Annotated in this window: 43 protein-coding genes, 1 pseudogene and 1 riboswitch (2 of these 45 cut by a window edge); of the genes and pseudogenes, 27 read left to right on the forward strand and 17 right to left on the reverse strand. The window is 68.9% G+C overall.

The features are described from left to right. The 7 genes from A5678_RS06265 to A5678_RS06295 form a co-directional block, all read left to right on the forward strand. Positions 1-2,455, forward strand: partial view of a non-ribosomal peptide synthetase gene (locus A5678_RS06265; RefSeq protein ID WP_068040195.1) — the 3' end only. It extends 7,808 nt beyond the left edge of the window; 2,455 of the gene's 10,263 nt are visible here — the last part of the coding sequence; its start codon lies beyond the left edge, outside the window; it ends in the stop codon at positions 2,453-2,455. Further along, positions 2,452-10,107: a non-ribosomal peptide synthetase gene (locus A5678_RS06270; protein WP_068039966.1), complete on the forward strand. Its 7,656-nt coding sequence runs from the start codon at positions 2,452-2,454 to the stop codon at positions 10,105-10,107. The genes A5678_RS06265 and A5678_RS06270 overlap by 4 nt, the downstream gene beginning before the upstream one ends. Before the next feature lie 143 nt (positions 10,108-10,250). After that, entirely contained in the window at positions 10,251-10,832 is a 582-nt protein-coding gene (locus A5678_RS06275) for a carboxymuconolactone decarboxylase family protein (RefSeq protein WP_068040198.1), read from the forward strand. A 32-nt stretch (positions 10,833-10,864) separates the two neighbouring features. After that, positions 10,865-11,989, forward strand: coding sequence for a nitronate monooxygenase family protein (locus tag A5678_RS06280; protein ID WP_068039967.1), 1,125 nt, complete (start codon positions 10,865-10,867; stop codon positions 11,987-11,989). A 213-nt stretch (positions 11,990-12,202) separates the two neighbouring features. After that, positions 12,203-12,372: riboswitch (M-box (ykoK) riboswitch) on the forward strand. Positions 12,373-12,669: 297 nt separating this feature from the next. After that, on the forward strand, positions 12,670-12,930 hold the full coding sequence (locus A5678_RS06285; RefSeq protein WP_068039968.1) for an Rv1535 family protein: 261 nt from the start codon (positions 12,670-12,672) through the stop codon (positions 12,928-12,930). A 346-nt stretch (positions 12,931-13,276) separates the two neighbouring features. Continuing rightward, complete coding sequence (gene ileS / locus A5678_RS06290) at positions 13,277-16,402, forward strand: isoleucine--tRNA ligase (RefSeq protein ID WP_068039969.1); 3,126 nt, start codon at positions 13,277-13,279, stop codon at positions 16,400-16,402. Between the two features lie 128 nt (positions 16,403-16,530). Continuing rightward, positions 16,531-17,250, forward strand: a complete 720-nt coding sequence (locus A5678_RS06295; RefSeq protein ID WP_068039971.1) for a hypothetical protein — start codon at positions 16,531-16,533, stop codon at positions 17,248-17,250. A gap of 65 nt (positions 17,251-17,315) precedes the next feature. Here the strand turns inward: A5678_RS06295 and A5678_RS06300 are convergent, their stop codons facing one another. Then, positions 17,316-17,813, reverse strand: a complete 498-nt coding sequence (locus tag A5678_RS06300) for a hypothetical protein (RefSeq protein ID WP_068039973.1) — start codon at positions 17,811-17,813, stop codon at positions 17,316-17,318. A gap of 49 nt (positions 17,814-17,862) precedes the next feature. Here A5678_RS06300 and A5678_RS06305 point away from each other — a divergent pair, with 49 nt between their 5' ends. Beyond that, complete coding sequence (locus tag A5678_RS06305) at positions 17,863-19,260, forward strand: DNA polymerase IV (RefSeq protein ID WP_197502058.1); 1,398 nt, start codon at positions 17,863-17,865, stop codon at positions 19,258-19,260. On the opposite strand, the gene A5678_RS06310 is transcribed toward A5678_RS06305, so the two are convergent. Then, positions 19,225-20,151: an asparaginase gene (locus A5678_RS06310; protein ID WP_068040199.1), complete on the reverse strand. Its 927-nt coding sequence runs from the start codon at positions 20,149-20,151 to the stop codon at positions 19,225-19,227. The genes A5678_RS06305 and A5678_RS06310 overlap by 36 nt on opposite strands. A 70-nt stretch (positions 20,152-20,221) precedes the next feature. Between A5678_RS06310 and lspA the strand changes: the two genes are divergently transcribed. Further along, positions 20,222-20,863: a signal peptidase II gene (lspA, locus tag A5678_RS06315; RefSeq protein ID WP_068039977.1), complete on the forward strand. Its 642-nt coding sequence runs from the start codon at positions 20,222-20,224 to the stop codon at positions 20,861-20,863. Beyond that, positions 20,860-21,786, forward strand: a complete 927-nt coding sequence (locus A5678_RS06320; RefSeq protein WP_068039980.1) for an RluA family pseudouridine synthase — start codon at positions 20,860-20,862, stop codon at positions 21,784-21,786. The genes lspA and A5678_RS06320 overlap by 4 nt, the downstream gene beginning before the upstream one ends. Here the strand turns inward: A5678_RS06320 and A5678_RS06325 are convergent, their stop codons facing one another. Both A5678_RS06325 and A5678_RS06330 read right to left on the reverse strand, forming a co-directional pair. Next, positions 21,787-22,545 carry a class I SAM-dependent methyltransferase gene (locus A5678_RS06325; protein ID WP_068040202.1) on the reverse strand — a complete coding sequence of 253 codons (759 nt, stop codon included), beginning with the start codon at positions 22,543-22,545 and terminating at the stop codon, positions 21,787-21,789. It lies immediately after the preceding gene. Positions 22,546-22,566: 21 nt separating this feature from the next. Next, positions 22,567-23,196, reverse strand: a complete 630-nt coding sequence (locus A5678_RS06330; protein ID WP_068039982.1) for a lysozyme inhibitor LprI family protein — start codon at positions 23,194-23,196, stop codon at positions 22,567-22,569. A 391-nt stretch (positions 23,197-23,587) separates the two neighbouring features. On the opposite strand from A5678_RS06330, the gene A5678_RS06335 reads away from it, so the two are divergent. From A5678_RS06335 to dnaE, 4 genes are all read left to right on the forward strand, one after another. Beyond that, positions 23,588-24,628 (forward strand): SDR family NAD(P)-dependent oxidoreductase, encoded by a 1,041-nt coding sequence (locus A5678_RS06335; protein WP_068039984.1) that lies wholly within the window; start codon positions 23,588-23,590, stop codon positions 24,626-24,628. Positions 24,629-24,632: 4 nt separating this feature from the next. Then, positions 24,633-25,436, forward strand: a complete 804-nt coding sequence (locus A5678_RS06340) for an SDR family oxidoreductase (protein WP_068039986.1) — start codon at positions 24,633-24,635, stop codon at positions 25,434-25,436. Positions 25,437-25,638: 202 nt separating this feature from the next. Beyond that, the gene (locus A5678_RS06345; RefSeq protein WP_068039988.1) at positions 25,639-26,070 is read left to right on the forward strand and encodes an SRPBCC family protein; all 432 of its coding nucleotides are present in this window, start codon (positions 25,639-25,641) and stop codon (positions 26,068-26,070) included. A 67-nt stretch (positions 26,071-26,137) separates the two neighbouring features. Continuing rightward, positions 26,138-29,680: a DNA polymerase III subunit alpha gene (gene dnaE / locus A5678_RS06350; protein WP_068039991.1), complete on the forward strand. Its 3,543-nt coding sequence runs from the start codon at positions 26,138-26,140 to the stop codon at positions 29,678-29,680. 135 nt (positions 29,681-29,815) lie between these two features. Here dnaE and A5678_RS06355 read toward each other — a convergent pair whose 3' ends face one another. After that, the gene (locus A5678_RS06355) at positions 29,816-30,745 is read right to left on the reverse strand and encodes an MBL fold metallo-hydrolase (protein WP_068039994.1); all 930 of its coding nucleotides are present in this window, start codon (positions 30,743-30,745) and stop codon (positions 29,816-29,818) included. Further along, positions 30,742-31,188 carry a PPOX class F420-dependent oxidoreductase gene (locus A5678_RS06360; RefSeq protein WP_068039996.1) on the reverse strand — a complete coding sequence of 149 codons (447 nt, stop codon included), beginning with the start codon at positions 31,186-31,188 and terminating at the stop codon, positions 30,742-30,744. The genes A5678_RS06355 and A5678_RS06360 overlap by 4 nt, the downstream gene beginning before the upstream one ends. A gap of 53 nt (positions 31,189-31,241) precedes the next feature. Here A5678_RS06360 and A5678_RS06365 point away from each other — a divergent pair, with 53 nt between their 5' ends. The 7 genes from A5678_RS06365 to A5678_RS06395 all read left to right on the forward strand — a co-directional run bounded on the left by A5678_RS06365 (position 31,242) and on the right by A5678_RS06395 (position 38,760). Beyond that, positions 31,242-31,631 (forward strand): helix-turn-helix domain-containing protein, encoded by a 390-nt coding sequence (locus tag A5678_RS06365; protein ID WP_068039999.1) that lies wholly within the window; start codon positions 31,242-31,244, stop codon positions 31,629-31,631. Between the two features lie 13 nt (positions 31,632-31,644). Beyond that, on the forward strand, positions 31,645-32,121 hold the full coding sequence (locus A5678_RS06370; RefSeq protein WP_068040003.1) for a VOC family protein: 477 nt from the start codon (positions 31,645-31,647) through the stop codon (positions 32,119-32,121). A gap of 65 nt (positions 32,122-32,186) precedes the next feature. Then, on the forward strand, positions 32,187-34,013 hold the full coding sequence (gene fadD11, locus A5678_RS06375) for a fatty acid--CoA ligase FadD11 (protein ID WP_068040004.1): 1,827 nt from the start codon (positions 32,187-32,189) through the stop codon (positions 34,011-34,013). Continuing rightward, complete coding sequence (locus A5678_RS06380; protein ID WP_068040006.1) at positions 34,010-35,902, forward strand: lysophospholipid acyltransferase; 1,893 nt, start codon at positions 34,010-34,012, stop codon at positions 35,900-35,902. The genes fadD11 and A5678_RS06380 overlap by 4 nt, the downstream gene beginning before the upstream one ends. Before the next feature lie 111 nt (positions 35,903-36,013). Next, entirely contained in the window at positions 36,014-37,261 is a 1,248-nt protein-coding gene (locus A5678_RS06385) for an HNH endonuclease signature motif containing protein (RefSeq protein ID WP_068040008.1), read from the forward strand. Between the two features lie 103 nt (positions 37,262-37,364). Beyond that, a complete protein-coding gene (locus A5678_RS06390) occupies positions 37,365-37,928 on the forward strand; it encodes an arsinothricin resistance N-acetyltransferase ArsN1 family B (protein WP_068040204.1) in 564 nt (187 codons plus the stop codon). 43 nt (positions 37,929-37,971) lie between these two features. After that, entirely contained in the window at positions 37,972-38,760 is a 789-nt protein-coding gene (locus tag A5678_RS06395) for a DUF6065 family protein (RefSeq protein ID WP_068040010.1), read from the forward strand. Positions 38,761-38,777: 17 nt separating this feature from the next. On the opposite strand, the gene A5678_RS06400 is transcribed toward A5678_RS06395, so the two are convergent. The 3 genes from A5678_RS06400 to A5678_RS06410 form a co-directional block, all read right to left on the reverse strand. Then, entirely contained in the window at positions 38,778-39,509 is a 732-nt protein-coding gene (locus tag A5678_RS06400; protein ID WP_068040205.1) for an SDR family NAD(P)-dependent oxidoreductase, read from the reverse strand. Next, positions 39,496-40,395: a TIGR03619 family F420-dependent LLM class oxidoreductase gene (locus tag A5678_RS06405; protein WP_068040012.1), complete on the reverse strand. Its 900-nt coding sequence runs from the start codon at positions 40,393-40,395 to the stop codon at positions 39,496-39,498. Before A5678_RS06405 ends, A5678_RS06400 begins: the two co-directional genes overlap by 14 nt. A 97-nt stretch (positions 40,396-40,492) precedes the next feature. After that, positions 40,493-41,116, reverse strand: coding sequence for an NADPH-dependent F420 reductase (locus tag A5678_RS06410; RefSeq protein ID WP_068040207.1), 624 nt, complete (start codon positions 41,114-41,116; stop codon positions 40,493-40,495). Between the two features lie 97 nt (positions 41,117-41,213). Here A5678_RS06410 and A5678_RS06415 point away from each other — a divergent pair, with 97 nt between their 5' ends. The 4 genes from A5678_RS06415 to A5678_RS06430 are packed head-to-tail and all read left to right on the forward strand — an operon-like array spanning position 41,214 to position 44,432. Then, entirely contained in the window at positions 41,214-41,693 is a 480-nt protein-coding gene (locus tag A5678_RS06415) for a MarR family winged helix-turn-helix transcriptional regulator (RefSeq protein ID WP_068040013.1), read from the forward strand. 40 nt (positions 41,694-41,733) lie between these two features. Next, complete coding sequence (locus tag A5678_RS06420) at positions 41,734-42,171, forward strand: nitroreductase family deazaflavin-dependent oxidoreductase (protein WP_068040014.1); 438 nt, start codon at positions 41,734-41,736, stop codon at positions 42,169-42,171. Between the two features lie 38 nt (positions 42,172-42,209). Continuing rightward, complete coding sequence (gene ilvA / locus A5678_RS06425; protein WP_068040016.1) at positions 42,210-43,505, forward strand: threonine ammonia-lyase; 1,296 nt, start codon at positions 42,210-42,212, stop codon at positions 43,503-43,505. Between the two features lie 18 nt (positions 43,506-43,523). Continuing rightward, positions 43,524-44,432 carry a phosphatase PAP2 family protein gene (locus A5678_RS06430; protein WP_068040018.1) on the forward strand — a complete coding sequence of 303 codons (909 nt, stop codon included), beginning with the start codon at positions 43,524-43,526 and terminating at the stop codon, positions 44,430-44,432. A gap of 3 nt (positions 44,433-44,435) precedes the next feature. On the opposite strand, the gene A5678_RS06435 is transcribed toward A5678_RS06430, so the two are convergent. Further along, positions 44,436-45,098, reverse strand: coding sequence for a pyridoxamine 5'-phosphate oxidase family protein (locus A5678_RS06435; RefSeq protein ID WP_068040020.1), 663 nt, complete (start codon positions 45,096-45,098; stop codon positions 44,436-44,438). A 35-nt stretch (positions 45,099-45,133) separates the two neighbouring features. Here A5678_RS06435 and A5678_RS06440 point away from each other — a divergent pair, with 35 nt between their 5' ends. Then, positions 45,134-46,462: an aminotransferase class I/II-fold pyridoxal phosphate-dependent enzyme gene (locus tag A5678_RS06440; protein ID WP_068040023.1), complete on the forward strand. Its 1,329-nt coding sequence runs from the start codon at positions 45,134-45,136 to the stop codon at positions 46,460-46,462. A 7-nt stretch (positions 46,463-46,469) separates the two neighbouring features. Here A5678_RS06440 and A5678_RS26985 read toward each other — a convergent pair whose 3' ends face one another. From A5678_RS26985 to A5678_RS06470, 7 genes and pseudogenes are all read right to left on the reverse strand, one after another. Beyond that, on the reverse strand, positions 46,470-46,625 hold the full coding sequence (locus tag A5678_RS26985) for a hypothetical protein (RefSeq protein WP_156746785.1): 156 nt from the start codon (positions 46,623-46,625) through the stop codon (positions 46,470-46,472). 57 nt (positions 46,626-46,682) lie between these two features. Further along, positions 46,683-48,416, reverse strand: a complete 1,734-nt coding sequence (treZ, locus tag A5678_RS06445) for a malto-oligosyltrehalose trehalohydrolase (protein WP_068040024.1) — start codon at positions 48,414-48,416, stop codon at positions 46,683-46,685. Further along, positions 48,409-50,709 carry a malto-oligosyltrehalose synthase gene (gene treY / locus A5678_RS06450; RefSeq protein ID WP_068040025.1) on the reverse strand — a complete coding sequence of 767 codons (2,301 nt, stop codon included), beginning with the start codon at positions 50,707-50,709 and terminating at the stop codon, positions 48,409-48,411. The genes treZ and treY overlap by 8 nt, the downstream gene beginning before the upstream one ends. A 3-nt stretch (positions 50,710-50,712) precedes the next feature. Beyond that, positions 50,713-52,878, reverse strand: a complete 2,166-nt coding sequence (gene glgX, locus A5678_RS06455) for a glycogen debranching protein GlgX (protein ID WP_197502051.1) — start codon at positions 52,876-52,878, stop codon at positions 50,713-50,715. 71 nt (positions 52,879-52,949) lie between these two features. Next, on the reverse strand, positions 52,950-55,106 hold the full coding sequence (locus tag A5678_RS06460; protein ID WP_068040027.1) for an acyltransferase family protein: 2,157 nt from the start codon (positions 55,104-55,106) through the stop codon (positions 52,950-52,952). A gap of 315 nt (positions 55,107-55,421) precedes the next feature. Then, positions 55,422-56,087 (reverse strand): annotated as a pseudogene (gene ripD, locus A5678_RS06465) (NlpC/P60 family peptidoglycan-binding protein RipD); the annotation flags it as partial. Positions 56,088-56,412: 325 nt separating this feature from the next. Beyond that, the gene (locus tag A5678_RS06470; RefSeq protein ID WP_068040030.1) at positions 56,413-56,865 is read right to left on the reverse strand and encodes a hypothetical protein; all 453 of its coding nucleotides are present in this window, start codon (positions 56,863-56,865) and stop codon (positions 56,413-56,415) included. A gap of 62 nt (positions 56,866-56,927) precedes the next feature. Between A5678_RS06470 and A5678_RS06475 the strand changes: the two genes are divergently transcribed. Beyond that, positions 56,928-57,671, forward strand: the 5' portion of a protein-coding gene (locus tag A5678_RS06475; protein WP_068040032.1) for an adenosylmethionine--8-amino-7-oxononanoate transaminase. The gene runs 567 nt beyond the window's last position; the window shows 744 of its 1,311 coding nt (coding positions 1-744); the start codon lies at positions 56,928-56,930; the stop codon falls past the right edge of the window.

The raw sequence follows: 57,671 nt of genomic DNA on the forward strand, positions 1-57,671 counted from the left end.
CGTGCCCGAAGTCGGCGTGGTGGATGCCGCCGGGTGCGTGCACACCGTGGAGACGCTGTCCGACGCGGCGCTGTCGACGGCGGTCTCGCAGCTGAACCCGGCCAGCGGCGCGATGCTGCGCGCGGTGTGGGTGCCCTCCACGGGCCAGCTGGCGTTGATCATTCACCACCTGGCCGTCGACGGGGTGTCGTGGCGAATCCTATTGGAAGACTTGAACATTGCGTGGGCGCAGCACCACAGCGGCCAGCAGGTGACGTTGCCGGTGGGCGGGATGTCGTTCGCCCGATGGTCGTCGCTGCTGGCGGAGCACGCGCTCCGACCGGAGGTCGTCGACCAGGCGGAGGCGTGGCGGCAGATCGGGTCGACGCCGGCGCCGTTACCCGCCGTGCGGCCGGACATCGACACCTACGTCAGCGCGGGTCAGCTCTCGGTGTCGCTCGACGCCGACACCACCCGCTTGTTGCTGGGCGAGGTGCCCGCGGCGTTCCACGCCGGCGTGCAGGACATCCTGTTGATCGCATTCGGGCTGGCCTGGGCTCAGTTTGTCGGCACCGGCGCGCCGATCGGCATCGACGTCGAGGGCCACGGCCGCCACGAGGAACTGGGCCCGCACGTGGACCTGTCCCGCACGGTCGGCTGGTTCACCACCAAGTACCCGGTCGCGCTGACAGTCGGCGGCCTGTCCTGGGGGCAGGTCATCGCCGGGGAGGCCGAGCTGGGGGCGCTGGTCAAGGACGCCAAGGAACAGCTGCGGACCCTGCCGGACACGCTGACCTACGGGCTGCTGCGCTACCTGAACCCCGACGTCGAAATGGACGGGTCGGACCCGGTGATCGGGTTCAACTACCTCGGGCGGCTGGGCGGCGCGGGCGACCTGTCCAGCGAGTTGTGGCGGCTCGACCAGGACAGCCTGGCGACGGCCGGGGCGGCGACGGCGGTGCCCATGCCCTTGCCGCACACCGTCGAGCTCAACGCCGGCACCCTCGACACCGCCGCGGGTCCGCTGCTGCAGGCCAATTGGACCTGGGCGCGCTCGGCGCTCGACGAGGGACAGGTCGGCCGGCTGAGCGAGTTGTGGTTCGACGCCCTGAGCGGCATCTGCAGCCACGTCCGCAACGGTGGGGGCGGTTTGACGCCGTCGGACCTCGCGCCCGCGCGGCTGACCCAGCCGGACATCGACGAACTGTGCCGGCGCTACCCGGTCGCCGATGTGTTGCCGTTGACCCCGCTGCAGCAGGGACTCCTGTTCCACACCGGCAGCGCGCACGGCAGCGACGACCTGTACGCGGTGCAGCTCGACATCAGCGTGAGCGGTGCGCTCGACCCGCACCGGTTGCGCGATGCGGTGCACACCATGATCAAGCGGCATCCCAACGTGGTGGCGCACTTCCTGGAAGACTTCGGCGAGCCGGTGCAGGTCCTCTCGGCCGACCCCGCGCTAGCGTGGCATTACGTCGAACTCGACGCGGAAGACGTCGAGCCGGAGGAGCAGATCCAGCAGGTCTGCGCCGCCGAACGCGCCGCGGTGTGCGACCTGGCGGACCGGCCGCCATTCCGGGCCGCGCTGATCCGCACCGCCGACAACCGGCACCGGTTCGTGCTGACCAACCACCACATCGTGCTGGACGGCTGGTCGAAGCCGATCCTGCTGCAGGAGATCTTCGCCGCCTACTACGGGGTGCAGCTGCCCGCTCCCGTGCCGTACCGCAAGTTCGTCGACTGGCTGGCCGCGCAGGACCGCGGCGCGGCCCAGGCGGCGTGGCGGCGGGTGCTGGCCGGGTTCGACACCCCCACCTTGGTCGGTCCGGCGGGCCGGATGAGCCTCGGGCCGCGGGGCGTCTCCTCGTTCCAGGTTTCGGCGGAGACCACGCGCGCGCTGGGCGAGCTGGCCCGCTCGTGCCGCACCACCGTCAGCACCGTGCTGCAGGCCGCCTGGGCGCAACTGCTGATGTGGCTGACGGGTCAGCACGACGTGACGTTCGGGACCGCGGTATCGGGACGGCCGACCGAGCTGGCGGGCGCCGACCAGATGGTGGGCCTGCTCATCAACACGGTGCCGGTGCGGGCCACGATCGGCGCCGAAACCACCATCGCCGACCTGCTAAATCAGCTGCAGACCGCCTACAACGACACACTCGAGCACCAGCACTTGGCGCTCAATGAGATTCATCGTGTAACGGGACACGACCAATTATTCGACACCATGTTCGTGTACGAGAACTACCCGATCGACACCGCCGCGCTGTCGGCCGTCGACGAGCTGGCCATTGATGGCTTTACCAACCGCGAATACAACCACTACCCGCTCTCGGTGCAAGCCGTGCCGGGTCACGAACTGGCTCTTCGCGTCGAATTCGATACAGAAGTCTTCGACACAGGCAGAATCGAGAGGTTGATCGAGCGGTTCCGGCGCGTGCTGGAAGCCATGACCGCAGATGTGGAGGAGCAGTCATGACCGTCGGTGCAGGGCGGCGATTGTTGTCGATCGACTTGCTGGATGGCGGCGAGCACGACCGCCTCGACGAGTGGGGCAACCGGGCGGTGTTGACCGCGCCGGTGACGGAGGCTGCATCCATTCCGGCGCTGTTCGACAAGCAGGTCGCGCGTGTACCGGAGGCTCCGGCGCTGACGTTCGAGGGCCGCACGCTCACGTATCTCGAGCTCGACGAGGCCGCGAACCGGCTCGCGCACCTGCTGGCCGAGCACGGCGCGCGTCCCGGGGCCTGCGTGGCGCTGCTCCTGCCGCGGTCGGCTGAGGCGATCGTGTCGATCCTGGCGGTCCTCAAGACCGGCGCGGCCTATCTGCCGATCGACCCGGCGGTCCCGGCGGCGCGGATGGAGTTCATGCTCGGCGATGCGACGCCAGTCGCCGCGGTCACGACGGCCGAGTTGCGGGCGCGGCTGGACGGGTTCGACCTGCTGGTCGTCGATGTCGACGATCCCGCCGTGGCCGAACAGCCCAGCTCGGGGCTGCAGGGGCCGGCCCCCGAGGACATCGCGTACATGATCTACACCTCGGGCACGACCGGAACCCCCAAGGGGGTGGCGGTCACCCACCGAAACGTCACCCAGTTGCTGAAGTCGCTGCCCGCCGACCTGCCGCAGGCGGGCGTCTGGTCGCAGTGGCACTCGCTCGTCTTCGACGTGTCGGTGTGGGAGATCTGGGGTCCGCTGCTGCACGGCGGACGCCTGGTGGTGGTGCCCGAGTCGGTGGCCGGCTCCCCGGACGACCTGCACTCGTTGCTGGTCGCGGAGAAGGTCACGGTGTTGTGCCAGACGCCGTCGGCGGTCGGCATGCTCTCGCCCGACGGGCTGGACTCGACTGCGTTGATCGTGGCGGGCGAGGCCTGCCCGGCCGAAGTGGTGGACCGGTGGGCGCCGGGACGCGTGATGATCAACGCCTACGGCCCGACGGAAGGCACCGTTTACGCCTCGATGAGCGCGCCGCTGAGCGCCGAATCGGGGGCGCCGACGATCGGCTCGCCCGTGCCGGGCGCCGCGCTGTTCGTGCTCGACAAGTGGCTGCGCCCGGCGCCCGAGGGCGTCGTCGGCGAGCTCTACATCGCCGGTCGCGGTGTGGCCTCCGGCTACGTGCGCCGGGCGGGTCTGACGTCCTCTCGGTTCGTGGCGTGCCCGTTCGTTGGCGCGGGAGCGCCTGGACAACGTATGTACCGCACCGGGGACCTGGTGCGCTGGGGCATCGACGGCCAGCTGCAATACCTGGGCCGCGCCGACGAACAGGTCAAGATCCGCGGCTACCGCATCGAGCTCGGCGAAATCCAGACGGCCCTCGCGGGGCTGGACGGCGTGGAGCAGGCGGCGGTGATCGCCCGCGAAGACCGCCCCGGCGACAAGCGCCTGGTCGGTTACATCACCGGGACCGCCGACCCGGCCGAGATCCGCACCCGGCTCGGCGAGCGGCTGCCCAGCTACATGGTGCCCGCGGCCGTCGTGGTGTTGGAGGCGCTGCCGTTGACCGTCAACGGCAAACTCGACAAGCGGGCCCTGCCCGCCCCGGAGTACCAGAAGACCAGCGGCGAATACCGCGCGCCGACCACGGCCGTCGAGGAGACGCTGGCCACCATCTACGCCCAGGTCCTCGGCCTGGAGCGGGTGGGCGTCGACGACTCCTTCTTCGACCTCGGCGGCGACAGCATTCTGTCGATGCAGGTGGTGGCCCGCGCCCGCGCGGCCGGCGTGGTGTGCCGTCCGCGCGACGTCTTCGTCGAGCAGACGGTGGCCCGCCTGGCGCGGGTGGCCGGGGTGGCGACCGACGACGACGTCGTCGACGAGGGCATCGGACCGGTGGTCGGCACCCCGATCATGCGCTGGCTGCAGCAAGTCGACGGCCCGACCGACCAGTTCAACCAGACCATGGTGGTGCAGGCCCCGGCCGGCGTCACCGGCGAAGACGTCCAGGTGGTGCTGCAGTCGCTGCTGGACCGGCACGCCACGCTGCGGATGCGCGTCGACGACGACGGCGCCGGCGGCTGGTCGATGGAGGTGCCCGAGGTCGGCGCGGTCGATGCCGGCGCCTGCATGGACACCGTCGACACGCTGTCCGACGCGACCCTGGTGGCGGCGCGCTCGCAGCTCAACCCCGCGGCGGGCACCATGCTCCGCGCGGTGTGGGCGGAATCCACCGCCCAGTTGGCGTTGATCATTCACCACCTGGCCGTCGACGGGGTGTCGTGGCGAATCCTGTTGGAAGACTTGAACATTGCTTGGGCGCAGCACCACAGCGGCCAGCCGGTCGCACTGCCGGCGGGCGGGACGTCTTTCGCCCGGTGGACCGCGATGCTGGAAGAGCACGCCCAGCGGCCCGAGGTGATCGAACAGGCCGACGCGTGGCGGCAGGTCGCGGCGACCCCGGCGCTGTTGCCGGCGGTGCGCCCCGACGTCGACACCTACGAGACGGCCAAGCAGCTGTCGGTATCGCTGGATGTCGAGACCACCCGGCAGTTGCTGGGTGAGGTGCCCGCGGCGTTCCACGCCGGTGTGCAGGACATCCTGTTGATCGCATTCGGGCTGGCCTGGGCGCGGTTCGTGGGCACCGGCGCGGCGATCGGGATCGACGTCGAGGGCCACGGCCGTCACGAGGAACTGGGTCAGCACGTGGACCTGTCCCGCACGGTGGGCTGGTTCACCACCAAGTACCCGGTCGCGCTGACCGTCGGCGATCTGGACTGGGAACAGGTCATGGCGGGCGATCCCGCGCTCGGAGTGCTGGTCAAGAAGGCCAAGGAACAGCTGCGCGCGCTCCCGGACCCGCTGACCTACGGGCTGCTGCGGTACATGAACGCCGACGTCGACCTGGACGGTTCCGACCCGGTGATCGGGTTCAACTACTTGGGCCGACTCGGCGCGGCGGCGGACCTGCCCGGCGAGATGTGGCGGATCAGCCAGGACAGCCTGTCGTTCACCGGCGCCGCCAGCGCGGCGCTGCCCATGCCGTTGATGCACACCGTCGACCTCAATGCCGGGACCATGGACACCGAGGCCGGTCCGCACCTGCAGGCCAACTGGACGTGGGCGCCCTCGGCGCTGGATCACGAGCAGGTCAGCCGGTTGAGCCAGTTGTGGTTCGAGGCCCTGGCCGGCATCTGCGCGCACGTGCGCAGCGGTGGTGGCGGCCTGACCCCGTCGGACATCGCCCCCGCCCGGCTGAACCAGGAGCAGCTCGACGACCTCTGCCAGCAATACGCGGTCGCCGACGTCTTGCCGTTGACCCCGCTGCAGCAGGGGCTGCTTTTCCACGCCAGCTTCGCGCACGACATCGGCGACGACGTGTACGCGGTGCAGCTCGGCATCACCGTCACCGGTGACCTCGACCCGCGCCGCCTGCGCGAGGCCGTCCACGCCGTCGTCAACCGGCACCCCAACCTGGCGGCCCGGTTCTGCCCCCAATTCGGCGAGCCGGTGCAGGTCCTCCCGGCCGCCCCGGCGATGGCGTGGCGGTACATCCAGCTCGGCGCCGAAGACCTCGACCCCGACGACAAGATCGAACAGCTCTGCGCCGCCGAGCGCGCCGCGGTCAGCGACCTCGCCAACCGGCCCGCCTTCCGGGCGGCGTTGATCCGCACGGCCGACAACCGGCACCGGTTCGTGCTCACCAACCACCACATCGTGATGGACGGGTGGTCGCTGCCGATCCTGCTGCGTGAGATTCTCACCAGCTACTACGGGGATCGCCTGCCCGCGCCCGCGTCCTACCGCAGCTACCTGACCTGGCTCGCGGCCCAGGACCGAGAGGCCGCCCGCGCGGCCTGGGGCGAGGTGATGGCCGGGTTCGAAAGCCCCACGCTGGTGGGCCCCCCGGCCCGGTTGAGCCTCGGGCGGCGGGGCGTCGAGTCGTATCGGCTGCCTGCCGAGATCACGCGCGCGCTGGGCGAGCTCGCCCGTTCCTGCCACACCACGATCAACACCGTGCTGCAGGCGGCCTGGGCGCAACTGCTTATGCGATTGACCGGCCAGTACGACGTGGCCTTCGGCACCGCGGTCTCCGGTCGCCCGGCCGATCTGGCCGGCGCCGAATCGATGGTGGGCCTGTTGATCAACACGGTGCCGGTGCGCGCCCACATCACCGCGGCGACCACCGTGGCCGAGCTACTGCAACAGCTGCAAAACGCCCACAACAACACGATCGAGCACGAGCACCTGGCGCTGAACGAGATTCACCGGGTCACCGGCCACGACCAGCTGTTCGACACGCTGTTCCTGTACGAGAACTACCCGATCGACACCAGCGTCCCGTTGGGTTTCCACGAGCTGGCGATCACCGACGTCACCAACCGCGAGTACAACCACTATCCGCTCGCGGTGATGGCGCTTCCGGGACGTGAGCTGGGACTGCGCGTCGAGTTCGACACCAGCGTCTTCGACACGGCGGCGATCGAGTCGATGATTGAGCGGTTCGAGCGGGTGCTGGGGGCGATGACCGCCGATGCGAGCCAGCGGCTGTCGTCGATGGACGTGTTGGACGTCGGCGAGCGCGCCCGCCTCGACGAGTGGGGCAACCGGGCGGTGTTGACCGCGCGGTTGGGCGCGACGACGTCCATCCCGGCGTTGTTCGCCAAGCAGGTGGCCCGTGTTCCGGAGGCTCCGGCGCTGACGTTCGAGGGCCAGTCGATGACCTACCGGGAACTCGACGAGGCCGCCAACCGGCTCGCACACCTGCTCGCCGAGCACGGCGCGCGCCCGGGCGAAAGCGTGGCGCTGCTGTTCCCCCGGTCGGCCGACGCGATCGTGTCGATACTGGCGGTGCTGAAGACCGGGGCGGCATACCTGCCGATCGACCCGGCCGTCCCGGCGTCGCGGATCGAGTTCGTGCTTGCCGACGCCACCCCGGTCGCCGTGGTCACGACCGCGGAATTGCGGTCGCGGGTGGACGGCTCCGGGCTGATGGTCATCGATGTCGACGACGCGCCGGTGGACACCCAGCCCGCCACCGCGTTGCCGGGCCCCTCGCCGGAGGACATCGCCTACCTGATCTACACGTCCGGCACCACGGGCGTCCCGAAGGGCGTGGCGGTCACCCACCACAACGCCACCCAGCTGCTGGAGAAGCTGCACGCGCACCTGCCGGACCCGGGCGTGTGGGCGCAGTGGCACTCGCTGGTGTTCGACGTGTCGGTGCACGAGATCTTCGGCGCGCTGTTGCACGGCGGCCGGCTGGTCGTGGTGCCCGAGTCGGTGGCCGGTTCGCCGAAGGACCTGCACGCGTTGCTGGTCGCGGAGAACGTCACCGTGCTCAGCCAGACCCCGTCGGCGGTGGGCATGCTGTCGCCCGAGGGGCTGGAGTCGACGGCCCTGGTTGTCGCCGGTGAGGCCTGCCCGCCCGAGGTGGTGGACCGGTGGGCGCCGGGCCGCGTGATGATCAACGCCTACGGCCCCACCGAAGGCACGGTGTACGCGGCGATGAGCGCCCCGTTGAACCCCGACACGGGGGCGCCGATCGGTTCCCCGGTTCCCGGGGCGGCGCTGTTCGTTCTGGACAAGTGGCTGCGGCCGGCGCCGGAGGGCGTCGTCGGTGAGCTCTACATCGCCGGTCGCGGCGTGGCCTGTGGCTATGCGCGTCGCTCGGGTCTGACGGCCTCGCGGTTCGTGGCGTGCCCGTTCGGGGCGCCGGGCGCGCGCATGTATCGCACCGGCGACCTGGTGCGGTGGGGCGCCGACGGTCAGCTGCAATACCTGGGCCGCGTCGACGAGCAGGTCAAGATCCGCGGTTACCGCATCGAGCTCGGCGAAATCCAGGCGGCCCTGGCCGGTCTGGACCGGGTCGAGCAGGCGGCGGTGATCGCCCGTGAAGACCGCCCCGGCGACAAGCGGCTGGTCGGTTACATCACCGGGTCCGCGGATCCGGCCGAGGTCCGTGCCCAGTTGGGCGAGCGGCTGCCGGCCTACATGGTGCCGGTCGCGGTGGTGGTGCTGGACGCGCTGCCGTTGACGGTCAACGGCAAACTCGACAAGCGGGCCCTGCCCGCCCCGGAGTACCAGAAGACCGGTGGTGAATACCGGGCGCCGGCCACCCCCATCGAAGAGACCTTGGCCGAAATCTACGCCGGAGTCCTTGGGCTGCAGCGGGTTTCGGTCGAGGACTCGTTCTTCGACCTCGGTGGCGATTCCCTTTCCGCGATGCGGGTGATCGCCGAGATCAACACTGCCCTCGACTCCAACCTCTCCGTGCGCACCCTGTTCGAGGCGCCGTCGGTGCGACGCCTCGGCCAGCGGGCGGAACACGATGCCAGCGGTGTGGACGACGTCGACGGCGGCGGCCCCAGCTTTGGGTCCGTGCACGGCCGTGACGCCACCCAGGTCTACGCCAGCGATCTGACACTGGACAAGTTCATCGATGCCGCGACGCTGAGCAACGCGCCGTCGCTGCCCGGCCCGAGCTCGGAGGTGCGGACGGTCCTGTTGACCGGCGCGACCGGCTTCCTGGGTCGGTACCTGGCGCTGCAGTGGCTCGAGCAGCTGGAGCTGGTCGACGGCAAGCTGATCTGCCTGGTGCGCGCCGGCTCCGACGAGGAGGCGCGGCAGCGGCTGGAGAAGACGTTCGACAGCGGCGACCCGCAGTTGTTGCGGTATTTCCAGGAACTGGCGGCCGACCACCTGGAGGTCATCGCCGGCGACAAGGGCGCGGCGAACCTGGGCCTCGACGAGCAGACCTGGCAGCGGCTGGCCGACAGCGTCGACCTGATCGTCGACTCGGCGGCACTGGTCAACGGGGTCCTGCCCTACAGCGAGCTGTTCGGCCCCAACGTGGCGGGCACCGCGGAGCTGATCCGGGTGGCGCTGACCACGAAGCTGAAGCCGTATGCGTACGTGTCGACCTCCGATGTGGGCCGCCAGATCGACCCGGCGGTGTTCACCGAGGACGCCGACATCCGGGTCATCAGCCCGATCCGCAAGATCGACGGCAGCTACGCCAACGGTTACGGCAACAGCAAGTGGGCGGGTGAGGTGTTGCTGCGCGAGGCCCACGACCTGTGCGGGTTGCCGGTCTCGGTGTTCCGATCCGACATGATCCTGTCCGACACCAGCTACGCCGGTCAGTTCAACCTGTCGGACATGTTCACCCGGATGGTGTTGAGCCTGGTGGCCACCGGCATCGCGCCGCGCTCGTTCTACCAGCTGGATGCCGAGGGCAACCGGCAACGCGCGCACTTCGATGCGCTGCCGGTGGAGTTCGTCGCCGAGGCGGTCACCACGCTGGGCAGCCAGGTGGTCGAAGGGTTCGAGACGTATCACGTGATGAACCCGCACGACGACGGCATCGGCATCGACGAGTATGTCGACTGGCTGATCGAGGCCGGCTACCCGATCGAGCGGATCGACGACTTCGGGGTGTGGCTCGAGCGGTTTGAGGCGGCGCTGCGTGACCTGCCGGAGTGGCAGCGCAAGCACTCGGTGCTGCAGATGTTGCAGGTGCCGGGCTACAACCAGCTGCAGGCCCCGGAGCCGGCCAGCGGCTCCTTCGCCCCGACCGACCGTTTCCGCGGCGCGGTGCAGGAAGCCAAGATCGGCGCCGACAACGACATCCCGCACATCTCGCCGCCGGTGATCGTCAAATACGTCACCGACCTGCAACTCTTCGGTTTGCTCTAAGCGCTGCTTCGAAAACACCTCGGCGCCAACGGCTTTCGCTAGCCGATGACAACGTCTCGGTGTCCGGGGCATGGCGCGGCGATCCGTGACTGACATGGCCGATGATCGTGACGGTGTCCCGCCAGTACACTCAGATGCTCACCATGACAACAGCCCGCGTGCCCAAATTGCCGCTCGACGAGGCCACGGCCGCCGCCGACGAAGCGGCCGTGCCGAACTACATGGCCGAACTGAGCATCTTCCAGGTGCTGCTCAACCACCCGCCGCTGGCACGCGCCATCAACGACCTCCTCGCCACCATGCTCTGGCACGGTGCGCTCGACCCGCGCTTACGCGAACTGGTGATCATGCGGATCGGCTGGCTCACCGCATGCGACTACGAATGGACGCAGCACTGGCGCGTCGCGTCGAGGCTGGGCGTGGCCCCCGCCGACCTGCTCGGCGTGCGCGACTGGCGGGCGCACGACGGGTTCGGCGCAGGCGAACGCGCCGTGCTGGCGGCTACCGACGACGTGGTCCGCGACGGCGCGGTGAGCGCCGCGAGCTGGGCCGCCTGCGAGCGCGAATTAGGCGGCGACACAACGGTTCTCATCGAACTCGTCACCGCGATCGGCGCGTGGCGGATGGTCGCGTCGCTGCTGCAGAGCCTCCAGGTCCCGCTGGAGGAGGGCGTGGCCAGCTGGCCGCCGGACGGCCGGTCACCCGCGGACGCCGTCATCGATTGACATATCGATCGGTTGCTCTTTAGCGTCGGGCAATGCGTACCAGAGTCGCCGAAATGCTCGGCGTCGAGTTCCCCATCTGCGCCTTCAGCCATTGCCGCGATGTGGTGGCCGCGGTGACCAATGCGGGCGGATTCGGCATCCTCGGCGCGGTGGCGCACAGCCCGCAGCGGTTGCAGAACGAACTCACTTGGATCGAGGAGCAGACGGGCGGCAAGCCCTTCGGGGTGGACCTGCTGCTGCCGCCCAAGTACGTCGGCGCGGACGAAGGCGGCATCGACGCCAAACAGGTGCGGGCACTGCTGCCCGAGGAGCACCGCGCGTTCGTCGACGACATCCTCGCGCGCTACGGGATCACGGCGCCGGCCCAGGAGACACGTGCCTCCGCCGGCGGCCTCAACATCTCGCCCAAGGGCTACGAGCCGCTGCTGGACGTGGCGTTCGCCCACGACATTCGGCTGATCGCCAGCGCGCTCGGCCCGCCCCCGGCGGACCTCGTCGCACGCGCCCACGACCGCGAGGTCTTGGTGGCCGCGCTGGCCGGCACCACGCGCCACGCGCAACGGCACGCCGACGCCGGAGTCGACCTGATCGTCGCGCAGGGCACCGAGGCCGGGGGGCACACCGGCGAGGTCGCCACCATGGTCCTGGTTCCCGAGGTCGTAGATGCCGTGTCGCCGGTTCCCGTTCTCGCCGCGGGCGGCATCGCCCGCGGCCGCCAGATCGCGGCGGCGCTGGCCCTCGGCGCCGAAGGCGTGTGGTGCGGCTCGGTGTGGCTGACCACCGAAGAAGCCGAGACCCCACCGGTGGTCAAGGACAAGTTCCTGGCGGCCACCTCCTCGGACACGGTGCGGTCGCGGTCGATGACGGGCAAGCCGGCGCGGATGCTGCGTACGGCCTGGACCGACGAGTGGGAGCGGCCGGAGAAACCCGAGCCCCTCGGCATGCCGTTGCAGACCGCGCTGGTCACCGAACCGCAGGTGCGCATCAATCAGGCGGCCGCGCACCCGGGCGCCAAGGCCCGCGAGCTGGCCACCTACTTCGTCGGCCAGGTGGTCGGCTCGCTTGACCGGGTCCGCCCTGCGCGGGCGGTGGTGCTCGACATGGTCGAGGAGTTCATCGACACCATCGGGCGGCTCGAGGGCCTCGTCGAGAAGTGACAGGGCTTTCCCCGCAAGGGTTTTGACACCCTTTTCGGCCCGGCCGGGCGAACAAAAGATGAACAATCGGTGCCGGCCGGGCGCGCATACCCACAGGTCAAAGCCGCGAACCTGGCCGATTCCTGTGCAGCCGCCCCGGAAAACCGTAAAGATCGCGAAACGTGGAGCCGAGGAGTTTGACCCGGTCGGACCCGTCGTGCATTATCGGTCGGGTAAGCACCTCGTTAGGTGAGGCGTCTACACGAATACAGGCCACTGACCCCGAACGTCGAAAGACGCCCCGGGTCAGGACAGCTCCTCCCGGCTTAAGGGTTGAGCCCAGGTGGCTTCCGGGATACCGGACACGTCGTGTGGTGCCGAAGCTCTGACGAGAGGGGTGCGGATCTCCGACGTCGTCGGGTTTTCGCTCCTCATGCTGCGCGCAAATCGCGTGCGGATAACCACGCGCGTTCGTGACCGCGAGGAGGTGAGGGACACATGAGTTCCAGCGACAGTCCGGACCGAAGTCCGAACTCCGTCTCGTCCCGATCCGGTCTCCGGCACGACGTTCTCAGCTGAGCGCCGGAACTTTCGAGCAACGCTAAGTGGCTTATCGGCCAAGCGTTCTGGGATCGGAACCGCGACGGACTTCGACACGTCAGTCCAGTCAGTTCCCGTGAAATCCCCTCCAGGAGGCGACCATGACCGCAGCTCTGCACGACGAAGTGGTAACCGAAGCGCCCGCCCGCACACTGACGGTGGTGCGCGACTCCGACACGGCCGCGACCACGGCTCAGGCCGCGATCCAGGCCCCGGCCAAGAAGGCCACCCGCCAGGTCAACAAGCAGCCCCTTCTCGCCGGCGACCCGCTGGTGGAGGGCGCCACCCGCCTGTTGAGCGTCCCGCTGCGCCACGTGTACGCGGCACTGTGGCGCGTCGGTGTGCTCGAAATCCAGGCCTGATGCGATGAACAGTGATCAACCAAGGCTCCAAGGGGCTACCCGGCCGCAGGTGTTTCCTGAGGCCAGGTAGCCCCTTGGAGTGCTCCGCCTGAGTAGAATCGACCCACTGGCGTTGATCCGGCATCACCGGGGAGCCTTCGGAAGAACAGCCGGCTTCTTTCTCTGGCCAGCTCAGTAGAACCGAACGGGTGGGCCCGTCACAGCCTCCAACGAGCGGCCACGCGACGGCGTGGCAAGCGGGGTGGTACCGCGGCGCTCGCGCAGGCAGCGCGTCGTCGTCCCCAACAGGCGCTACCAGTGCCCAACGGCACTGAGGCACAGGAGACGACGCACAAAGTGATTTCAAGTGACCGAGAACACTGACGTCAAGGCCTATCCGAAGCTGGCCGGCGGCGCGCCCGACTTCCCGGCCCTCGAACTCGAGGTCCTCGACTACTGGGCCCGCGACGACACCTTCCGGGCCAGCATCGCCCGCCGCGACGGCGCCCCGGAATACGTCTTCTACGACGGCCCGCCCTTCGCCAACGGGCTCCCGCACTATGGGCACCTGCTCACCGGCTACGTGAAGGACATCGTCCCGCGGTACCGCACCATGCGCGGCTACAAGGTGGAGCGCCGGTTCGGCTGGGACACGCACGGGTTGCCCGCCGAACTCGAGGTCGAGCGTCAGCTGGGCATCAACGACAAATCGCAGATCGACGACATGGGGATTGCCGCGTTCAACGACGCGTGCCGCGAATCGGTGCTGCGCTACACCGACGAGTGGCAGGCCTATGTGACCCGTCAGGCCCGCTGGGTCGATTTCGACAACGACTACAAGACGCTCGACCTGTCCTACATGGAGTCGGTGATCTGGGCGTTCAAGCAACTGTGGGACAAGGGCCTGGCCTACGAGGGCTACCGCGTCCTGCCCTACTGCTGGCGTGACGAAACCCCGCTGTCCAACCACGAATTGCGCATGGACGACGACGTCTACCAGAGCCGCCAAGACCCCGCGCTCACCGTCGGGTTCAAAGTGATCGGCGGCGCTCTGGACGGCGCGCACCTGCTGGTGTGGACGACGACGCCGTGGACGCTGCCGTCGAACCTGGCGGTCGCCGTCAATCCCGAGGTCACCTATGTCGAGGTCCGGTCCGGCGACCATCGTTTCGTGCTGGCCCAGCCGAGGCTGGCCGCCTACGCGCGCGAGCTGGGGGACGAACCCGAGGTGCTGGGCACATATCGCGGGGCCGACCTGCTCGGCACGCGCTATTTGCCGCCGTTCCCGTATTTCATGGACAGCCCCAAGGCTTTTCAGGTACTGCCCGGGGAGTTCGTCACCACCGAGGACGGCACCGGCATCGTCCACATGGCACCGGCCTACGGCGAGGATGACATGGCGACCACCGAAAAGGTCGGCATCGTGCCCGTCACCCCGGTCGATTCCAAGGGCCGTTTCGACGCACGAGTTCCGGATTACCAGGGGCAGCACGTCTTTGACGCCAACCCGCACATCATCCGCGACCTGAAGAACGGCACCGGCCCGGCGGCGGCCAACGGCGCGGTGCTCCTGCGCCACGAGACCTACGAGCACCCGTACCCGCACTGCTGGAGGTGCCGCAATCCGCTGATCTACCGCGCCGTCTCGTCCTGGTTCGTCACGGTCACCGCGTTCCGCGACCGGATGGTCGAACTCAACCAGCAGATCACCTGGTACCCCGAACACGTCAAGGACGGCCAGTTCGGCAAGTGGCTGCAGGGCGCCCGCGACTGGTCGATCTCGCGAAACCGCTACTGGGGCAGTCCCATCCCGGTGTGGAAGTCCGACGACCCGGCCTATCCCCGCATCGACGTCTACGGCAGCCTCGACGAGCTGGAGCGCGACTTCGGGGTGCGGCCCACCAACCTGCACCGGCCCTACATCGATGAGCTGACTCGCCCCAATCCCGACGACCCGACCGGCCGCAGCACCATGCGGCGCATCCCCGATGTGCTCGACGTGTGGTTCGACTCGGGCTCCATGCCGTATGCCCAGGTGCACTATCCGTTCGAGAACGGGGAGTGGTTCGACAGCCACTATCCCGGCGATTTCATCGTCGAATACATCGGGCAGACCCGCGGCTGGTTCTACACGTTGCACGTGCTGGCCACCGCGCTGTTCGACCGGCCGGCCTTCAAGACCTGTGTCGCGCACGGGATCGTGCTGGGCTCCGACGGGCAGAAGATGAGCAAGTCGCTGCGCAACTACCCGGACGTGTCGGAGGTGTTCGACCGCGACGGTTCCGACGCCATGCGGTGGTTCCTGATGGCCTCGCCGATCCTGCGCGGCGGCAACCTGATCGTCACCGAGCAGGGCATCCGCGAGGGCGCGCGCCAGGTCCTGCTGCCGCTCTGGAACGCCTACAGCTTCCTGGCCCTGTACGCGCCCAAAGTCGGCACCTGGCGCACCGATTCGCGGCAGATCCTGGACCGCTACATCCTGGCCAAGCTCGCCGAGTTGCGCGACAACCTCACCCGCGAGATGGACACCTGCGACATCTCCCGGGCCTGCGAGCACCTGCGCCAGTTCACCGAGGCGTTGACGAATTGGTATGTGCGCCGGTCGCGTTCGCGGTTCTGGGAGGAAGACGCCGACGCCATCGACACCCTGCACACCGTGCTCGAGGTGACCTCGCGACTGGCCGCGCCGCTGCTTCCGTCGGCGACCGAGATCATCTGGCGTGGTCTCACCGGGGGGCGGTCGGTGCATCTGACCGATTGGCCGGATGCGGAAGCGCTGCCCGCGGACCCCGGCCTGGTCGCCGCGATGGATCAGGTCCGCGAGGTGTGCTCGGCCGCGTCGTCGCTGCGCAAGGCGAAGAAGCTGCGGGTGCGCCTGCCGCTGCCGAAACTGACTGTCGCCGTGGACAATCCACAACGGTTGGAGCCGTTCGTCGACCTGATCGCCGACGAGCTCAACGTCAAGAGCGTCGAGCTGACCGACGCGATCGACACCTACGGCTCCTTCGAGCTCACGGTCAACGCCCGGGTTGCCGGGCCGCGGCTGGGCAAGGACGTGCAGGCCGCGATCAAGGCGGTGAAGGCGGGGGAGGGCGTCGTCAACCCCGACGGCACGCTGACCGCGGGTCCCGCCGTGCTGCAACCCGAGGAGTACAGCTCGCGGCTGGTCGCCGCCGACCCGGAGTTCACCGCGGCGCTGCCCGACGGGGCCGGGCTGGTGGTGCTGGACGGGACCGTCACCCCGGAGCTGGAGGCCGAGGGTTGGGCCAAGGACCGCATCCGCGAGCTGCAGGAGCTGCGCAAGTCGACCGGCCTGGACGTGTCCGACCGGATCTCGGTGGTGATGTCGGTGCCGGCCGAGCGGGCGGACTGGGCGCGCACGCACCGCGACCTGATCGCCGGTGAGATCCTGGCCACGAGTTTCGAATTCGGCGAACCGGCCGACGGCGCAGACATCGGCGACGGCGTGCGGGTGAGCATCGCCAAGGCCTAGCAGCTGAGGACTCCGGTCGCGGGTTCTGGGAAAAAAGTTCCGAAAAAAGTGTCCGCCCGAGCCGGGTTGGCTGCTCCTACCTGTGACGGCGGCCCGCCGGGGGTCGCGACCACAGTTAAGGAACCGCCATGAGCATCATCGAAGACTTCCAGTCGACGACGTTCGCCGCCCTCCCGCACGAAGATCTGACCGTCGCCGAGGCGTGGGCGTCGAGCCCGCTGGGCGACCCCTCGATCGAGGACGGTTCCCTGGCCGAGCCCGTCGAGTTTGAGGACTCTGCGACCGCGAAGCCACGCTCGAGGTGGAAGAACGCCCTGGTGGCCGGTGCCGTGGTCGCGGCGCTCGGAGCGGTAGCCGGGCTCGGCCTGCTGTTCATCAACGGGTTGGGTTCGAAGGAGCAGAAGCCTGCCGTGGTGGTTCCGAATTCCAGCGTCGGTTCGGTGACGCCGGCCCCCAGCGCCGTTGCGCCGCCGCCCGTTGCGCCGCCCCCGCCGTCGGCGGCCACCCCACCCGACACCGGGCACGTCTCGCCCGCACCGGTGAGCGGTGGGGACGCGCCCGTCGTGATCGTGCCCGCACCGGCACCCGCGGCGCCCCCGGCCGATCCGGGCGCCCCGCCGCCCCCTCCCAATGTGACCGTCAACGTCCCGCCGGTGATAGTGCCGGTGCCCGTTCCGGTACCGGTGCCGCCCCAGCACGGTGGCAGCCAGCCGCCGCCGAGCGGTACCGGCCACCCGCCGATCCAGTGTTTCGCCTGCCACCCGCCGCAACCGGTCCAGCCGCAGCCGGTCCAGCCGCAGCCGATTCAGCCGCAGCCCATCCACCCGCGGCCGCTGCAGCATCCCTGAGGCAGCCGCCGGTGGGCCGCGAGCGTAACCACACTGCGAAATGCCGGCGAGATTTCGCAGTGTGGTTACGCTCGCGCGCGCAGCGCCCGGTGGGCGTGCGGCCAGAACGGCATGCCCGCCACCACGGTCGCGCCGGTGGCGATGAGTCCGATCGCGACGTCGACGCTCTCGCGGCCATCGCTCGCCCAGTACACGTCCTTGAGGTCCAGGAGCAGGGCGAGCTCGTCGACGATCATCGCGTTCGCGGCGCCGTACGCGACGGCCGCCGCGGGATGCCGCCGTTGCTTGTCGGTTCCGCGCAGTCCCAAGCCGCCCACCGCCGCCAGCATCCCGATCCCGATGTTGTAGTGGTGAAAGTGCTTCCCGCCCATGGACATACCACCACCCGACGGGCCATGGCCGGCGCGGATCCAGTGCGTGAGCGTCCGCAGTCCGGCGAACGTGAGGGTGAACGACGTCCAGGCCAGCACCGTGGCCTGCTCGCCGGGCTGCAGCCGCTGGTCCCATTGGTGGCGCAGCCGCTCCCACCGAGACCTCGGTGCGTCGGTGCCGTCAGCCTCCATACCAAACGACGCTAGACCAATAGCATTTTCCCTTGTGGAGTCCCGTTGGGTGCTGCACCTGGACATGGATGCGTTCTTCGCCTCGGTCGAACAACTCACCCGGCCGACGCTGCGCGGACGGCCGGTGCTGGTCGGCGGCCTGGGCGGCCGGGGCGTGGTGGCCGGGGCGAGCTACGAGGCCCGCGTGTACGGCGCCCGCTCGGCCATGCCGATGCACCAGGCCCGCCGCCTGATCGGCGTGACCGCGGTGGTGCTGCCGCCGCGCGGCGTGGTGTACGGCGTGGCCAGCCGGCGGGTCTTCGACACCGTCCGCATCGTGGTGCCGGTCGTCGAGCAGCTGTCGTTCGACGAGGGCTTCGGCGAACCGCCCGGCCTGGCGGGCGCGTCCGCCGAGGACGTCGAGGCGTTCTGCGAGGACCTGCGCCGACGGGTTCGCGACGAGACGGGCCTGATCGCCTCGGTCGGCGCCGGCTCGGGCAAGCAGATCGCCAAGATCGCGTCGGGTTTGGCCAAGCCCGACGGCATCCGGGTGGTCCGGCGCGCCGAGGAGCGGTCGCTGCTCGGCGCGTTGCCGGTGCGGCGATTGTGGGGCATCGGCCCGGTCGCCGAGGAGAAGCTGAATCGACTGGGCATCGACACGATCGGCCAGCTGGCCGCGCTGACCGACGCCGAGGCCGCCAACATCCTGGGCGCGACGATCGGGCCGGCGCTGCACCGCCTGGCGCTCGGCATCGACGACCGCCCCGTCGCCGAGCGCGCCGAGGCCAAGCAGATCAGCTCCGAGTCCACCTTCGCCGTCGACCTGACCAGCCTGGAGCAGCTGCGAGAGGCGATCGACCCGATCGCCGAGCACGCGCATCAACGCCTGCTGCGCGACGGCCGCGGCGCGCGCACGGTCACGGTGAAGCTGAAGAAATCCGACATGAGCACGCTGACCCGTTCGGCGACGTTGCCCTATGCGACGACCGAGCCAGGTGCGCTCGTCGCGGTGGCCCGGCGGCTGCTGCTCGACCCGCGTGAGATCGGGCCGATTCGCCTACTGGGCGTTGGTTTTTCGGGATTGAGCGACGTGCGCCAGGAGTCGCTGTTTCCCGACCTGGACCTGGTGGGAGAGGCGTCAGAGGGACAACAAGTCGAAACCGCGGCCGAGGCCATGTTCGCACCGGTGGCCGAAGCGGGCTCGCCGTGGCGGGTGGGCGACGACGTATCGCACCGCGAGCTCGGGCACGGCTGGGTGCAGGGAGCGGGCCACGGCGTGGTCACCGCGCGGTTCGAGACCCGCGCCTCGGGCCCGGGCCCGGCCCGGACGTTCCCCGCCGACACCGCCGAGCTGACCAAGGCCAACCCGGTCGATTCCCTGGACTGGCCGGACTACCTGGGCGCGCTGCAGGCCGTGGAAGCGGACGCGCCGTCAGCCCCAGCGGGCGATGACGTCGCCGACCGGTAGCTGCGCGGCCAGCGCGGCCATCATCAGCACCCGGGCCTGCGGCGGCCGCAGCGTGGGCACCATCACCGCGCCGGCGGCCACCATCTCGTGCCCGGGCCCGTAGCCGGCGCCCACCCGGCCGCCCGGGACGCGGGTGGACACCGCGACGGCGACCCCGGCCCGGCAGTGCCGGGCCACCGCCTCGACCACCGCGTCGCCGGCGTTGCCCGAACCCAGCGCCTCGAGCACCAGGCCCCGCGCCCCGGCGGCCACGCACGCGTCCAGGGCGACCCCGTCGCTGCCCAGGTAGGCGGCCACGATGTCCACCCGCGGCGCGTCCGCCGCGCTCAGCTCGCCGAGCTGGGGCCGCGTCTTGGTGCCGGCCAGCGTGACGCCGCCGTTCACCGTGCCGATCAGCTCACCGGCGAAGCCGCTCAGGTCGTTGGTCGCCACCTTGGTCAGGCCCAACGGCTGCAACACCCGGCCGGCGAAACACAGCAGGACGCCCAGGCCGCGGGCCGCGGGGTGGCCCGCCACGGCGAGCGCGGCGCGCAGGTTGGCCGGACCGTCGGCGTCGGGGGCGTCGGCGCTGCGCATCGCCCCGGTGAGGACCACCGGGAAGTCCCCGGCATGGGTGAGCTCGAGCCAGAGCGCGCTCTCCTCCATGGTGTCGGTGCCGTGGGTGACCACCACACCGTCGGCGCCGCCCTCGATCGCCGCCCGCACCGCGTCGCGGATCCGGTCCCAATCGGCCGGCACCAGCTGGGAGCTGTCCAGCGCCAGCACGTCGACGACGTCGACGTCCAGACCGGCCGCGAGGTCGGCCGCGCCGTACGAGGGCCGGTGCACGCCGTCGGCACCCGTGCCGGTCGATATCGTGCCTCCGGTGGCGATCACGGTGAGCCGGCCCATGATCAGATCATCGCGCACGCCGACCGCGAACTCCGGTCGGCCCGCGTCGGCATTGGGGGATGATGTGAGAGTGCCCGAGGAACCCACAGGATCCACTGAGCCCGTGACCTCAACCGATCAGGCCGAGGACGCCGCGGCCACCGACACACAGCGGCCGCCGAGGCGGCTGCGCCTCCTGCTGTCGGTCGCGGCGATCGTCTTGGCCCTGGACGTCGTCACCAAGGTGCTCGCCGTCAAGCTGCTGCCCCCCGGCCAGCCGGTGCCCATCATCGGCGACACGGTGACCTGGACGCTGGTGCGCAATTCCGGGGCCGCGTTCTCGATGGCGACCGGATACACCTGGGTGCTGACGCTGATTGCGACCGGCGTGGTGGTCGGCATCTTCTGGATGGGACGCCGGCTGGTGTCGCCCTGGTGGGCGGTCGGGCTGGGGATGATCCTGGGCGGCGCCATGGGCAACCTGGTCGATCGCTTCTTCCGGGCGCCCGGGCCGCTGCGCGGCCATGTCGTGGACTTCCTGTCGGTCGGCTGGTGGCCGGTGTTCAACGTCGCCGACCCCTCGGTGGTGGGCGGGGCCATCCTCTTGGTGGTGCTGTCGGTCTTCGGCTACGACTTCGACACCATTGGTCGGCGCAAGGCCGACAGCGACACCCCGGGTCGGCGCAAGGCCGACAGCGACACCCCGGGTCGGCGCAAGGCCGGCCAGCGTTGACCGACCGCTCGATGTCGGTCCCGGAGGGTCTGGCGGGCATGCGCGTGGATGCGGGGCTGGCCCGCTTGCTGGGGCTGTCCCGCAGCGCAGCGGCCGCCCTGGCCGAAGACGGCGGCGTGGAACTGGACGGCGTGCAGGCCGGCAAGTCCGACCGGCTGACCGGCGGCGCCTGGCTGCAGGTGCGCCTGCCCGAAGCCCCGGCGCCGGTGGAGAACACGCCCGTCGACATCGAGGGCATGACGATCCTGTATTCCGACGACGACATCGTCGCGGTCGACAAGCCGGCGGCGGTGGCCGCGCATGCGTCGGTGGGGTGGACGGGACCCACGGTGCTCGGCGGGCTGGCCGCCCTCGGCTACCGGATCACCACCTCGGGCGTGCCCGAGCGCCAGGGCATCGTGCATCGCCTCGACGTCGGAACCTCCGGCGTGATGGTGGTGGCGCTGTCCGAGCGCGCCTACACCGTGCTGAAGCGGGCGTTCAAACAACGCACGGTCGACAAGCGCTATCACGCGTTGGTGCAGGGGCATCCGGACCCGTCGAGCGGGACGATCGACGCGCCGATCGGGCGCCACCGCGGCGGCGAGTGGAAGTTCGCCGTCACCAAGGATGGCCGGCACAGCCTCACCCATTACGACACCATCGAAGCCTTTCACGCCGCCAGCCTGCTCGACGTGCACCTGGAAACCGGCCGCACGCACCAGATCCGGGTGCATTTCTCCGCGCTGCATCACCCGTGCTGCGGTGACCTCGTCTACGGAGCGGATCCGAAACTCGCGAGAAGGCTTGGGCTGGAACGGCAATGGCTGCACGCCCGGTCGCTGTCGTTCGCCCATCCGGCGGATGGCAGGCGGATGGAGATCGTCAGCCCCTACCCGGCCGATCTGCAGCACGCGCTGGACGTGCTGCGCGCCGAGGGCTGATCACCCCGACTTGCGCGCCTCGACGAGCAGCCGCACCGAGTGCGCGACGAACGGACCGTCGGCCTCGATGCGCTCGTGCAGTTCGCGCAGCCGCTCCCGGTAGGCCGCGACCGTGAAGTCCGGCACCGTCCAAATGACCTTGCGCAGGAAGTAGATAACGGCGCCGATGTCGAAGAACTCGGCCCGCATCCGTTCCATGCGCATATCGACGACGTCCATTCCGGCGGCCCGGGCCTCCGCGCTCTGGACGTCGGGGTCTAACTCGGCCCATTTTTCCGGCTGCGGCCCGATGAAGTATTCGACGAGCTCGGCCATGGTTGCCGGCCCGATCTGCTGAGCGAAGTAGGTGCCGCCCGGCCGCAGCACCCGGGCGATCTCGGCCCAGCGCACCGCGATGGGGTGGCGGCTGGTCACCAAGTCGAAAGCCGCGTCGCCGAACGGCAGCCGCGGCTCGTTCGCGGTCACCACGAGCACCACGCCGCGGGGATGCAGGCGTTGAGTGGCGAGGGCCGCGTTGGGCGGCCATGACTCGGTCGCGGCCATCGTGGGCGGGAACCTCTCGGCGCCGGCGAGCACCTCGCCGCCCCCGGTGTCGATGTCGCACGCCGCCGACACACTCGCCAGCCGTTGGCTCATCTGGCGCTGGTAACCCCACGACGGGCGTTCTTCGGTGGCCCGCCCGTCCAGCCAGGAGAAGTCCCAGCCGTCGACGGGGGCCGCGTCCGCCTCCGCCACGAGGTCGTCGAATGTGCGCCCCATGCCGAGCATGCTAGGCAGCGATCACGGCGCGCGACAGACGAATTTGGCGCCGTTCAGATCGAGCTTGACCTCGCCCTGGTGCTCCCAGTATTCGGAGCCCTGCCGGCCGTATCTGGCGCCGCTGCCCGACGGCTCGAGGAAGAGGATCTCCTGGTTGCCCTTCCAGTTGAGCACCGCCGCGGGCGGGTCGAACTCGTTGTAGAACTGCGCGGTCAGCGGCCCCGCGTCGGCGGGGCACTGGTAGGTGACGACGGGCGGGCTTAGGGTGCCGGGGTCGGCGATGCCCAACTGGACCAGCCGCGTCTGATACGCCTCGACCAGGCAGGTGTGCGCTTCGGGGTTCTGTGCGCAACCGTCGCGTGCGGTCGCCCAGCCGTTCTGCGCGGCGGTCAGCGCGCCCTGGTCCGCGTCGGGTCGCGCAATGGCTTGTTGGTACGCGGCCTGCATACGGTGGTCGAGGTCGGTCAGCTGCGGATCGCCGCACACCAGCTGCTGCGCCGGGTTGGCGGGTTTGGCGCAGTCGAGCGGCGCCGCGGTGGGCGGGGCGGTGGCGGTCGTCGTTCCAGTGGTGGTGCCGGCCGACGGCGGGGTCGTTTTCGCGCCGCAGGCACCCAGCACCAGGGCCGCGGCGATGACGGCGAGCAGTCGCATACGTGCTGACTACCGGTTGCAGGCCGCGCCTCGGGCGCGACACGCCGACATTGCCGCCAGGGTCGTGCGACCGGCCGCGGCTGCGGAAGCGCGCCAGAATTTTCATAAGCTCGATTGGAACATTTAGGCCTTGCCCGCCAGTTAGTTCGCGATCACGCGCGGATGTCCTTGCGTGACACGCGGATTGCCCATTCTTGACGGCCGTGTCGGCCGCGGCGTGAGGCGCGGGGCCCGCTTTACATGCCAGAAATGTGCATCGAGCCGGGGCGCTGATGTCCTAGGTTGGCTTAATGACTCGCGTCACATCATGCACACCGCCCCGCAAGGCGCTCATGGCCGACGGGCAGGCCGACTGCGGTCGGGGGGCCGACATCATCAGGAGCGAAAGCCGATGAACCTGGGTGACTTAACGAACCTCGTCGAAAAGCCGCTCGCGAACTTGGTGGAGAAGCCGATCGCGGCGGTGTCCCACATCGTCAACACGCCGAACTCCGCGGGCCGCTACCGCCCCTTCTATTTGCGGAATCTGGTCGACGCGGTCCAGGGCCGCACGCTCGACGAGGCCGTCAAGGGTAAGACCGTCCTGATCACCGGGGGATCGTCGGGCATAGGCGAGGCCGCCGCGAAGCGGATCGCGGAAGCGGGCGGCTCGGTGGTGCTGGTCGCGCGCACCCGGGAGAACCTCGAGAAGGTCGCCTCTGAAATCGAAGGCAACGGTGGCACCGCCCACGTCTACCCGTGCGACCTGTCCGACATGGACGCGATCGCCGCGATGGCCGATCAGGTGCTCTCCGACCTCGGGGGCGTCGACATCCTGATCAACAACGCGGGGCGGTCGATCCGGCGTTCGCTGGAGCTCTCCTACGACCGGATCCACGACTATCAGCGCACCATGCAGCTGAACTACCTGGGCGCGGTCCAGCTCATCCTCAAATTCATTCCGGGGATGCGCGAACGCGGGTTCGGGCACATCATCAACGTCTCATCGGTGGGCGTGCAGACCCGCGCGCCGCGCTTCGGCGCCTACATCGCCAGCAAGGCCGCGCTGGACAGCCTGTGCGACTCCCTGCAGGCCGAGACCGTGAACGACGGGGTGAAGTTCACCACCGTGCACATGGCCCTGGTGCGCACGCCGATGATCAGCCCGACCACGCTGTACGACAAGTTCCCGGCGCTGACGCCGGATCAGGCGGCCGGGGTGATCGCGGACGCCATCGTGCACCGGCCGCGGCGGGCCAGCTCGCCGTTCGGGCAATTCGCGGCCGTCGCAGACGCGGTGAACCCGGCGGTGATGGACCGGGTGCGCAACCGGGCGTTCGCCATGTTTGGCGACTCCCACGCCGCCAAGGGCGACGAATCACCAAGCGAATCACCGGAATTCGACAAACGCAGCGAGACGTTTGTGCGCGCGACCCGCGGGATACATTGGTGACATCATGAGCCTTCCGAAGCCTGACATTCAGACCACCGTCGTGATCACCGGCGCCTCGTCCGGCATCGGCGCCGAACTGGCTCGCGGGCTGGCCCGCCGCGGCTTCCCGCTGCTGCTGGTCGCGCGGCGCCGGGAACGCCTCGACGAACTCGCCAACGAGGTGGGCCAGGAATACTCGGTGGCGGTCGAGGTGCTGCCGCTGGATCTCGGCGATCCCAAGGGCCGCGGGAAGCTGGCGGACCGGCTGCGCGCCGAGCCGATCGCCGGGCTGTGCAACAGCGCCGGGTTCGGCACCAGCGGGGTCTTTCACGAGCTGCCGCTCGAGCGCGAAAGCGAGGAGGTCACCCTCAACGCGCTGGCGTTGATGGAACTGACCCACGCGGCCCTGCCCGGCATGGTCGAGCGCGGAGCCGGCGCGGTGATGAACATCGCGTCGATCGCCGGTTTTCAGCCGGTGCCCTACATGGCGGTCTATTCGGCCACCAAGGCCTTCGTGCAGACCTTCTCCGAAGCCGTGCACGAGGAGCTGCACGCGACGGGGGTGTCGGTCACATGTCTGTGCCCGGGGCCGGTCCCGACCGAATGGGCGGAGATCGCCAACGCCGAGCGGTACAGCATTCCCATCGCGCAGGTCTCGCCGCAGGACGTCGCCGAGGCGGCCATCGGCGGGATGCTGGCCGGCAGGCGCACCGTGGTGCCCGGCGTCGTACCCAAGGTCGTGAGCACCGGCGGCCGGTTCGTGCCGCGCAGCCTGCTGCTGCCCGGAATCCGGATCGGCAACCGCTTCCGCGGGGGACCCAACCGCTGAGCTTGCGTCGCGGTCGTCCGGTCACAGCCGTCACTTCCGTCGCTGCGCCGGGCGATCGACGATGTGCCCGCCTCACAGCGACAAAATCGGCTACCGCGCACGGCATCTTCACAGTCGCTATGAGGCGGGCACAAAGCCGCATCCCCCCGTTTCGGGGGCGGGAGTGGCGGATGTGACGAAGCCGCCGCGCTAGGCTCCGCTCATGGCCGCTGTTGACCTGACCGCCGATATGCCGATGAGCCCGCAGGAGATGTGGGACCGCGTCTCCGACCTGTCCGACCTGGGCGACTGGCTGGTGATGCACGAGGGGTGGCGCAGTGATCTGCCCGAGGAGCTCGGCGAGGGCGTCCAGGTGGTGGGCGTGGCCCGGGCGAAGGGTTTCCGCAACCGGGTGACGTGGACGGTGACCACGTGGGACCCGCCACATGAGGTCGGGCTGTCGGGGTCGGGCAAGGGCGGGGCCAAGTACGCCGTCACGCTCACCGTGCAGGCCGCCGAAGAGGGATCGACGCTGGGCCTGCGCCTTGAGCTGGGCGGCCGCGCGTTGTTCGGGCCGGTCGGTTCGGCGGCGGCCCGGGCCGTCAAGGGGGACGTGCAGAAGTCGTTGAAGAACTTCGTCGAGTTGTACGGCTGATCTCCCCACGACACACTTCGCGACACGCCCGAAAGGCGTCGGTCCTCGGTCATAGACTGGCGTCCCTATGAACCAGTCGTCCTTCGTGCACCTGCATAACCACACCGAGTACTCGATGCTGGATGGGGCCGCGAAGATCTCGCCGATGCTGGCCGAGGTGGAGCGGCTGCAGATGCCCGCGGTCGGGATGACCGACCACGGAAACATGTTCGGCGCCAGCGAGTTCTACAACGCGGCGACCAAGGCCGGCATCAAGCCGATCATCGGGGTCGAGGCGTACATCGCCCCGGGCTCGCGCTTCGACACCCGCCGGATCACGTGGGGCGACCCCGGCCAGAAGTCCGACGACGTGTCGGGCAGCGGCTCCTACACCCACCTGACGATGGTGGCCGAGAACGCCACCGGGCTGCGCAACCTGTTCAAGCTGTCGTCGTTGGCCTCCTTCGAGGGCCAGCTCGGCAAGTGGTCGCGCATGGACGCCGAGCTCATCGCCGAACACGCCGAGGGCATCATCGCCACCACGGGCTGCCCGTCGGGGGAGGTGCAGACCCGGCTGCGGCTGGGGCAGGACCGCGAGGCGCTGGAATCGGCCGCCAAGTGGCGCGAGATCTTCGGCGCGGACAACTATTTCCTCGAGCTGATGGACCACGGCCTGTCCATCGAGCAACGGGTCCGCGAGGGCCTGCTCGAGATCGGCCGCAAGCTCGGCATCCCGCCGCTGGCCACCAACGACTGCCATTACGTCACCCGCGACGCCGCCCACAACCATGAGGCGCTGCTGTGCGTGCAGACCGGCAAGACCCTCTCGGATCCGAACCGGTTCAAGTTCGACGGCGACGGCTACTACCTGAAGTCGGCCGCCGAGATGCGCCAACTCTGGGACGACCAGATTGCCGGCGCGTGCGACTCGACGCTGTTGATCGCCGAGCGGGTGCAGTCCTACGACGACGTGTGGGCACCGCGCGACCGGATGCCGATCTTCCCGGTGCCCGACGGGCACGACCAGGCGACCTGGCTGCACCACGAGGTGATGGCGGGACTGCGGCGACGTTTCCCGTCCGGCGTCGGCCAGGACTACATCGACCGGGCCGAGTACGAGATCAAGGTCATCTGCGACAAGGGCTTCCCGTCGTACTTCCTGATCGTCGCCGACCTGATCAACTACGCGCGGTCGGTCGACATCCGGGTGGGGCCCGGCCGCGGTTCGGCGGCCGGCTCGCTGGTGGCGTACGCCCTGGGCATCACCAACATCGACCCGATTCCCCACGGCCTGCTGTTCGAGCGGTTCCTCAACCCCGAGCGTCCGTCGGCACCCGACATCGACATCGACTTCGACGACCGTCGCCGCGGCGAGATGGTGCGCTACGCCGCCGACAAGTGGGGCCAGGACCGCGTCGCCCAAGTCATCACCTTCGGCACCATCAAAACCAAAGCGGCGCTGAAGGATTCGGCGCGGATCCACTACGGCCAGCCCGGCTTCGCCATCGCCGACCGGATCACCAAGGCGTTGCCGCCGCCGATCATGGCCAAGGACATCCCGCTGTCCGGCATCACCGACCCGGCGCACGAGCGGTACAAAGAGGCCGCCGAGGTGCGCGGCCTGATCGAAACCGACCCCGACGTCCGCACCATCTACCAGACCGCCCGCGGGCTGGAGGGCCTGATCCGCAACGCCGGCGTGCACGCCTGCGCCGTCATCATGAGCAGCGAGCCGCTCACCGAGGCCATCCCGCTGTGGAAGCGGCCGCAGGACGGCGCCATCATCACCGGCTGGGACTACCCGTCGTGCGAGGCCATCGGCCTGCTGAAGATGGACTTCCTTGGCCTGCGCAACCTGACGATCATCGGCGACGCGCTCGAGAACATCAAGGCCAACAGGGGAATCGACCTCGACCTGGAATCGGTGCCGCTCGACGACAAGCCCACCTACGAGCTGCTGGGCCGCGGCGACACCCTGGGCGTGTTCCAGCTCGACGGCGGCCCGATGCGCGACCTGCTGCGCCGCATGCAACCCACCGAGTTCAACGACATCGTCGCCGTGCTGGCGCTGTACCGCCCCGGCCCGATGGGCATGAACGCCCACAACGACTACGCCGACCGGAAGAACAACCGGCAGGCGATCAAGCCGATCCACCCGGAGCTCGAGGAACCGCTGCGCGAAATCCTCTCGGAGACTTATGGTCTGATCGTCTATCAAGAGCAGATCATGCTCATCGCCCAGAAGGTCGCCTCCTACACGATGGGTAAGGCCGACGCCCTGCGCAAGGCGATGGGCAAGAAGAAGCTCGAGGTGCTGGAGGCCGAGTACAAGGGCTTCTACGAAGGCATGACCGCCAACGGCTTCTCCGAAAAAGCGGTGAAGGCGTTGTGGGACACCATCCTTCCGTTCGCCGGCTATGCGTTCAACAAATCGCACGCCGCCGGCTACGGTCTGGTCTCCTACTGGACCGCCTACCTCAAGGCCAACTATCCGGCCGAATACATGGCCGGCCTGTTGACCTCGGTGGGCGACGACAAGGACAAGGCCGCGGTCTACCTGGCCGACTGCCGCAAGCTCGGCATCACGGTGCTGCCGCCGGACGTCAACGAGTCGCTGGTGAACTTCGCGTCGGTCGGTCAGGACATCCGCTTCGGGCTGGGCGCGGTGCGCAACGTCGGCGCCAACGTGGTCGGCTCGCTGATCAAGACCCGCAACGAGAAGGGCAAGTTCACCGACTTCTCCGACTACCTGAACAAGATCGACGTCTCGGCGTGCAACAAGAAGGTCACCGAGTCGCTGATCAAGGCGGGCGCGTTCGACTCGCTGAGCCATGCCCGCAAGGGCCTCTTCCTCGTGCACACCGACGCTGTCGATTCGGTGCTGGGCACCAAAAAGGCCGAGGCGATGGGGCAATTCGACCTCTTCGGCGGCTCCGATGGTGAGGCCGGCTGCACCGACTCTGTCTTCACCATCAAGGTGCCCGAAGACGAGTGGGAAGACAAGCACAAGCTGGCCCTGGAGCGGGAGATGCTCGGCCTGTACGTGTCCGGGCATCCGCTCAACGGCGTGGCGCACCTGCTGGCCGCCCAGGTGGACACCCAGATCCCGGCCATCCTGGACGGCGACGTCCCCAACGAGACACAGGTGCGGGTGGGCGGCATCCTGGCGTCGGTCAACCGGCGGGTCAACAAGAACGGGATGCCCTGGGCCTCAGCGCAATTGGAAGACCTCACCGGTGGCATCGAGGTGATGTTCTTCCCGCACGCCTACTCCACCTACGGCGCCGACATCGCCGACGACGCGGTGGTGCTGATCAACGCCAAGGTGGCCATCCGCGACGATCGCATCAGTTTGATCGCCAACGAGCTTGTGGTGCCGGACTTCTCCAACGCCCAGCCGAACCGGCCGATCGCGGTCAGCCTGCCCACCCGGCAGTGCACCATCGACAAGGTCAGCGCGCTCAAGCAGGTGCTGGCGCGCCACCCCGGCACCGCCCAGGTGCATCTGCGGCTCATCAGCGGGGACCGGATCACCACCCTCGAGCTGGACGCCTCGCTGCGGGTGACGCCCTCGCCCGCGCTGATGGGAGACCTCAAGGAGCTGCTCGGCCCGGGGTGCCTGGGCAGCTAGCGGCGATCGCAAGCGCGGCGGAGCCGGGCGCAGCGGGTCGCCGCCGGGAGCTAGCGGCGATCGCAAGCGCGGCGAGCGTGAAGTTACTCTAACGCTGGTGCCCCAACGTGAAAGTAACTTCACATTCGCGGTGCGCTAGGCGGTCAATCCCAGCGCCGCCTGATGGTCGTGGGTGGGAATGATCCTCACCGCATGCCGCGCCAGATGCAGCCGCTGCAGCGTCCGGAAGGCTTCGTCGCGATCCTCGTCCACCAAAACGCCCGGATAGCTTGACTTTTGGCGGACCTTTTCGATCTGCAGCCAGTGCCAGGCGGCGTCGCCGGCGATCAGGATCCACCCCCGCCCGGTGTGGGCGAGCACCCCGACGCTGCCCGGCGTGTGGCCGGGCAGGTCGACCAGGAGGACGGACTGGTCCCCGAACAGGTCGTGGCTTCGGGCGAAGGTCAGCACCGGCGGGCCGTCCAGCTCGTAGCCGACGACGGGCCGGCCGCGCAGCGAATCGCGGACACCGCCGACCGGCGCCACTGGGCCGGACCCGATCCAGTCCCGTTCTGTGCGGTGCAGGTGAACGGGGACGTCCGGCAGGTCGAGCAGACCGGACAAGTGGTCCCAGTGCGCGTGGGTCGGGAGGGCGAAATCCAACGCCGGTGGCTCCGCCAGCCGGGTCAGGGCCGTGATCGTAGGAACGGTGTCGGCGGGCGGACGGACCGCGACGCGCAGCACCGCCGGTAGCTGGGCGATCGCGCGGCGCTCGACGTCGCGGCACACGGCCGGGTCGACGATGAAGGTGGCGTCCGGATGGCCGACGATGAACGAGGTCATCGAGTTCCCGACGCGCCGGGGCGCGAACGTGCCCTCGACGATGGCCGCGGTCGGCACAGAGCGCGGCACCTGGGGCAGCGCGGTCACCGTGACGGTGCGTCGGGGCTCGGGCAATCCCGCGTCGGCGATGCTGCGCAGGAACCTCTGGTCGGGCCGTTTGGGGCGCACCGCGCCCCAAACCAATCCAGTTACGGCGGCGCAGCATTGGCGCAGGGTCGGGGAGCGGACGGGGTCGTGCGTCATGGCACGTCCACCCGGACGATGACACTGTCGGGCCACACGCCGCGGTCGCGCGCGCGGCTCAGCTTCTCGCGGACGCACAGGTCTTGGTGAACGTTGGTGACGCCCGGGACCTTGATCAGCGGCACGATGTTCCACTGCCAGCCATACCGCCGGTGCAGGACGCGGTTGGCCCGCTCGGCGTCGTCGCCCGACAGGATGGTGGCGCGGCCGGCCACCGTCTTTGCGCCGGGACGGACCCGGCCGCGATGGTCGCACGCGGTGAGTTCGACGTCTTGGCGCGTGGTCAGCCGCCTTGTCTTCGGCCCCACCTTGGTGCGGAACACCAGTGCGTCGCCGTCCAGCCCGAACCAGATCGGGGTGTCGACGGGCGTGCCGTCGCAGCGGAACGATCGGAGCAGCGCGTAGCGTGCCGCGCCCAGCCCATCGAGTGAATGTGTGTGCATGACACCAGTCAACGACTTAGAGTTGGCTCTAAGTCAAGCCCGAAGGAGGGCCGATGAGCACACGGCTGACGATCGGCGAGGTGGCGCGCCAGGCCGGGGTCGCGGCGACCACGCTGCGGTACTACGAACAGATCGGCTTGGTGCCGCCACCGGGCCGGCTGGGCGGCCAACGCCGCTACGACGATTCGGTACTGGCCCGGCTCGAGGTGATCCGGCTCTGCAAATCGGCCGGCTTCGCGCTGGAGGAGATCCAGTTGCTGTTTGCCGACGACGCGCCGGGGCGGCCGGCCAGCCGCGCCCTGGCGGAGGCCAAACTCGCCGAAATCGATGCCCGGATGGAGTCGCTGGCCCGGGCAAGGGCGGTCATCGAGTGGGGCATGCGCTGCACGTGTCCCTCGATCGACTCGTGTACCTGTGGAATTCATACCGCGTTGCCCGCCTGAGCAAAGGAGCTCCATGAGTCAGCCGCACACCATCGCCGTGCAGAACTTCTCCCACGTCTGCATCGGCGTCTCCGACATCGAGGCGTCGCTGACGTTTTACACCGCCGTGCTGGGCATGGACGTCGTATTCGACGTCGAACTCGACGGGGCCGGCCTTGAATCGGTGACCGGCGGGGCAGCGCAACAGGGACGCATGGTCGGTGGGCTGATCGGTGCCGCCATGGTCGAGCTGCTGTCCCTGGGCCCGGTCCCCGAGTGTCCGAGCGGGCCGCACCTGGGCTACACCAACATCTCGTTCCGGGTCGACGACCTCGACGCCACCTTCGACGCCGTTCGGCGCGAACATCCCGACGTCCGGGCCGAGCCGCCCGTCGACATCGGTGGCGTCCGGATGTTCTTCATCTACGACCCCGACGGCACCCCGATCGAGCTGCTGGAGTTGCCCGCCGGCATATCAAGCACGCTGCAGCTCTGGCGCCCCGGCGGCTGAGCCCCGCTATTCCGTGCTCCGTGCTGACGGACGTACGCTCACGAGGCAGAGCTGAGAGGACGCACATGACGACAGCCGAACGCCCATCGACCTTATGCGAGGCCTTCCAGCGCAATGCGTCGATCGATCCGGATGCCGTCGCGCTCCGCACGCCCGGCGACACCCAGACCATGACGTGGCGCGAGCTCGCGGCGCAGGTGCGAAAGGTCACCGCCGGCCTGGCCGGCCTGGGTGTCCGGCGGGGCGACACGGTGTCGCTGATGATGGCCAACCGCATCGAGTTCTACCCCTTCGAGATCGGCGCCCAACACCTCGGCGCCACTTCGTTTTCGGTGTACAACACGCTGCCCGCCGAGCAGCTGACCTATCTGTTCGACAACGCCGGGACAAAGGTCGCGATCTGCGAGGAGCAGTACGTGGACCGGATCCGCGCCAGCGGCGCGACCATCGAGCACATCGTCTGCATCGACGGTTCGCCCCCCGGCACCATTTCGGTGGACGACCTATATGCCGCGGCGCAACCGGATTTCGACTTCGAGGCGACCTGGCGGGCGGTGCGGCCCGACGACGTCGTGACGCTCATCTATACCTCGGGGACCACCGGAAACCCCAAGGGCGTGGAGATGACGCACGCCCATCTGCTGTTCGAGGCGTATGCCCTCAACGCCGTCCTCCCGTCCCAGTTCGGCGACCGGGTCACGTCCTACCTGCCGACGGCCCACATCGCCGACCGGGTGATGGGTCTCTACGGATTGGAAGTATTCGGCGCCCAGGTCACGGTCGTCTCCGATATCCGCGCCATCGCCGCCGCCCTGCCCGACGTGCGGCCCACGGTGTGGGGCGGGGTGCCGCGGGTGTGGGAAAAGCTCAAGGCCGGAATCGAATTCGCCGTCAGCAACGAGACGGACGAGGTCAAGCGCCAGGCCTTGCAGTGGGCGATGTCGGTGGCGGGCAAGCGCGCCGCCGCCCTCCTGACGGGCGAGGCGACGCCGGACGAGCTGGCCGCCGAGTGGGCTCAGGCCGACGAGTTGGTGCTCTCGAAGCTGCGCGAGCGGCTTGGCTTCGGCGAACTCCGTTGGGCGGTCTCCGGTGCGGCTCCGATCCCGAAGGAGACGCTGGCGTTCTTCCTCGGCATCGGCATTCCGATCGCCGAGGTCTGGGGGATGTCGGAGCTGAGCTGCGTCGCCGCCGTCAGCCATCCTCGCGACGCGCGCCTGGGCACCGTCGGCAAGCTGCTGCCGGGGCTGGAGGGCAAGATCGCCGGCGACGGCGAATACCTGGTGCGCGGTCCGCTGGTGATGAAGGGCTACCGCAAGGAGCCCGCCAAGACCGCGGAGGCCATCGACGCCGACGGCTGGCTGCACACCGGCGACATCATCGACGTCGACGACCAGGGCTACCTGAGGATCATCGACCGCAAGAAGGAGTTGATCATCAATGCCGCCGGAAAGAACATGTCGCCGGCCAACATTGAGAACACCGTGCTGGCCGCTTGCCCGATGGTCGGCGTGATGATCACGATCGGTGACGGGCGGCCGTACAACACCGCGCTCATGGTCTTCGACGCCGAATCGGTCGGGCCGTACGCGGCCCAGCACGGCCTGGCCGACGCCTCGCCCGCGGCGCTGGCGAACCATCCCGAGGTCATCGCCCGGATAGCCGCGGGGGTGGCCGAGGGCAACGCCAAATTGTCACGGGTCGAACAGATCAAGCGCTTCCGGATAGTGCCCTCGCTCTGGGAGCCCGGGGGCGACGAGATCACGCTGACCATGAAGCTCAAGCGCAAGCCGATCATGGCGAAGTACGCGAGCGAGATCGAGGAACTGTACGCGCCCGAGTTACATCCGGACGTGCACGAGCCGGCGGCGGCAGCGACGGCGCAGTCGGCATGAGCGGGGGACCGGGGGGGACCGCGCGTGAGCTCGGGCGGCTGGGTGTGCGAAAGCTGTTGCAGCGCAGCGGTATTGTCGAGGAGTCGACCAAACCGCTGACGACCGACCCGGAGGAGGTTGTCCAGCTGCTCGCCGCCCCATGGTACGACGAGCGGCTCAGCCGGCTGGCCGACGAGCTCGGGCGGGACCTGGCGAGCGTGCGCGCCGAGGCGGCGTCTTACCTGCGGGAGATGGCGCCCTCGCTGGACGGCCGGGCGGTCAGCGCCTGGCGCAGCTTCAGTTGCTGGCTGATGCGGGCCTACGACATACTCGTCGACGAGGACCAGATCGCCCAGCTGCGCAAACTGGATCGCAAAGCGACACTGGCGTTTGCCTTTTCGCACCGCTCCTATCTGGACGGCCTGCTGCTGCCCGAGGTGATTCAGGCCAACCGGCTCTCGCCCGCGCTCACCTTCGGCGGGGCGAACCTCAACTTCTTTCCGATGGGGGCGTGGGCCAAGCGCACCGGCACGATCTTCATCCGGCGCCAGACCAAAGACATTCCCGTGTACCGGTTCGTGTTGCGCGCATTCGCCGCGCAGCTGGTCCAGAACCATGCCAACCTCACCTGGTCGATCGAAGGCGGCCGCACCCGGACCGGCAAGCTGCGGCCCCCGGTGTACGGGATCCTGCGCTACATCAGCGATGCCGTCGACGAAATCGACGGACCCGAGGTGTATTTGGTGCCGACCTCGATCGTGTACGACCAGCTGCACGAGGTCGAGGCCATGACCACGGAGGCCTACGGTGCGACGAAGCGGCCCGAGGACTTCCGTTTCCTGATCCGGCTGGCGCGACAGCAGAAAGAGCGGCTCGGCCGCGCGTACCTGGACTTCGGTGAGCCGCTGCCCCTGCGCAAGCGACTGGAGGAGCTGCGCGCCGAGGAGTCCGGAACGGGCACCGAGATCGAACGCATCGCGCTGGACGTCGAGCACCGGATCAACCGCGCGACGCCGGTCACCCCCACCGCGGTGGTGAGTCTCGCGCTGCTGGGCGCCGACCGCTCGTTGTCCATCAGCGAGGTGTTGGCCACCGTGCGGCCGCTGGCGAGCTACATCGCGGCGCGGAACTGGACGGTGGCGGGCGCCGCCGACCTGACGAATCGCTCGACCATTCGCTGGACGCTGCATCAGCTCGTCGCCTCGGGCGTTGTGAGCGTGTATGACGCCGGCACCGAACCGGTTTGGGGCATCGGGGCGGACCAGCACCTGGTCGCGGCGTTCTACCGCAACACCGCCATCCACATCGTGGTCGATCGCGCGATCGCCGAGACGGCGCTGCTGGCCGCCATCGAAGACGCCGAGGCCTCGGTGGACGGGCTGGTGCAACCGACGCGCGTCCGGGACGAGGCACTGGCCTTGCGCGAGTTGCTGAAATTCGAGTTCCTGTTCTCGGCGCGCGCGCAGTTCGAGAAGGAACTCGCGGACGAGGTGCGCCTGCTCGGGCGGGTGGAAGACACCAGCAAGGCCGCCAGCGCGGCCGACGTGCGCGGGCTACTGGAAAAGGCCGACCTGCTGTTGGCGCACCTGGTGTTGCGCCCATTCCTGGACGCCTACCACATCGTCGCCGACCGGTTGGCCGCCTTCGAGGACGAATCATTCGACGAGGACGCGTTTCTCGCCGAGTGCCTCGAGGTGGGCAAGCAGTGGGAACTGCAACGCAGGATCGCCAGCGCCGAGTCCAGGTCGATGGAGTTGTTCAAGACCGCGCTGCGGTTGGCCCGGCATCGCGAGCTGGTGGACGGTTTCGAGGATCTGGACATCGCCCATCGACGGCGCGAGTTCGCCGACGAGATCGCCACGGCGGTCCGGCGGGTCAACACCATCGCGGGCCTGGCCGGGACGCGGTAAACCGTGGTGCCCCGGTGGCCAATCAGGCTGTCCTGCTTGGTGAATGATGACGGTCGCACGCCGCGGAGTTGGTAGCCGAAACTTGTCGTACCCCCCTGCGATGATAAAGTCATGTCCCCGATCGCATCGCCTCCCGCGGCAGTGAGCCCTGGCCAGCGGCTTGAGGTGTTGTTCGATGAGCTGGCCGAGTTGGCCGGTCAGCGCAACGCGATTGATGGGCGCATTGTGGAGATCGTCGCCGAGATGGATCGCGACGAGTTGTGCGGGGCCACAGGCGCACGCTCGGTCGCGGCGCTGGTGGCCTGGAAGCTGGGCTCGTCCTCGGCGAACGCCCACACGATCACCACCATTGCGCGCCGGCTGCAGGAGTTTCCGCGCTGCGCCCAAGGCATGCGGGAGGGTCGACTCTCCCTGGATCAGGTCGGGGTCATCGCCGCGCGCGCGGGTGAGGGATCTGATGAGCACTACGCTCAGCTCGCCGGGGTCGCCACGGTCAACCAGCTGCGGACCGCGGTCAAGCTCGAACCGCGACCCCAACCCGATCCTGGGCCCCAACCGCAGCCCTCGATCACCAAGACCTGCGGCGAGGAGTTCACGTGTTGGCGGATAAAGCTTCCCCACGTGGATGCGGCGACGTTCGACGCGGCGCTGGCCTCGCATCGTGACGCGCTGATCGCCGAGTGGAAGCACGATCGCGACAATCCAGGCTCCGCATCAGAGAGCACGCCGCCGTTGCCAGGCACCCTCGAGGCGTTCATGCGCCTGGTCGAGGCCGGATGGGACGCCGAGGCGGCCCGCCGGCCGCACGGGCAGCACACCACTGTGGTGGTGCACGTCGATGTCTTGCAGCGCGCGGCCGCGCTGCATTTGGGTCCCCTGCTCACCGACGCCGAACGCCGCTACCTGACCTGTGACGCCACCTGGGAAGCCTGGTTCGAACGCGATGGCCAGCTCATCGGCGCCGGCCGAACCACCCGCCAGATCAGCCGGCGGCTTCGCCGCGCCCTCGAGCACCGCCACCGCACCTGCGCTGTTCCCGGCTGCGGCGCCACCCGCGGTCTGCACGCCCACCACATCCAGCACTGGGAAGACGGCGGTCCAACGGAGTTGGCCAACCTGGTGCTGGTATGCCCCTATCACCACCGGCTGCACCACCGCGGCGTCATCACCATCACCGGACCCGCAACCGAGCTCACCGTCACCGACAGCTGCGGCCGACCGCTCAGCGCGGGGTCGCTGGCGCGCCCACCAACTCAACCCCCGCCCGCCGTCGCACCGTGCCCGGGGCCCACCGGCGAACGCGCCGACTGGTGGTGGTACGACCCGTTTCAGCCGCAGCCACCACCGAGCAACAACTAGGTTGGTTAGCGGACCAACGGTCGGCGGCTGCCCGCCGCGACGCAGAACACCACCCCCGCCGGTCCGGCGACAAGGTGATGGGCAAGCTCTTCTCATGATCCGAATGGCAACACCGGAGGATGCGGACGCTATCGCCGACCTTTATGCGCCGTACGTGCGCGACTCCGCGATCTCCTTCGAGGCGGTACCGCCGACGGCCCAGGATATGCGGTCGAGGCTGACCGCCACGCTGACCAACCTGCCCTGGCTAGTCATTACCCATGGCGACGCCGTCAGGGGCTACGCCTACGCGAGCTCACACCGCGCGCGTGCCGCCTACCGGTGGAGTGTCGACGTGTCGTTGTACCTCGATAGGTCGATTCATCGCCAGGGCAACGGCCGGCGCATCTACACCGCGTTGCTCAACATGCTTGCCGCGCAGGGGTATATCAACGCCTACGCGGCGATTGCCCTGCCCAATCCCGCGAGCGTCGGCCTGCATGAGGCGATGGGTTTCACCCGGGTCGGAGTGTTCGAGGGTGTGGGTTTCAAGAACGGAGCGTGGTGGGACGTCGGCTGGTGGCACCGGCGGCTGGCCGACCGGCCCGCGCAGCCCAGCGACCCGCGGGCATGGTCGGCCCTACCGGCCCGCACACTTGAGCCCGTGCTCGACCGGCACACTGGGTAGTGGTCCGGACGACGTCTGCGGCAAGCAGCGGATTGAGGAGTCGATGAGTGAAAAGTCCGGCGGGCAGACCCGCCCGCTGATCGCGTTCACCGCCCAGGACAACGCGCCGCCGATAACACCGGCCCCCATCAGCCGCCCGTGGATGTCGGAGATGCGGAACGGGTGGCCGAATCGGTGCTTGCCGATGCTCATCGCCAACCAAAGTGGCTGGGAGCTGCGCAACCCGTGCGCATTCACCGCAACCTGGATGGGCGGGGACGAAAGCATGGGCGTGCTGATCGCCCCCGACCGCCGCGACCCCGGCCAGCTGCTGCCCTTCAGCCACTTCGGTCACGGCATCTTGACCTGGCATCTGCCGATGCTGTTCCGCACCCCGCCCGGCTATAACCTGTTGGTCCGTGGGCCGGCGAACTATCCGAAGGACGCCGTGTCGCCGTTGGAGGGCATCGTCGAGACGGACTGGGCCACATCGAGTTTCAGCATGAGCTGGCAGATCACCCGGAAGATGATGCCGGTGCGGTTCGAGGTCGACGAGCCGATCTGCATGATCGTGCCGCAGCGCCGGGGCGAGCTGGAGGAGTTCGCCCCGGAAATCAGGCCGATCGAATCCGACGAGGAAGTGCGTCGTAAACACGAGTTCTTCCTTCGGTCCCGTAACGAGCTGGGGCAGGCCCAGGCCGTCACCAACACCGCCCTGGGCGAGCGAGTGCCCTGGCAGGGCGACTACACGCGGGGCAGGCATGCCGACGGCGAGCCCGGGGCCCCAGATCATCAGACGCGCATCCACCTTCGCCCGTTTGTCGAGTCGCAGCGCGACGCGCAGCAGCAGTAAGGGATCACCCGGCCGCGTCAGACCGCAGTGGTGCCGCCGTCGACAACCAGCTCCACACCATTGACATAGCTCGAGTCGTCCGAGGCGAGAAATAGTGCGGCAGTTGCGATCTCCTCGGGGCTGCCGTTCTTTGCCCGAGGGATCAATGCCTCGAAATGCGCCTTCGCCTCCTCGTCCAGCTGGTCCAGCAACGGCGTAGCGACCTGGCCCGGGGTCAGCACGTTGACCCGGATCCTCCTGTCCTTTAACTCGGACAACCACACGCGGGCGTAGGCCTGCAGTACGGCCTTGCTCGCCGCGTACACACTCCAGAACGGATAGCCCCTGACCGAAGCGATTGACCCGGTCATCAAGATCGAGCCACCGTCGTTGAACAGTGGCAATGCCTTCTGCACCGTGAAGAGCGTGCCGCGCGCGTTCAGCCCAAAAGTGGCATCGAAGTGCTGCTCCGTGATCTCGCCGAGCTTGCGCTCCTCGCCCATCCCGGCACTTGTCCACAACACATCGATGGCACCCTTCTCCCGCCTGACCGCATCGAACAAACGGTCCAAATCGTCCAGGTTGGCCGAATCGCCCTGCACGCCGGTCACATTCCGGCCGATGAGCTTGACGGCTTCATCCAGAGCTTCCGGACGCCGACCCGAGATGAATACGTGAGCCCCTTCGTCAACGAACAACTTGGCACCGGCCAGCGCCAAACCACTTGATCCGCCCGTGATCACCGCCACCTTGCCGTCAAGCTTGCCCACGATCACTCCATCGGGCGATTACCTGACCGGCGAAGTCAAGCATCTGGTCAAGGCTGGGGAACATTGCGAAGGCATCCACGATTGCCTCATCAGCGCCGGATCCGGCGAGGCGCTCGAGCCTGCCGACAACCGAGTCGACGGACGTGCCCGGTTCGAGGTTGATCCGCATGGCCGTCTTCAGCGCGTCCGGATCCCGGCCGGCGTCCTGCGCCGCACGGCGCGCAATCGACCACAAGTGGTCGGTGACCTCGTCTTGCAGCCCCTCGACCCCGAGCCAGCCGGTGCCGCTGCGGCCGACCCGGCGCATCGCGGCCTCGCTGGCACCGCCGATCCAGATGGGCGGACCCCCGGCCTGGACCGGGCGAAGGTCGGCATGGACCGGCGGCAGGGAGAAGAACTCGCCGTCCCAGCACACCGGGGTGGTCGTCCACCACTCGTGCAGAAACGCCAGGAGGTCATCGAGCATCCGCCCGCGTCGGCGCCAGTCCGCGCCTCGGGCGATGTCGTGCTCGTCCTTCATCCACCCGATTCCCACGCCGACGTCAAGGCGGCCTTCGCTGAGAACGTCGAGCGTGGTCAGCAGCCGGGCCAGGTGCACCGGCTCGTAGTAGAACGTGCTGAGCGTGCTGGCGTTCAGCCGCACCCGGCTGGTCGCCGTCGCGGCGACCGTCCACAGCAGCACCGGATCGAGGTAACGGGTCATCTGCGGTGGGTACGGCTGCTCTTTGCCGGGATAGGTGCTATGCATGTCAACCGGCGTGACCAGGCGATCGCCGACCCATAGCGTGTCGTAGCCAAGGTCCTCGAGGCCGCGGCAGAACGCGCTCAAACCGGCGGCGCTGCTGACAGCGGGCCCGACGATGGGAAGTGCGAAACCGAGCTTCATCGTGAGCGTCCTCTTCTAGCGTTTAGATGATTAATCAACCAGTATTTGGGCGCACGGCGCCCTCGTTCGTTTACGGTCTGCACCGCAGCGGTGCGGCTCAGCCGGGAACGGTGGCGCCGAGGGCGAAGTCGAAGTTCCCCACGCCGTGGCGAGCGATACCCATCATGACCAGGCCCGTTCCTTCCAGCCAGTGCGCCATGTTCAAGCCGCCGACATCCAGCGGGCGCAGCCCGAGACTCTCGATGAACCTCGCCACGCTCGCCTTGGCGCGCGCGTCGTCGCCGGCGATGAACACGTCGAGCGGCAGGCCCTGGGCCAGGACGACACCGAAGACGGTGTTGAATGCCTTCACCACGCCGGCGCTGGCTGGGGCCGCCTTGGCAACCGCCTGCGCGATCGAGGTGCCCTCGGGGATGGCCAGCCCGTCGGCCGCGGAATTGAAGGGGTTGCTGATGTCGACGATGACCTTGCCCGCGAGGGCGTCTCCGTACTGGGCGACGACCGGAACGACGTTGGCGTACAACAGGGAAACGATGACGATGCCCCCGGCTGGGACGGCGCCGAACTCGCCCGTCGTGGCGCCGCCGCCGAGGGCCTTGGCCAGGTCGGCGGCCTTGGACTGATCGCGGCCGATGATCTCGACGGTGTTGCCGCCCGCCACCGCCAGCGCGCCGATGGTGCGGGCCATGTTCCCGGTGCCGATGATGCTGATGCTGCTCATGAAGTGTCCCATCCTGGATATGATCGAAAAGGTTGACTCGTCAACTCTAAGGCGAGTTTGATGACGCGTCAACCAATGCGCGATAGCATGGAGGCTGATGGAACCGAACTGGCTGAACCCTCGCGAAGACCGCGCCTGGCGGGCATTCCAGCATGCGCATCATCAGCTCGACGTGCACCTGAACCGGGGCCTGCAGGAATCGGGCCTTTCGGGGGCCGACTACGAAATCCTGGCGGTGCTGTCCGCTCACGACGGGGATCGCATGCCCGCCCGCGACCTGTGCAACACCCTGGGCTGGGAGAAGAGCCGCGTCTCCCATCAGGTGAAACGGATGCAGAAGGACGGGCTGATCTGTCGCGAGCCCAACCCCGACGACGCCCGCAGCACGATGGTCTGCATGCTGCCGGCCGGCCGCGCCGCCATCGAGAAGGCGGCGCCGGGGCACGTGGAGGACGTCCGCCGCAATTTCATCGACCTGCTCACCCCGGCTGAGCTCGACATGCTCGCCGCCCTCAACGAAAGAGTCCTCCGCCACCTCGCCAAAGACGACTCGCTTGCCGAAGGCGAGCCCTCCTAGCCTGGCCCCGCAGGTTTGCACCCCGCATAGAGTTGGTGCCATGCCACTTACAGGGGAATACGCACCGAGCCCATGGGACTGGGCCCGCGAACAGGCCGAGAAGTACGAGCAGTCGGGCGGGACCGAAGCCACCGACATGAAGGGCAAACCCATCATCGTGCTGACCACGGTCGGGGCCAAGACGGGCAAGCTGCGCAAGACCCCGCTGATGCGGGTCGAGCACGACGGCGAGTACGCGATCGTCGCCTCGCTCGGCGGGGCCCCGAAGCACCCCGTCTGGTACCACAACGTCGTCAAAAATCCCCGGGTCGAGCTGCAGGACGGCGACACCACCCGCGAATACGACGCTCGCGAGGTGTTCGGTGACGAGAAGGCGGTTTGGTGGCAGCGTGCCGTCGAGGCATGGCCGGATTACGCCGAGTACCAGAAGAAAACGGACCGCCAGATCCCGGTGTTCGTGCTGAGCCCGGCCGGCTGAATTCCGGACTTGGTCGGCTGGCGTGGCACCATTGATCAGTGTCCGCCGAATTGAGCCAGAGCCGGAGCGTCGCGCCCCTGTGCGCGGCTGACATCGACGGCGCGGCAAAGCGGATTGCCGCGGTGGTCACGCCGACCCCGTTGCAGTACAGCGACCGGTTGTCGGCGATCACCGGCGCGAACGTCTACCTCAAGCGCGAAGACCTGCAGGTGGTGCGCTCCTACAAGCTGCGCGGGGCCTACAACCTGCTGGTGCAGTTGTCCGACGAGGAGCTGGCCGCGGGCGTGGTGTGCTCGTCGGCGGGCAACCACGCGCAGGGCTTCGCCTACGCGTGCCGGACGTTGGGGGTGCACGGCCGGGTCTACGTGCCCGCCAAGACTCCCCAGCAGAAGCGGGACCGTATCCGCTACCACGGCGGTGAGTTCATCGAACTGATCGTGGGCGGAACGACCTATGACCTGGCCGCCGAGGCCGCGCTGGCGGACGTCGAACGCACCGGCGCCACACTGGTGCCGCCCTACGACGACCCGCGCACCATCGCCGGTCAGGGCACCATCGCCGTCGAGCTGCTGGATCAGCTGGGCGAGCTTGGTGTCGAGGAGCCGGACCTGGTGGTCGTTCCCGTGGGCGGTGGCGGCTGCATCGCCGGCATCACCACCTACCTGGCCGAGCGGACGGAGAACACGTCGGTGCTGGGCGTCGAACCCGCCGGGGCCGCGGCGATGATGGCCGCGCTGGCCGCCGGCGCACCGGTCACGCTGGACCACGTCGACCAGTTCGTCGACGGCGCCGCGGTGCGCCGCGCGGGCACGCTGACCTACGCCGCGCTGGCCGCCGCCGGTGACATGGTGTCGATCACCACGATCGACGAGGGAGCAGTGTGCACCGCGATGCTGGACCTCTACCAGAACGAGGGCATCATCGCCGAGCCCGCCGGCGCGCTGTCGGTCGCGGGGCTGCTGGAGGCCGACATCGATTCCGGTTCCACGGTGGTGTGCCTCATCTCGGGCGGCAACAACGACGTGTCCCGCTACGGCGAGGTGCTGGAACGCTCGCTGGTCCACCTCGGCCTCAAGCACTACTTCCTGGTGGACTTCCCGCAGGAACCCGGTGCGCTGCGCCGGTTCCTCGACGAGGTGCTCGGGCCCGACGACGACATCACGCTGTTCGAGTACATCAAGCGGAACAACCGCGAGACCGGGGAGGCGCTGGTGGGCATCCAGTTGGCGTCGTCGGCCGATCTGGACGGCCTGCTGGCGCGGATGCGGGCAACGGAGCTTCACGTCGAACGCCTCGAGCCCGGCTCGCCGGCCTACCGCTACCTGTTGTTCTAGCACCCCGGGCCGCGCTGCATGAACCAGCAGTATGGACCCGGTAATGGCGGATTCGGCCTGGTCAGCGCCAGCGTCATCGGTGCGCTCGCGTTGCTTGCGTGGGCGGCGTTCTGGGTTGCTCGGCGCGGACCCCGGTTACGGATGCTCTGGGAGACGGTGTCCAACTCAGCCGCGATCGGCAAACCGCTGACCTGGCTGCGTGACCGGATCAGCGACAGGGGGTGGTCGCTGGCCCGTCGGTGGCCCGCGGGCGAGGTCGCCGGTGTCGCGTTGTTTTCCGGGTTAGTCGTGGTGGTGGCGCTCGCGGTCGGCTTCACCGAGGTGCTCGACGATGTGCTCGAGGGCGACGGCATCGCCGGGATCGACCAACCGGTGACTCGGTGGCTTGCGACCCACCGTGACCTGTGGCTGACCGCCGCTCTGCGGGCGGTCACTGACGCGGGCGGACCCCTTTTCCTGACTGCGCTCGCCTTCCCGATTTCCCTTGTTGCCGGTTGGCGGTGCAGGTCGTGGCGGCCCATAGTGCTTGCTCTGGTCGGTGGCGGTGTCGTTCCGCTGGTGCTCTTCACCGCCAAAGCCTTGGTAGGTCGAAATCGCCCGCCCTTGCCTTTTGCCCTCGTCGACGCGGACGGGTATTCGTTTCCCTCCGGACACGCGACCGGCACCGCGGCGGTGATGGTCATCTCTGCGTGGATGCTGACCCGCTGGCTGATCCGCGGGTGGACCGGGCGCGTGATCGTATGGACCGTCGCGATCGGCTCGGCGTTCCTGATCGGCTTCTCGCGTGTCTATCTGGGGGTGCATTACGTCAGTGATGTGCTCTCCGGCTGGATGCTGGGCATGGCCTGGGCCGGCACCGTCATCCTCGTCGGAACCTGGTGGGACGACAGCCAGCGCGCACGCGGTAGGCGACAACCGGAGCTGTGAGCCTCAGGCTCGGCGCTTGCTGAGATAGGGCGGCAGCGGCAGCGCCGGATCGAGATCGTCGCCCGGCACCGGCGCGCCGGCCGTCACGCCCAGCGGCACCACCCCCGCCCAATACGGCAGCGCGCGATCCTCCGGATCGTCCGCCGGGCCGCCGGTGCACACCTTGGCCGATACCTCCACGAGGTCGAGCGCGAGTACGCCGGTGGCGGCCAGCTCCCGCGGGTTCGGGGCTCGGCAGTCGGCGGCACGCCCGGGCGCGAGGTGATCGAGAAGGCCGGCGAGCGCCCGCAGCTTCTCCGCCTCGCCGTCGACGACGCGCGCGGCGCCCAACACCACCACCGAGCGGAAGTTCACCGAGTGGTGCATGGCGGCGCGGGCCAGCACCAGCCCGTCGACCAGGGTGACGGTGACGCACACCGGCAGGCCGGACGGCGCAGCCCGGGCCGCCAGCAGGGGACCGCTGCCGGTGGAGCCGTGCAGGTAGAGCGTCTCGCCCAGGCGGGCGTGCGTGGTGGGCAGAACCACCGGCCGGCCTGCGCCGAGGTAACCCAGGTGGCAGGTCAGCGCCTCGTCCAGGATCTGGTGGACGGTTTCGCGGTCGTAGTGGGCGCGCTCCCGGTAGCGGGTGGGCGTGGTGCGCGGCGTCGGCTCGTATCCGGTGTGCATGGCGTGCGCCTTTGTTCTAGTACATAATGATTAGTGTGCCAGTACAAAGCAGCATAACCGGGACGGGCGCGGAGTCCATAGCCGCCAGCATCGAAGCGGCCATCTCGGCGGGCTCACTGTCGCCCGGTGAGGCGCTACCGCCCGTCCGCGACCTGGCCGCACAGCTGGGCGTGAACGCCAACACCGCGGCCGCCGCCTACCGCCTGCTGCGCCACCGTGGCGCCGTGGAGACCGCGGGCCGGCGCGGCACCCGGGTGCGGCACCGCCCGGCGACCACCCCGCGATCCCTCCTCGGGCTCGACGTACCCGCCGGTGTGCGCGACCTGTCGACCGGCAACCCGGACCCCGCCCTGCTGCCCCTCGCCGGCGCCACGCTGCCCGGTCGGGTGGCCGGCCGCCCGGTGCTCTACGGGGAGCCCGCCACGTCGGCGGCCCTGGCGGAGTTCGCCCGGGCGGCGCTGTCCGCCGACGGCGTCGAATCGGATCACCTCGCGGTGACGAGCGGGGCACTCGATGGAATCGAGCGCGTCCTGACCGCGCATCTGCGTCCGGGCGACCGAGTCGCGGTCGAGGACCCGGGCTGGGCCAACATGCTCGATCTGCTTGCGGCCCTGGGCCTTTCGGCCGAACCGGTGCAGGTCGACGACGACGGACCACTGCCCGGCGACCTGGCGCGGGCGCTGGACCGCGGCGTGCGGGGGCTGATCATCACCAATCGTGCCCAAAACCCCACGGGCGCAGCGGTATCGGCTGAGCGGGCCGACGCGCTGCGGCCACTGTTGGCGCGCCGGGCCGGCGATCTACTGCTGGTCGAAGACGATCACTGCGCGGGCATCTCCGGCGCGCCGCTGCACACGTTGGCCGGTGTGACCGAGCATTGGGCGTTCGTGCGATCCGCGTCCAAGGCCTACGGACCCGACCTGCGGGTGGCCGTCCTCGCGGGTGACCACCGCACCGTCGAGCGCGTGCACGGCCGCCTCCGGCTCGGGCCGGGCTGGGTGAGCCACCTGCTGCAGGACCTGGCCGTCAGCCTGTGGTCTGACCCGGCGGCGACGCGCCTGGTCGGCACGGCCGAGCGGCGATACGCCGACACCCGCCGGCGGCTTTCCGCCGCCCTGGCCGCGCGCGACATCGCCGCGCACGCGCGCTCCGGCCTCAACGTATGGATCCCCGTGCCCGACGAGACGGTCGCGATCACCCGGCTGCTCCGCGCGGGGTGGGCCGCGGCGCCGGGCACCCGGTTCCGGATCCGCACGGCGGCGGGCATCCGGGTCACCATCGCGGACCTGAACGCCGACGAGATCGACCCCGTGGCGGACGCGATCGCCGAGGCGGTGCACGGCGCGGGCCGCCCCAGCGTCTAGCGGAGCGTCAAAACCCCTCGCCGTCACCGCTTCCCAGGCCGGGACCCGTCCACAACAGCGCCACGCTGCGCTCCGGCGGCGCATCGTTGGCCGCGACGGGGGGAGCCGGCACCGGCTCCTTCTTCCTCAGCAAGCCGATCCACCGGCTCAGCGATTGATTCATGGGCGAATCATCGGCGGTCGCGCGCCCGGCCGCGCACCGTTATCCACAGCCGCGGAGTTATGTCCGCCCGCGCACCGCCAGGATGGCGAACGAATGGCCTTCCAGCGTCGTGCTGTCGGCATCGACCGCCGGATCACCCCACGCCAGCACCACGTCCCCGGTGACGGGCACCTTCGTCGCCTCGGCGCCGAGGTTGCACACGATGCGCAACCGGCCGCGCGACACAATGATCCAGCGTTGCTCCTCGTCGTAGTCGACCGCGAGGTGCTCCAGCCACGGGTCGGCGAGGTCGGGGTCGCTGTGCCGCAACGTGATCAGGTCGCGGTAGAGCCGGTGCAATCTGCCGTGTTCACCGGAGTCGACCTCGTCCCAGTTCAGCTTCGAGCGCAGGAACGTCTGCGGGTCCTGCGGGTCGGGGATCTCGTCGGCGTCCCAGCCGTGCTCGGCGAACTCGGCCTTGCGCCCTTCCGCGGTGGCCTTGGCCAGCTCCGGCTCAGGATGCGAGCTGAAGAACTGAAACGGGGTCGACGCCGCATACTCCTCACCCATGAAAAGCATTGCGGTGAAGGGTGTCCCGAGCACAAGCGCCGCCTTGACCGCCAGCTGGCCGCCGGTCAGGTTCTGCGACGGGCGGTCCCCGAGGCCCCGATTGCCCACCTGGTCATGGGTGCAGGTGTAAGCGACGAGCCGGGTGGCGGGGACGGCACCGGTGTCCAGCGGCCGCCCGTGACGACGTTGCCGGAACGACGAATAGGTGGCGGCGTGAAAGTAGCCGTGGCGCAGCGTCTGCGCCAAGGTGGCCAGCGACCCGAAGTCCGCGTAATAACCCTGGCGCTCACCGGACACCGCGGTGTGGATGGCGTGGTGGATGTCGTCGGCCCATTGCGCCGTCAGCCCGTAACCGCCCTGGTCGCGGGGGGTGATCAGCCGCGGGTCGTTGAGGTCGCTCTCGGCGATCAGCGACAGCGGTCGGCCCAACTGTTCTGAGAGCCAATCGGTTTCGGTTGCGAGCTCCTCGAGGATGTGGATGGCGGTGGTGTCCACCAGTGCGTGCACGGCATCCAGGCGCAGGCCGTCGGCGTGAAAGTCACGCATCCAGCGCAGCGCGCACCCGATGATGTAGCGGCGCACCTCGTCGGAGTCGGCGTCGGCGATGTTGATGCCTTCGCCCCACGGGTTGCTCGCCGACGACAAGTAGGGGCCGAACTTCGGCAGGTAATTGCCCGACGGACCCAGGTGATTGAACACCGCGTCGATCAGCACCCCCAGGCCGCGCCCGTGGCAGGCGTCGACGAACCGCACCAGGCCGTCGGGCCCGCCATAGGGCTCGTGCACGCTGTACCAGAGCACGCCGTCGTATCCCCAGCCGTGCGTGCCGGCAAAGGAATTCACCGGCATCAGCTCGACGAAGTCGACCCCGAGGTCCACCAGGTAGTCCAGCTTCTCGATGGCGGAGTCGAAGGTGCCGGCCCCGGTGAACGTGCCCAGGTGCATCTCGTAGATCACCGCTCCCGCGACCGGCCGGCCCTGCCAGCCACCGTCGGTCCAACGAGCGCCGGCCGGGTCCCACAGCTGCGAGCGGGCGTGCACGCCGTCGGGCTGCCGGGGCGAGCGCGGGTCGGGCAGCACGGTGGGATCGTCGTCGAGCAGGAACCCGTAGCGGGCGTCCGGCGCCGCGTCGACGGTCGCGTGCCACCAGCCGTCATCCGCGCGCGTCATCGCGTGCGCCTGGCCCTCGACGTCCAGCCGCACCAGCTCCGGTTTGGGTGCCCAGACCCGGAATTCAGTCATGGTGGCGCTCCAGCAAGACGACGGGAAGGTCGGCGAACAATTGGGCCGCCGAGGTGGGCCCGTCCGCGATGGCCCCGGTGAGCGCGTCCTTCCACGTCCCTTCGGGCAGCGGCAGCACGGTGTTGCCCCAGCCGGTTTCGGTCAGCCGCACGGTCCAGCGGGTCACCGCGACCACGACGTCATCGCCCCGGCGGAACGCCAGCACGTGATCGCTGGCGTCGCCGTTGGCCAGCAGGGGGACGTAGTCGCCGCGCAGGAAGCTGTCCGGATGGGAGCGTCGCACCCGAAGCGCCGTCGTGACGACCCGAATCTTCGGATGTTCCAATGCCTTGAGGGCGGCTCGCCGGGCGGCGTAGTCGACCGCCCTGCGGTTGTCCGGGTCGACGAGGCTGTCGTCCCAGAGTTCGGTGCCCTGGTAGACGTCCGGTATCCCGGGCACGGTGAGGGCCAGGAGCTTCTGGCCCAGCGCGTCGCTGGCGGCGTGCGGGTTGAGCTGGGTCACCAGTTTGGTCAGCTGACCGGCCACCGGGCCGTCGAACACGGTGTCGAGCCACCGGTGCACCGCGCCCTCGAACTCGGTGTCCGGATCGTTCCACGACGTATGCCAGGCAGCTTCCCGGATGGCCTTCTCGGCGTAGCCGTGCAACCGGTCGCGCAGCTCGGGGCTGACCTCGCCACTGACCGGCCAGACGCCGAAGATGTTCTGCCACAGGAACTGTCCGGTCGCCGGGTCGGGCGAGGGCGCGTCGGCCTCCCACCGGGCGACGAACTCGGCCCACAGCGACGGGACCTGCGACAGCACCCCGATCCGGGCCCGCACGTCCTCACCGCGTTTGGTGTCGTGGGTGGTCAGCGTCGTCATCGTCTGCGGCCACAAGCGGGCACGGTCGGCGGCGCTGTGGTGGAACTCCGCCGCGCCGACGCCGAAACGGTGCGGTTCGCCACCCACCTCGTTCAGCGACACCAGCCGGGCGTCGCGGTAGAAGTAGCAGTCCTCGACGGATTTGGCGGTGACCGCGCCGCAAAGCTGCTGCAGGCGGGTGACCGGCTCGCCGCCCCGGGCCAGCGCGGCGGCGAGCACCTCCAGGGCGGGGCCCAATTCCGGTGACTGCGCCTGGGTTTCGGCCAGCGCGGTGGGCATGATCGCCGACAGGCCCGGGTAATCGCAGCGGTAGACGCCGATATGGGTCAGCAGGGCGGCGACCGCCTCGGGCAACTGCGGGTGGTCGGCGCCGGCCGCCGCCACGATGCTGCGGCGCAGCCGGCGCAGCTCGCTTGCCAACGTGACGGTGGCCGCGCGGATCTTGAGCTCCGCCAACATCTCCGGCGCCGCCCCGTAGTCCAGCCCCGCCGACTCGACGAGCTCGGTCAGGGCGGGGGCGCCATTCGGGTCGACGAAGACGCCGCCGATCTCGCGCAGCACGTCGTAGCCGGTGGTGCCGCCGATGGGCAGGGTGGGCTCCAGCGCCTCGTCGACCGCCAGGATCTTCTCGATCACGATCCAGGTCTGGGGGCCAACCGATTCGCGCAGCCACGCCAAATATCCGCAGGGGTCCGACAATCCGTCGGGGTGATCGATGCGCACGCCGTCGACGAGTCCCTCGGCGGTCCACCGGGCCACCTCGGCGTGGGTGGCGTCGAACACGGCGCGATCCTCCTGGCGCAGCCCGGCCAACGAGGTGATCGAGAAGAAGCGCCGGTAGCCGCAGACGCCGTTGCGCCAGCCCACCAGCCGGTAATGCTGGCGGTCGTGCACCTCGGGCCCGGTGCCCTCGCCGGTACCGGGCGCGATGGGCAGCGCCAGGTCGCCCAACCGGAGCAGGTCCCCGTCGACCTCGAGGTCGGCGGCGTCGTCGTCGGAACCCAGGATGGGCAGCACGATCCGGCCGTCCTCGTCGAGGTCCCAGTCGATGTCGAAATACGTTGCGTAGTACGAGGAACGGCCGTGCCGCAAGACATCCCACCACCACGCGTTCTGTCGGGGCTCGTCGATCCCGACGTGATTGGGCACGATGTCGACGATCAGGCCGATGCCGCGCTCTCGGGCCGCCGCCGACAGCCGCGCCAGCCCGTCGCGGCCGCCGAGCTCGGGCGAGACCGTCGTCGGGTCGGTGACGTCGTAGCCGTGGTTCGACCCGGCGGCCGCGGTCATGATCGGCGACAGGTAGAGGTGCGACACCCCCAGTTCGTCCAGGTAGTCCAGTAGGTTCTCCGCGTCGGCGAAGGTGAACGCGAAGCCGCTGGCCTCACCGCGCAGCTGCAGACGGTAGGTCGACAGTATGGGAAAGGCCATGCGTCACATGGTCTTACGTAATACCAGAAGCGAACGTCCGGGCACCGAGACCTTCTCTTCCGCATTAACCACCTGGTCGGCCTCACCCATCGGGTGGTTGGTGTCCAGTTCCACGGTCCACTCCTGCGCATAGTCGTCGTTCGGCATCACGAACTCCACCGGTTCGTCGCCGGCGTTGAAGCACAACAGGAACGAGTCGTCCATGACCCGTTCGCCGCGCGCGTTGGGCGCGGTGATGGCCTCGCCGTTGAGGAACACCGCCACACACTTGTGAATGCTTTCGCCCCAGTCCTCGTGCGTCATCTCCCGGCTACTCGGATTCAGCCAGGCGATGTCGCGCACTTCGTCGCCGCTGCGGAGCGGCTCACCTTCGAAGAACCGGCGCCGGCGGAACACCGGATGGTTCTTGCGCAGCGTGGTCACCTTGCGCGCGAATGCCAGCAGGTCCGAATTCTTGTCGACCGATGACCAATCCATCCAAGACAATTCGGAGTCCTGGCAGTACACATTGTTATTGCCGTTCTGGGAGCGGCCCAGCTCGTCGCCGTGCGCGATCATCGGCGTGCCCTGACTGAGCATCAGCGTCGCCCAGAAATTGCGCATCTGGCGCCGGCGCAGCTCGATGATCTCCGGGTCGTCGGTCGGTCCCTCGACGCCGCAGTTCCACGAGCGGTTGTGGCTTTCGCCGTCCCGGTTGTCTTCACCGTTGGCCAGGTTGTGTTTTTCGTTGTAGGAGACCAAGTCGTTGAGCGTGAACCCGTCGTGGGCGGTCACGAAGTTGATGCTGGCGCTGGGCCGCCGGCCGGTCGCCTCATACAGGTCCGACGACCCGGTCAGCCGGGAGGCGAACTCACCCAGGGTTGCGGGCTCGCCCCGCCAGTAGTCACGCACAGTATCGCGATACTTCCCGTTCCACTCCGTCCACAAACCCGGGAAATTTCCGACCTGATAGCCGCCCTCGCCGACGTCCCACGGCTCGGCGATCAATTTGACCTGGCTGACGATCGGATCCTGCTGCACCAGATCGAAGAACGCGCTCAACCGATCGACGTCGTGCAGCTCGCGCGCGAGGGTGGCGGCCAGGTCGAAGCGGAACCCGTCCACGTGCATCTCGATCACCCAGTAGCGCAGCGAGTCCATGATCAGCTGCAGGACGTGCGGGTGGCGGGCGTTGAGGCTGTTGCCCGTGCCGGTGTAGTCCCTGTACAGGCGCAGATCCTCGTCGACGAGCCGGTAGTAGGCGGCGTTGTCGATGCCGCGGAAGTTGATCGTCGGGCCGAGGTGATTGCCCTCCGCGGTGTGGTTGTACACGACGTCGAGGATCACCTCGATCCCCGCTTCGTGTAGCGCGCGCACCATCGATTTGAACTCGGCGACGCTGGCGTGGCGGTTGGCCGCGTACTGGTTGTGCGGCGCGAAGAACCCGAAAGTGTTGTAGCCCCAGTAGTTTCGCAAACCCAGGTCCAGCAGCCGCGAGTCGTGCATGAACTGGTGCACCGGCATCAGCTCCAGCGCGGTGACGTTCAGGGACTTGAGGTGGTCGATGATCACCGGGTGGGCCAGGCCGGCATAGGTGCCGCGAAGCTCCTCGGGGATGCCCGGGTGGGTCTGGGTCATGCCCTTCACGTGGGCCTCGTAGATCACCGTTTCGTGGTACGGGGTCAGCGGCAAGCGATCCGAGCCCCAGTCGAAGAAGGGGTTGCTCACCACGCTGGTCATGGTGTGGCCCAGCGAGTCGACCATCGGGGGGGTCCCGGGGTCGGCGTCATCGGAGTTGGGGTCGTCGAGGTGGACCGCCTGCAGGTCGTAGGAGAACAGCGCCTGGCCGAAGGCGAAGTCGCCGTGGAATGCCTTCCCGTACGGGTCGAGCAGAAGCTTGCTCGGGTCGCACCGGTGGCCCGCCGACGGCTCGAAGGGCCCGTGCACCCGGAAGCCGTAGCGCTGGCCGGGGGTGATGTTCGGCAGGTACGCATGCCAGACAAAGCCGTCGACCTCATCGAGGGGGATCCGCGACTCCGCCCCGGCGTCGTCGATCAGACACAACTCGACCCGCTCGGCGATCTCGGAGAACAACGAGAAGTTGGTCCCCGCTCCGTCATAGGAAGCTCCGAGCGGATAAGGGTTCCCCGGCCACACGGTGGCCAGTTTCGGCTGTTGGTTACCAGTCACGCCTGTTTCTGAAGCGTATTTGTCGGTCGGCACCTTCTGACTTTATCCGCGCCCGGCGACGCGGGGGCGCGTCACCACCAACCGGTGTTGGCCGCGATCTGGCGGCCCAATTCCCCTGCCATGGTCCGCACGTAAGTGGGTGTGAGGTGGTGGGCACCGTGGTAGATCAGCACGTTTCCCTCGACCGGGCGGCACACGTCGGCGCGGCAGATCGCGTCGGACATGTCGAGCACCTTCATCAGCGGGAACTGCGTGACGAAGTCGAGGGTCTGATTACGGTCGGACAGCACGTCGGAACGCTTGATCGCGCACGACTGGGGGTTGCCGCCCTTTTTGGCGAGGCAATCCGCCGGGTCGAACGGCTGGCCGTTCTTCACCAGCCACGGGGTGTCGCGCATCCCGAGGATCGGAATGTTGTTGTCGGAGAACCTCTGCCAGATCCCGATGTAGGTCGCCGGCATCACGTCGCCGGGTTTGATGTTCCACGGTCGGGTGGTCGTGGTGAAAACGTAGTCGGGATGGTCGGCGATGACCTTGGCCATCGTCTGTTCCACCCACTCCCGGCACTGCGGGTAGGCGGCGTTGTTGCCCATGATCAGCGGGACTTCCTCGGTGGACAACGGGCAGCCCATCTTGAGATAGGTCACCACCTTGAAGTGGTGCATCTGGCCGAGCAGGCTCAGCGCGGGCAGCCAGTGTTCGGCGTGGGACCCACCCGCCAGCGCGATGGTGCGGTCGGCGGCCACGTCGCCGTAGGTGCAGACGACCACCGCCGGGTTGACGAAGTCACTGATGCAGCCGTCGCGGGTGGAGGCCGGCAGGTCTTCCTTGACCTCGAGCACGGTGGGCCGCATCGGCAACGCGGGCACCCGCACGCGTTCGGTCAGGGCGCGCGCCCCCGGATAGTCCTGCGGGTTGAGCACGCTGAGCTCCTTGCCCGCGGCGCGCAGGACGGTGACGTGCTGTCGCCAGGTGAACGATGTCGCGGTCAGCGTCACGGCGAGCAGCACGATCGCGGTTCCCAGCGCCATCGTGGGCCTGGGCAGGCGCTCCAGCCACGCGGGTGCGGGCGCCGGTGATCTCCCGGAGGTGCGGTAGCGCAGGGGATCCTCGACGAGCCGAGTGGTCAGGTAGGCGAGCAGGCCCGACACCAGTAGGACCGCCGTGCCTTCGACGAAGTTGGCGTGCCGGTGCCCGGTGAAAGACAGCCAGAAGATCAGCAGCGGCCAGTGCCACAGGTACAGCGAATACGCCATCGCGCCCAACGCGACCAGCGGGCCCGCCGCCAGCAGGCGATTCGGCAGCGGCAGCCGGTCCCCGGCAGCGGGGTCGCGCTGCAGGTTGGCCCCGGCCAGGATCATCAGCATGGTGGCGCCGACGGGCACCAGGGCCCATGGGCCGGGAAACTGCTTCACGCCGTCGATCAGCGCGCCGCAGGACACGATCGCGGCCAGCGCGACCGTGGCCAGCACCGTCCGCAGCCACATCGGCCAGCGGATGGCCGGCACCAGCGCACCTACCAGCGCGCCGACTAACAACTCCCAGGCGCGCCCGAAGCTGTTGTAGTAGGCGGCGGCCTGGTTGCCCTGATGCGCCACGATCGCGTAGACGAACGACGCCACCGTCAGCGCCGTCAGCAAGACCAGGAACAGGGTGCGCAAACGGGCGCCCAACGGACGCCGGAAGAAGTATGCGCAGCCGGCGATCAACAGCAGGAAGCCGACGTAGAACTGGCCCTGCACCGACATGGACCAGATGTGCTGCAGGGGGCTGACGGCTTCACCGGCGCGCAGGTAATCCGAGGCGGTGTTGGCCAGCTCCCAATTCTGGTAGTAACCGAGGCTGGCAAGGCTCTGGTCGGCGAAGGTCTCCCAACGCGTCTCCGGCTGCACGAGAATGGTCAGCACCGCACACCCGGCCAGCACCACGACCAGAGCGGGGACCAGGCGGCGGACGAGCCGGATCACCTCCGCAACCGGCGACAGGGTGACGGCCGGATTCAGCGCGGCGCGAATGACCTTGCCGCCGAAGAAGAATCCGGACAGCGCCAAGAACACGTCCACGCCGCCCGAGACGCGGCCGAACCAGACATGGAACAGGGCGACCAGCGCGATCGCGATGCCGCGCAACCCGTCCAGGTCATAGCGGTAGAACCCCGCATTACGCGTTCCCGCTGCGACCGGTTCGCCGGTCGCGATCGGCAGGGGAGACGGGGACAGGGTCGGCATGATCGACCGCTAATTTACCGAAAAGCGCCACCCGCTCCCGTTTAGGAGCAGGTGGCGGCGTTCGGGAGTCCCGGAAGCGCCGGGAAATTACCGTGGGGCGCCGGCCGCCGGGGGCAGGAACGGCGATTGCTGGGGCGGTAACAGCTGCACCGGGGCCTGCTGTGGCGGCACTTGCTGCGTCGGCAGCTGCGGCAACTGCGGCCGCGGGGCCAGCGGGGCCGGTTGTGCCGGACCTTGCTGCAGCGGCGCCTGCGCGGACTGCTGCTGCAACGGCGCTTGCTGCACCGGGGCCGGTTGCACCGGTGCCGGCTGCGCCGGGGCCGGTTGCAGCGGGGCCTGCTGCTGGGCGGGCAGTTGCTGCAGCGGCACTTGCTGTAGCGGGGCCTGCTGGGCGGGCAGTTGCTGCAACGGGGGCTGCTGCAGCGGGGCTTGCTGCGTCGGCTGCGTCGGCACCTGCTGCGGCAGTTGCTGAGCCGGCGCCGACTCGACCCCGAGGACCCGGACCAGATAGGGGGCCATGCCGTTGGCGCGCACCGGCGAAACCTGGACGACGTCGCCCACCTCGAGCATCTGGTTGTTGCCCAGGTACATCGCGACGCTCTGCGTGCCTTCCGGCCCGTAGAAGATCAGGTCGCCCTTGTGAGCCTGCTGCGGCAGGACCTTCTGACCGACCTTGTACATGGCCCCGGACGAACGCGGCAGCTTGATGCCCGCGCCGGCGTAGGCGTATTGCATCAGGCCCGAGGCGTCGAACCCGACGGTGTTGATGCCCGACCCGGTGCCGCGGGTGGGGCCGTTGATGCCACCGCCGGCCCAGGAGAACGGCACGCCGCGCTGCGACAGCCCGCGCGCGATCACGACGTCGGTCGCCTGTTGGTAGTCCATCGGCCGGGTGCCCGGGTCGGCGGATGCGATCGCGGGGGCGACCACCGGGGCCGCCAGCATCGCCAGGCCGATCGCGAAGGCGTAGATGCGTTTCATTGTTCTTGGCCTCTCAGGCGCTCAGTGGCCTCCGCGCGGTGACTTCACGCGTCCGCCGCCGAATCCATGCCCGGGGCGGCGACCCCCTCGTTGGGGCCGGCGCCGCTGCATGACACTTGCGGATGTGACAGCGGAGCGCGATGCCCCCGGTTTCACATCAGTCACTGCAACCACTCTGACAACATGCGTAATTAGCCGCCAGGTCCCGGTGGGATTTTTTGTCGTACCGTGACCGGACGGTGATTGGGCGGCCCAATCGCGTATCCGCCGTTGTGATTTCGGTCTCAGAGGGACGCGCGGTCGCCCGACCGCGGCGGCGGTGCGCCTACAGCCAATAGCGTTCGCTGAAGGTGGTCAGCAGGGACCCGAGGACGGAGCTGACCATGACCAGCGTGAGGGCCAGGACCGGCCAGAAGGACATGTACCAGCCCTTCAGCATGGAAACGAGGGGGCCGACGACCGCGGCGGCGATCGCCGCCCCGATACCGCCCCACACGACCGGGCGGATGTAGTAGTCGATCCCGAACGGCACCGGCCCGCAGGTCTCGTCGGCGCACACGTGCTCGAGGAAGCCGAAGAGGCGGTCCGGCCACGCCGTCGCGGTGGCCAGGATGATGAGCACCGCCAACAGTGCGACGGTGGAAACGACGTCCCACGGGGCCAGCCGTACCCGGATGACGCGCGGCGCTTCGTCGTCGTAGTCGACCAGCGGGGAGTTGCCTTTCGCGGCCGGAGAGGCGCCCGCGGCGGGTTCACCGGGGGAATGCGGCTTAGCCATCGGATCCCATGCTCCCCGATGGGCGGGCTTTGTGCGACTCGGCTGCTTTACCCTCGATCACTATGCCTGCGGCGAGGGTCGGGTTGACGCCCGAGCAGATCAGCGCGATCGACGCGGCGCATCTCTGGCACCCGTACAGCACCATCGGCGGCGAGGCCGTCGCGCCGGTGGTGGCGGTCGCGGCCCGGGGCGCCTGGCTGACCCTCATCCGCGACGGCCGGCCGATCGAGGCGCTCGACGCGATGAGCTCATGGTGGACCGCGATCCACGGGCACGGCCATCCCGTGCTGGACGCGGCGCTGACCACGCAGCTGGGCGTGATGAACCACGTCATGTTCGGCGGGCTCACCCACGAACCGGCCGCCCGGCTGGCGCAGCTGCTGGTGGACATCACCCCGGCGGGGTTGGACACCGTTTTCTTCAGCGATTCCGGATCGGTGTCGGTCGAGGTCGCGGTCAAGATGGCGCTGCAGTACTGGCGCAGCCGCGGACGGCTCGGCAAGCACCGGTTGATGACGTGGCGGGGCGGCTACCACGGGGACACCTTCACGCCGATGAGCGTCTGCGACCCCGACGGCGGCATGCACTCGCTGTGGACCGACATCCTGGCCCGCCAGGTGTTCGCCCCGCAGGTGCCGCGCGACTACGACCCCGCCTACAGCGCGGCGTTCGAGCAGCAGCTCGCCGAGCACGCCGGCGAGCTGGCGGCCGTCATCGTCGAGCCGGTGGTGCAGGGCGCGGGCGGGATGCGCTTCCACGACCCCGGCTATTTGCGCGACCTGCGGGAGATGTGCCGCCGGCACGAC

The sequence above is a fragment of the Mycobacterium sp. E2733 genome, assembly GCF_001667585.1.
Lineage (GTDB): Bacteria > Actinomycetota > Actinomycetes > Mycobacteriales > Mycobacteriaceae > Mycobacterium.

What these genes read in the sequence shown, in the direction of transcription:
- A5678_RS06270 (WP_068039966.1), top strand. Translation starts at nt 2,452, where the DNA reads ATGACCGTCGGTGCAGGGCGGCGATTGTTGTCGATCGACTTGCTGGAT.
- A5678_RS06275 (WP_068040198.1), top strand. Translation starts at nt 10,251, where the DNA reads ATGACAACAGCCCGCGTGCCCAAATTGCCGCTCGACGAGGCCACGGCC.
- A5678_RS06280 (WP_068039967.1), top strand. Translation starts at nt 10,865, where the DNA reads ATGCGTACCAGAGTCGCCGAAATGCTCGGCGTCGAGTTCCCCATCTGC.
- A5678_RS06285 (WP_068039968.1), top strand. Translation starts at nt 12,670, where the DNA reads ATGACCGCAGCTCTGCACGACGAAGTGGTAACCGAAGCGCCCGCCCGC.
- A5678_RS06295 (WP_068039971.1), top strand. Translation starts at nt 16,531, where the DNA reads ATGAGCATCATCGAAGACTTCCAGTCGACGACGTTCGCCGCCCTCCCG.
- A5678_RS06300 (WP_068039973.1), bottom strand. Translation starts at nt 17,813, where the DNA reads ATGGAGGCTGACGGCACCGACGCACCGAGGTCTCGGTGGGAGCGGCTG.
- A5678_RS06310 (WP_068040199.1), bottom strand. Translation starts at nt 20,151, where the DNA reads ATGGGCCGGCTCACCGTGATCGCCACCGGAGGCACGATATCGACCGGC.
- A5678_RS06325 (WP_068040202.1), bottom strand. Translation starts at nt 22,545, where the DNA reads ATGGGGCGCACATTCGACGACCTCGTGGCGGAGGCGGACGCGGCCCCC.
- A5678_RS06330 (WP_068039982.1), bottom strand. Translation starts at nt 23,196, where the DNA reads ATGCGACTGCTCGCCGTCATCGCCGCGGCCCTGGTGCTGGGTGCCTGC.
- A5678_RS06335 (WP_068039984.1), top strand. Translation starts at nt 23,588, where the DNA reads ATGAACCTGGGTGACTTAACGAACCTCGTCGAAAAGCCGCTCGCGAAC.
- A5678_RS06340 (WP_068039986.1), top strand. Translation starts at nt 24,633, where the DNA reads ATGAGCCTTCCGAAGCCTGACATTCAGACCACCGTCGTGATCACCGGC.
- A5678_RS06345 (WP_068039988.1), top strand. Translation starts at nt 25,639, where the DNA reads ATGGCCGCTGTTGACCTGACCGCCGATATGCCGATGAGCCCGCAGGAG.
- dnaE (WP_068039991.1), top strand. Translation starts at nt 26,138, where the DNA reads ATGAACCAGTCGTCCTTCGTGCACCTGCATAACCACACCGAGTACTCG.
- A5678_RS06355 (WP_068039994.1), bottom strand. Translation starts at nt 30,745, where the DNA reads ATGACGCACGACCCCGTCCGCTCCCCGACCCTGCGCCAATGCTGCGCC.
- A5678_RS06360 (WP_068039996.1), bottom strand. Translation starts at nt 31,188, where the DNA reads ATGCACACACATTCACTCGATGGGCTGGGCGCGGCACGCTACGCGCTG.
- A5678_RS06365 (WP_068039999.1), top strand. Translation starts at nt 31,242, where the DNA reads ATGAGCACACGGCTGACGATCGGCGAGGTGGCGCGCCAGGCCGGGGTC.
- A5678_RS06370 (WP_068040003.1), top strand. Translation starts at nt 31,645, where the DNA reads ATGAGTCAGCCGCACACCATCGCCGTGCAGAACTTCTCCCACGTCTGC.
- fadD11 (WP_068040004.1), top strand. Translation starts at nt 32,187, where the DNA reads ATGACGACAGCCGAACGCCCATCGACCTTATGCGAGGCCTTCCAGCGC.
- A5678_RS06380 (WP_068040006.1), top strand. Translation starts at nt 34,010, where the DNA reads ATGAGCGGGGGACCGGGGGGGACCGCGCGTGAGCTCGGGCGGCTGGGT.
- A5678_RS06385 (WP_068040008.1), top strand. Translation starts at nt 36,014, where the DNA reads ATGTCCCCGATCGCATCGCCTCCCGCGGCAGTGAGCCCTGGCCAGCGG.
- A5678_RS06390 (WP_068040204.1), top strand. Translation starts at nt 37,365, where the DNA reads ATGGCAACACCGGAGGATGCGGACGCTATCGCCGACCTTTATGCGCCG.
- A5678_RS06395 (WP_068040010.1), top strand. Translation starts at nt 37,972, where the DNA reads ATGAGTGAAAAGTCCGGCGGGCAGACCCGCCCGCTGATCGCGTTCACC.
- A5678_RS06405 (WP_068040012.1), bottom strand. Translation starts at nt 40,395, where the DNA reads ATGAAGCTCGGTTTCGCACTTCCCATCGTCGGGCCCGCTGTCAGCAGC.
- A5678_RS06410 (WP_068040207.1), bottom strand. Translation starts at nt 41,116, where the DNA reads ATGAGCAGCATCAGCATCATCGGCACCGGGAACATGGCCCGCACCATC.
- A5678_RS06415 (WP_068040013.1), top strand. Translation starts at nt 41,214, where the DNA reads ATGGAACCGAACTGGCTGAACCCTCGCGAAGACCGCGCCTGGCGGGCA.
- A5678_RS06420 (WP_068040014.1), top strand. Translation starts at nt 41,734, where the DNA reads ATGCCACTTACAGGGGAATACGCACCGAGCCCATGGGACTGGGCCCGC.
- A5678_RS06430 (WP_068040018.1), top strand. Translation starts at nt 43,524, where the DNA reads ATGAACCAGCAGTATGGACCCGGTAATGGCGGATTCGGCCTGGTCAGC.
- A5678_RS06435 (WP_068040020.1), bottom strand. Translation starts at nt 45,098, where the DNA reads ATGCACACCGGATACGAGCCGACGCCGCGCACCACGCCCACCCGCTAC.
- A5678_RS26985 (WP_156746785.1), bottom strand. Translation starts at nt 46,625, where the DNA reads ATGAATCAATCGCTGAGCCGGTGGATCGGCTTGCTGAGGAAGAAGGAG.
- treZ (WP_068040024.1), bottom strand. Translation starts at nt 48,416, where the DNA reads ATGACTGAATTCCGGGTCTGGGCACCCAAACCGGAGCTGGTGCGGCTG.
- treY (WP_068040025.1), bottom strand. Translation starts at nt 50,709, where the DNA reads ATGGCCTTTCCCATACTGTCGACCTACCGTCTGCAGCTGCGCGGTGAG.
- A5678_RS06460 (WP_068040027.1), bottom strand. Translation starts at nt 55,106, where the DNA reads ATGCCGACCCTGTCCCCGTCTCCCCTGCCGATCGCGACCGGCGAACCG.
- A5678_RS06470 (WP_068040030.1), bottom strand. Translation starts at nt 56,865, where the DNA reads ATGGCTAAGCCGCATTCCCCCGGTGAACCCGCCGCGGGCGCCTCTCCG.